A 57,671-nucleotide genomic window follows, 5' to 3' on the forward strand; every position below is an offset into this window, starting at 1 on the left:
GTAGAAACCAATCCTATAGAAAATAACATAGCCGGATTCAATTGTAAATTACCTTTCCAGAGGGTAGTAATATAATTAAAAGCTTTTACTGCGGAAGGAATCGCAATTAATAAGGTAGTAAAAGTAAATACGGAACCTAAAAATGGATTCATTCCGGAAATAAACATATGATGCCCCCATACAATAGTAGATAAAAAAGCTATTGCCAAAATAGATGCAACCATTGCCCTATATCCAAAAATTGGCTTTCTTGCATTTGTAGCAATAATCTCAGAAGTAATTCCTAACGCCGGTAATAATACAATATAAACTTCCGGGTGTCCTAGAAACCAAAATAAATGTTCGAATAATACCGGTGAACCTCCCTGGTTGTGTAAAACTTCTCCCTGAATGTAAATATCACTCAAGTAAAAAGAAGTTCCAAAACTTCTATCCATTATTAATAATAATGCAGCAGATAATAATACTGGGAAGGATACTACACCAATAATCGCCGTAACAAAAAATGCCCAAATAGTTAAAGGCAAACGAGTCATTGACATTCCTTTGGTACGCAAATTAATAACCGTAACTACGTAATTCAAGGAACCTAACAAGGAGGAGGCTATAAAAATAGCCATAGATACCAACCACAAGGTCATCCCTAATCCGGAACCACCAATAGCTTGAGGCAAGGCACTTAACGGCGGATAGATTGTCCATCCTGCAGAAGCAGGCCCTGCTTCAACAAATAATGAGATAACCATGATTACACTACTGGTAAAAAACAACCAATACGATACCATATTTAAAAATCCGGAAGCCATATCCCTTGCACCAATTTGCAAAGGAATTAATAAGTTACTAAAAGTACCACTTAGTCCCGCCGTTAAAACAAAGAACACCATGATAGTACCATGAATGGTTACTAAGGCCAAATAAATACTAGGATCCATTACGCCTTCCGAACCAAATTTACCTAACAAAACCTCAAATATGGTAAATTTATGATCTGGCCATGCTAATTGTAATCGCATCAACAACGACATAGCAATACCTATGATACCCATAATCAAACCAGTAACTAAATATTGCTTAGCGATCATTTTATGATCCTGACTGAAAATGTACTTTGTAATAAATGTTTCTTTGTGGTGATGTGCGTGATCATCGGTATGGTCTTCCGCATGATCAGGTGCATGTGCTATTACTGACATATCGCTAATTTTTTTTACTTTAATATACTACTTTTTCTTTTTCTTTCCTAACAAAATTAATTACTTGCTTGCGCAGATAATTCTTCTTTAAACGTTTTTTGTTGCTTCATCCATTCTTCATACTCTTCTTCAGATTCAACCACTAACTTCATTTGCATATTATAATGAGAAGCACCACAAATTTTATTACATAACAAGTAGTAATCAAATTCATAAGATTCTAAAGGCTCCTCTCCGTTAGCAGTAAGCTCTTTACTTTTTTCTCTTCTAATTTTATTTATAGTAGCAACCTTATCGATCATAAATTCTTTTTCACGCATATCTTCGGTAGTAAGTACGGGTGTATATGAAAACTCTGTAATCATTCCCGGCACCACATTCATTTGAGCTCTAAAAAAGGGCATGTAAGCAGAATGTAATACATCTTGTGAACGCAATTTAAATATCACTTTTCTTCCTACTGGCAGATGTAATTCATTTGATATTACATCATCGTTTCCGTAGCTATCAGATTCGTCTACTCCTAAGGTATTTACCCCCTCGATAAAACGTACGTTTGCTTTTCCTAAAACGTTGTCCGCTCCTGCATAACGGGTTCTCCAATCAAACTGATAAGCGTATAATTCTACTATTAACGGATCGCCTTCCTCTTCGTCAATATTCATAATATCCGTCCAGGTAAATAGACCGTAGATAATTAAACCTGCCAATACGATAACCGGTATAATAGTCCATATAAATTCTAATTTATCATTATCTGCATAAAATAAAGCTCGGTTTGTTTTTTTTCCTCGGTATTTATACGAGAAAAAGTGTAATAAACCTTGAGTGATTATCTGCACAAACATGATTAAAACCATGGATATAAACATCAAATTATCATATTCTGAACCATGTTCTGATGCAGCCTCAGGAAGAAAAAACGAACGATAGTTTATAAAACAAAAAATCATCAGGGCATACAAGAATATGACGAATCCGAACATCATTTTCCCCTGCCTATTATTATCCTCATCATTAGCCACTTCAGAATTGTCCGTATTCTTTACTGAAGACAATTTGAATATTTTAGACATTTGCCAGATGGAAATACCTATTAATGCTATTACTACTATTGTTAAAAATACAGTCATTTTATAAAACTCCTTTTTTTGCCTTTATACTTTTATTAATAATGGAAATGCTTACTTTCTTCTATAAACGGATTTCCTTTTGCTAATAATGGTGCCTTAGTTAACGCTGAAAATACGATAAACAAAAATAATCCTAAGAATAATAATACCGCACTTACCTCAGGTAAACCGATAAACCAGGATTCTCCTACGGTTGCAGGCATCACCATGTTGTATACGTCTATATAATGACCGCAAAGTATCACTACTCCTGCCATTACTACAAACCAATTGATTCTTTTAAAATCACTATTCATCAATAATAGTAATGGAAATAAGAAATTCATAACTAACATACCAAAAAACGGCAGCTTATAATCTTCTATTCGTGTTATATAATAGGTTACTTCTTCAGGAATATTAGAATACCAGATCAGCATAAATTGAGAGAACCATAAATAGGTCCAGAAGATGCTAATACCAAACATAAATTTTGCCAGGTCATGAATATGACTATTATTTACAAAATCTAAATATCCTTTGGACTTCAAGTAAATGGTAATCAATGCTATTACTGTAATTCCGGAAACAAACAGACTGGCAAAAACATACCATCCGAACAAGGTACTAAACCAATGCGGATCAAAACTCATGATCCAATCCCATGACATCATAGATTCTGTATAAATAAAAAATACAAGAAAACCCGCGGCAATCTTAAAACTCTTTTTATACCAGACATTACCAGCACTATCTTCGTCCTGCTTTCTAGAATACTTTACTGCAAAATGACGGTAGATGCACCATCCGGCCAAAAAGATAGCAGCTCTTATTACTAACCCTGTTCCGTTAAGCCAACCTGATTTTCCTTGTATCAATTCATCATGTGCTACTACTTCCGGGTCTGCCCAAACGAATAAGTGGTTTATATGAAAACCGGATAAAGCTAAAATTACAAACATGATAATACCTCCGGGTAATAAATAAGCGGTTATCGCTTCCATAATCCGAAACAATACCGGAGACCAACCTGCCTGAGCGGCAAACTGTATTGCATAAAAGACTAATACTCCTAAGGCAATCATAAAGAAAAAGAAGGCAGCTATATACAAAGAAGCCCAGGGTCTATTCTGCAATTGGTGTAGGATATGTTCGTAATGCTCATCTTCGCCATGTGCATCTTTTTGATTATCATTAGCGGCTTTATGAGTATTTCCTTCAAAGGCACCATTTGGTTTTACATCATCATGCACAACCGCATCTGTTTTTGCATGATTTTCTACCTTACCAAGGGCAACTGGTGCATGATCATCTGCATGTCCGTCATGAGACGCCATAATTTCTTTAACATCCTCAATAGAACTGGGGGCAGCAATAAACCCTGCTATTAAACCAATTGCTCCAACAACTACTAAGATGATGGAAAATAATTTTATTTTACTAGATATCGTATACATAAGATATATATCGTTGAGCTAACTATTATTTAGATGTTGTTTTTGATTCGTTTGCAGCTTCTTCAAGATCGTCTACATTCTTTGAATTAATAGGGGGGCTCATTTTTTTAAGTCCTTCCTGATCTACAGATACTGAATCAATGGTATTCTTTATTTTATCGTCTTCTCTAGGAGTTTTACCTTCTAAATCTGCCTTTAATTTTTCTACATAAGCAACAATTTGCCAACGTTCTTTTTCATTCGTTTGAGAAGCATAAGATCCCATAGAATTGATACCATGATACATCACATGATAAATACTACCTTCGGTAATTGCTCTTCCCTGATCATCATAACTCGGTACACCTAGTATTTTCTCCGTTTCTACCAGGTATCCCTTACCGTTCCCTTTTGCACCATGACAAATAGCACAATAGATATTATACAATTGTCCGCCTTCCGCTAAATTATCTTCGGTATATTTAATAGGGTTTTTAAGACTTGCTTTAGCAGCCTGATACCCTTCTGCTGAGTCCGGATAATCATAAGGTAACCAATCACGAGGTACAGAACCTTCTACCGGTAACTTAGCTTCTTGTTCATTTTCAAAAACCTCATATTCGCCATAAGCCTCATATCCTACCGGACGATACATATTAGGCATATATTGAATATTCCTATCATTACTGTCCTTACAAGAAACTGCAAACACTAGTATTAAGAGAAATGCGATATTATAAGTTATATTCTTCATTATTTTCTAATGCTTATCTTCTTGCTTTGTTACCACTTTGATTTCTACTGCTCCGGTATCACTTAGGAACTCCGTCAACTTATTTACGTCATGATTTGCTGCATCCACTTCCATTAAAAAATGATCATCAGTAGTACGAACATCCGGATTTTCTGCTTTTTTAAACGGCCATAACTTACTTCGCATATAGAATGTAATTACCATTAAGTGCGCCGCAAAAAACACCGTTAATTCAAACATAATTGGTACAAAGGCCGGCATATTTTCTAAAAAACTAAAACTTGGTTTCCCTCCAATGTTTTGAGGCCAATCTTCAATCATAATATAATTCATCATCGTAATAGCCACAGTCAAACCAACACAACCGTATAAGAAAGCGGTAATTGCTAACCGCGTATGTGGTAAGCCCATTGCTTTATCCAAACCATGAACCGGAAATGGAGTAAACACTTCTTCAATATGATAGTGTTCCGCACGAACTTTTTTAACGGCATCCATCAGGATATCGTCGTCTATATATAATGCATGTATCACTGTAGATGCCATACTCTTAATTATTATTTTTTAAATTTTGTGCTTGTCCTGCCCAATCATCTCGTTGTGCCCTTCCCGGAAATGATCCGGTTATTGCGTCTAATAACCTATATTCGGTGGCTGTCATTCGACTTACCTGACCGTAGGTATAAATACCTAACTCGTTTAATTTAACTTCCATTACCGGACCTACTCCATTGATTACTTTTAAATCATCGGCTGTGTGCATCGTAGGATCATACGTACCCACATTCTGTAATAAAGTCTGGACGTTTGCATCCTTTTCTTCTGAACTTAACTCCTGTACAATAGCTTCTGAAGAAACCGTAGCTCTTCCTTTTGGTAATTCGTCTCTATGATCTTTACCGGCTTCTCTCAACTTTTTATATTTTTCTCCGGAAGATTTTAATATGGATTTTACTTCTGCCTGTGCTATCACCGGAAAGGTTCTGGCATATAACAGGAATAAAACAAAGAAGAAGCCGATGGTGCCAATAAAGATACCAATATCTACAAAAGTAGGAGAGAACATTGTCCAAGAAGAAGGTAAGTAATCCCTATGTAGCGAAGTAACAATAATTACAAAACGCTCAAACCACATTCCTATGTTTACCACAATAGAAATTATAAAGGAGAACATAATACTTCTTCTTAATTTTGGGAACCACATAAACTGTGGTGAAAATACGTTACAAGTCATCATTGCCCAATATGCCCACCAGTAAGGTCCTGTAGCCCGGTTAAGGAATGCATACTGTTCGTACTCTACTCCGGAGTACCAGGCAATAAATAATTCGGTTATATAGGCAACTCCAACAATAGAACCCGTAATCATAATTACAATATTCATTAATTCTATATGTTGAATGGTAATATAATTTTCCAGATTTGATACTTTACGCATGATAATTAAAAGCGTGTTTACCATTGCAAATCCCGAAAAAATTGCCCCGGCCACAAAATAAGGCGGAAATATCGTTGTATGCCATCCAGGAATAACTGAAGTCGCAAAATCAAAGGATACAATAGTATGTACGGAAAGTACTAAAGGTGTTGCTAATCCTGCAAGTACCAGAGATACTTCTTCAAAACGTTGCCAATCTTTAGCTCTTCCGCTCCAACCAAAAGAAAGTAAACTGTAAATTTTCTTATTAAATGGTGTTATTGCCCGATCTCGAATCATAGCAAAATCAGGTAACAATCCTGTCCACCAGAAAACCAGGGAAACCGATAAATACGTAGAAATTGCGAATACATCCCAAAGTAACGGAGAATTAAAATTCACCCATAATGAACCAAACTGATTAGGAATTGGTAATACCCAATAAGCTAACCAGGGTCGACCCATGTGGATAATCGGAAATAAACCTGCTTGGATTACTGAGAAAATAGTCATTGCTTCTGCAGAACGGTTAATTGCCATTCTCCACTTTTGACGGAACAATAATAGTACTGCTGAAATTAAAGTACCTGCGTGTCCGATACCTACCCACCATACAAAGTTGGTAATATCCCAGGCCCAACCAACGGTTTTATTAAGTCCCCATACACCAATACCTGTAGCAACAGTGTAGGTTATACAGCCTAATCCCCATAAGAAAGCAATAAGTGCGATAGAAAATACAATCCACCATGATTTATTAGCTTTACCTTCTACCGGGGCAGCCACATCAATCGTAACATCGTGGTAAGTTTTATTCCCGGTAACTAAAGGCTTTCGTATAGGTGCTTCGTAATGAGACATATCCTTTATAATTGATTTTTATTCTTTTATTTATTAAATTAAGCTTTGCTGGTATTTCTAACCTTAGTCTGATAGATTACGTTAGGCTTTGTACCCACATGCTCTAATAAGTGATACATTCGATCATCATTCTTTAAAGCGTATACTTCACTTTCTTTATCATTGATATCTCCAAAAACCATAGCATTAGAAGGACATGCATTAGAACAAGCGGTTTGAAATGCTTCGTCTGCTACCGGTTCTCCTGCCAGCTTCGCATCTAAGATGGTCTTTTGTGTCATTTGAATACATAGCGAACACTTTTCCATGACCCCTCTTGAGCGTACCGTTACATCCGGATTAATAACCATTCGTCCTAAATCATTATTCATATGGAAATCAAACTCATCGTTTTGATTATATAAGAACCAATTAAAACGTCTCACTTTATAAGGACAGTTATTTGCACAATACCTGGTACCTACACATCTATTGTACGTCATGTGATTTTGACCCTGACGACCATGAGCAGAAGCTGCTACCGGACATACAGTTTCACAAGGAGCATGGTTACAATGTTGACACATCACCGGCTGAAATACTACCTGCGGATTATCGTCAGGCACTTCCATTTCGGCAAACTCTGATAACGAACTTCCTAAACCGGACATCTCTTCTTTTTTAGTGTCGTCTAAGTTAAATTCATCTTCAGAAGAGTAGTATCTATCAATACGTAACCAGTGCATATCCCTGGATTTACGCACCTCTTCTTTTCCTACTACCGGTACGTTATTCTCGGCATGACAGGCAATCACACAAGCGCCACAACCTGTACAAGCATTTAAATCTATTGAAAGATTAAAATGATGTCCTACGGAGCGATCAAATTCATCCCATAAATCTACTTCGGGTGAAGTTACTTCAAATTCAATATGATTCTTGCTTACTTCCGGCATTACATTCCAATACGCTTTATCTTTCGTATTGAAAACTTCTAGGGTAGTTTCTTTGACAATGTCACCTCTACCCATCAGGGTATTATGCAATTGTACACAAGCAAATTCATGAGTACCTTCTGCTACAGTTATCTGCGCAGCTTGTACGTCTCTAAAATCTTTATATAAAGGATAGGCATTGACTCCTACCTGCATTACTTCTTTTAATCCTTCTTTTTTACCATAACCTAGTGCTAATCCGGCTGAACCCTTAGCTTGACCCGGTTGAATAATTACCGGTACGGTTACAGAAGTTCCGCTAACGGTTACCGTAGCATAACTTCCATTTAAGGCTCCATTAGCCACATTTTCATTCTCCAGGCCTAGAGTTTCTGCATCTGCAGAAGATAGCGTTAAGTAGTTGTCCCAGGAAGTTCGGGTAATAGGATCCGGCATTTCCTGTAACCAGGGATTATTCGCCTGTTGTCCGTCACCCAAAGATGTTTTGGTATATAAAGTCAACTCTATATTCCCTAATTTTTTAGCACCACCTAATCTTCTTAATGCTCCGTTTACATCCGGATTTCGGTTGACCACCGTAGCAAGAGGTGCTTCTGTATTTGTAGCTTCTTCGCTACTATTATTACTAGTTTCAGCAGGAATAACTTCGGATTGCGGAGTAATTAGTGTTGCAGAAGTATTACTTTTAAAAACACCGTCTTGTAAAGCCTGACTCCAGGAACCTCCTCCTAAAATACTATTCCAGCTATTTTTAATATAATCATTATAACTTATGGATTTATCCGTCCATTTAAGCAAACAATCCTGAAATTGCCTAGTATCAAATAACGGACGAATAGTAGGCTGTACCAAACTATAAGATCCTTTCTTAAACTCTACATCACCCCAAGATTCTAAATAATGAGGAGTGGTTGCTATGTACTGACATAGGGACGATGTTTCATCCTTAAACATACTAAACGCCACAGATAGTCCTACCTTACCCATACCAGTTTTAAATTCTGTAGCATTGGGCAAGGAATATACCGGATTAACGCCAGCAATAAATAAGGCTCCAATAGCTCCGGAGTTCATCTCTTTAACTAATTGCTTCACTCTATTAGCATTTCCCTGTCGAGTGAGCTTAGGCGTATCCTGATTAAAAGCCCGGCTATTAATAGCTTTATTAATTGCTAAAACTAATAACTGCGCATCCGTGTCCTGTAAACCCGTTACTACCAACGCATTTCTGCCGGCTTTTTTAATATATTTAGCAGTATCTACTACTTCTTTATCTAAGTTTCCGTCTAATGCTCCTTTGCTACCCGCCCCGGTAATATAAGTATAAAGCGCCGCTAAAACTTGCTTTTGCTGCGTAGGCGTTGCCTGTATTCTTTTATCCGCATTAGCTCCACTTAAGGTCATATTTGCCTCAAACTGAATATGCTTGGACATTTTACCATTTCTAGGAACCTTTCCTTGAGAATATCCGGACTTATAGCCACCTCCCTGCCAATCTCCGATAAAATCCGCCCCTACACTTACAATAGTTTGTGCTTTGGAAAAATCGTAGTCAGCTAGCCCCCGAACTCCATACATTTGTTCATATGCGTCTATTGCTTCCGTATATGAAACCGCATCATAAATTACATGTTCAACATTCGTATATCGATTGCTAAACTCAGCAACTAATTTGGCTGTAGAAGGACTTGCAAAAGTCGGAGTTAAGAAGACAATTTTCTTACCCCCTAATCCGGTTAATTTTGCACGTATTTCTCTATCAAGAGTATTCCAATCGGTTTCTTTACCTTCTTTTAATGGCGTTCTTAATCGGGTATTATCGTATAATCCAAGTACGGAGGCATGAACTCTTGCATTAGCTTCGCCACTATCCGTAGCACGATCATTACTTTCTATTTTAATAGGCCTGCCTTCTCTGGTTTTAACCAAAACACTGGCAAAATCAAATCCGTCTGCTATAGTGGTTGCGTAATAATTAGCAATACCAGGCACAATCCGCTCCGGTTGCACTACATATGGGATTGATTTGATAACAGGACCTTCACAGGCAGCTAACGAAGCAGCCACTGTACTAAAGCCAACATATTTTAAGAAGTCACGACGGGAAGTACTTGAAGTATCCAGGGTTTCTTTATCTCCCAGAAATTCTGAAGTAGGAATATCCTGTGTAAATTCATTTTGTTGTAGCGTCTCAACAATAGGGCTTTTGTCTTTAAGCTCCTCAACACTTTTCCAGTATTTCTTGTTTGATGACATATATTTAATATTAGCTTCTTTTAATTTATTACGCTATGGTAAGCGTTAATTTTATTTAGTAATGACACTTTCCACATTCCAGCCCGCCCATTTGAGCCGCTGTTAATTGCTCCACGCCATATTTCTTAGAAAGTTCCGCATGAATTTGGTCATAATACCCACTACCTTCAATATTCACGTTAGTTTCCCGGTGACAGTTGATACACCAGCCCATAGTAAGTGGCGCATGTTGATACATAACTTCCATCTCTTCTACCGGGCCATGACACTTTTGACAGGTAATATTTGCTACCGTTACGTGTTGTGAATGGTTGAAATAAGCAAAGTCTGGTAAATTATGAATTCGTACCCATTTTACCGGTTCGGTTTTACCAGTATACGATTGCGTATTTTGATCCCAACCTACGGCTTTGTATAATTTCTTGATTTCCTTATCATAAAAAGCTTTGGAATATTCTTCAGTTGCAGTAGTCTCTGCCACCTCAGCGATAGCCTTATGACAGTTCATACAAACATTTAAAGAAGGAATTCCGGAATGTTTAGAAACCCTTGCAGAAGAATGACAATATTTACATTCGATCTGATTGATACCTGCATGAATTCTGTGAGAGTAGTGAATTGGTTGTACAGGCATGTATCCTTGATCAACCCCAATCTGCATCATTGCTCCGTAAGCAAAATAGGCACTCCCTAGAAGTACTACTATGACGGTAACAAAAACTAAAAACTGATTCTCTATAAAAACTTTCCAAATCGGTTTTCTAACTTCTTTCTGAGGAAGTTCTACTCCATTAGCAACTGCAAAAGATCGTAAGGTTTTATTAACTAAAAATAAAACGCTTACTAACATCAAGAATACTAATGCCAGCGCTGCTAAAATCAAATTATTAGAAACCGAAGAACCTCCTCCTATAGCAGCTCCTCCGTCTCCAGGTCCCGCAGCAGTTTGAGCTTTTTCTGCTTTGGGTACCATAACATAAGCTAAAATGTCATCAATATCCGTATTGGATAATTGAGGAAAAGCATTCATAGCTACTCTATTGTACTCTTCATAGATTGCATTTGCCTGTGCATCTCCCGAAGCAATTAAAGCCGAACTATTTTTAATCCATTTGTATAACCATTCCTTTTCCCTTCTTTCAGTTACTCCGTATAATGCCGGACCTACAGCTCGGTTATATCGTTTATGACATGCCGCACATAAGGATTTAAATAAAGATTCTCCTTTAGCTATATCACCAGCAGATTCACCTTCAACCGCATCTGCTTCTTCAATCTTATCCTTAGCTGCTACATCACTATCATCCGGAGCTTCAATAGCATCAGCTTCTTTAATCTGTTCTTGAGCAAAAACCAGGTTGTTGGAAAGAAATAAAAAGAAGGCTCCTAAAAATAAGAGGCTACAGACTGAATACCGGTGTTTAACCTTTTTCATATAATACTTTGAATTATCGTCTATATTTTGGTATGATTTTTTCTATTTTTTTAGTAAAAAATAAACAGCATTCACACATTTTAATTCGACAGCAAAAGTAGTACATAAAGTCGATTTGAGAAATGTTAGAGAAGTGTTAGATATTAATTTATAATTATTCTAAATAATGATTAAAGTGGTAGATCATTATTTATGTTTTAACTTTGTAAAACTTTATAAAAATACAGGAAAATATGGGGATTCAAAGAATTGTAATTACATTCATATTATGTTTGATAACAGGGTTTAATTATGCTCAAAATGACCAAAAAGAGTCCATTACACAACCCAACATAGTTAGTTTCCAAAAAGAACCGGGAAAAGTGACAATCCATGAAGATGTACGGATTAAAAAGCTATTGTCTATCAAGACGGATATGGATAAGAAAGGTAGTTTAAGTGAAAACTATCGTATACAATTGTATTACGGCAATAATAATGAAGCTCAAAAGGTACTGACAAAGGCTCAGGAAGAATTTCCGCAGTGGGATGCCAGCATTATTTGGGAAACTCCGAACTTTAAGGTATGGCTAGGAAATTATCGCACTAAACTGGAAGTAGATCGTGCTTTAAAAGAAGTGAAAAAGACGTTTAAAACCGCTTTTAGCTTTAAACCCGAATAGCATTTTCGATCTAACTTTAAACCTAAAATATAAAAAAGTTGTGTTTACTAAATAAACACAACTTTTTTTATGAAGTTACTTTTTAAAAAAAGGCTTTTGACTTATAAAGACACTATAACGTTTTTTTAACCGCTACTTCCTGATAACATTCTACAATATCACCTTCTTTAATATCATTGTAGTTTTTAATTTGAAGTCCACAGTCATATCCTTTGGATACTTCTTTAACATCATCTTTAAACCTCTTTAGCGAAGCCAGTTCACCGGTATAAACTACTACCCCATCCCGAATTAAACGTACTCCTGCATTTCTAATAATTTTACCTGTAAGTACCATACAACCTGCAATAGTTCCGATCTTGGAAATTTTAAAGGTTTCCCGAATCTCTGCCGTACCTGTAATTTCTTCTTTCATCACCGGTGATAGCATACCTTCCATGGCATCCTTTAAATCGTTGATCGCATCATAGATAATAGAATAGGTCCTAATATCAATTTCTTCTTTATCAGCAACCATACGGGCATTACCTGCCGGACGTACATTAAATCCAATGATAATTGCGTCTGATGCAGAAGCTAAGAGCACATCACTCTCTGTAATTGCACCTACTGCCTTATGGATAATATTAACATGAATTTCTTCTGTTGATAATTTCTGGAATGAATCTGTTAAAGCTTCTACAGAACCATCCACATCACCTTTTAAAATAATGTTTAGTTCCTTAAAATCTCCCAGGGCAATACGTCTTCCAATTTCGTCAAGCGTGATATGACGTTGCGTTCTAACGGATTGCTCTCGATGTAATTGTGCTCTTTTTGACGCAATATCTTTAGCTTCTCTTTCGTCTTCTAATACGTTAAACTTATCACCTGCTTGCGGCGCACCATCAAGACCTAAAATAGATACTGGTGTGGAAGGACCAGCTTCTTTTACATTCTTACCTCTTTCATCCTGCATGGCTTTTACCTTACCACTATTCTTACCAGCTAATACATAATCTCCGATACGAAGGGTTCCGGTTTGTACTAAAATGGTAGAGACATAACCTCTTCCTTTGTCCAAGAAAGCTTCGATTACTGTTCCGGAAGCAAACCTTTTTGGATTTGCTTTTAATTCTAATATTTCGGCTTCTAATAATACTTTTTCCAGAAGTTCTTTAACTCCCTGACCTGTTTTTGCCGAGATATCGTGAGATTGTATTTTACCTCCCCAATCTTCAACAAGCAAGTTCATGGAAGCTAGCTTTTCTTTGATCTTCTCCGGGTTTGCTTCGGGACGGTCTACCTTATTGATTGCAAACACAATAGGTACTCCGGCAGCTTGTGCGTGACTAATAGCTTCCTTAGTTTGTGGCATGATATCATCATCTGCTGCAATCACAATGATTGCTAAATCCGTTACCTGCGCACCCCTTGCCCGCATTGCAGTAAAGGCTTCGTGACCGGGAGTATCCAGGAATGCTATTTTTTGCCCACCTTCTAACTGAACCCCATAAGCTCCAATATGCTGTGTAATCCCTCCGCTTTCTCCGGCAATTACATTTTCTTTACGTATATAATCCAGTAAGGATGTTTTACCATGATCGACATGACCCATGACCGTTACAATCGGTGCACGATTCACTAAGTCTTCGGGTGCATCAGTTACTTCTTCAATAGCATCTTCAATATCAGCAGTTACAAAGTTTACTTCATAACCGAATTCATCTGCTACAATAGACAAGGTTTCTGCATCCAGTCTTTGGTTCATAGTTACCATAATCCCCAATGACATACATGCTGAAATCACCTGGGTAGTGGGTACACTCATCATAGTTGCCACTTCAGAAACCGTAACGAATTCTGTTACTTGTAATACTTTGTTGTCCTGTTCTTGCTGCGCAACATCATCTTCGACTTTTTGCCTATGTTGATCTCTTTTATCTCTACGGTATTTGGCTGCTTTGGATTTATTGGATTTACCCTGAAGCTTTTCTAAGGTTTCCCTAACTTGTTTTTGTACTTCTGCTTCAGTTGGTTCCTCTTTAGTAACCGCAGGACGACGTCCTTTACCAGCATTTTGACCACCTCTACCGCGATTATTGCCTCCCCGGTTGCCAGCTTGTCCACCGGGACGGCCTCCTGCTGATGTATCTTTACTGATACGGCGTCTTCGCTTTTTAGGATCTCCGGATGAGGCTTTATCGTCTTTCTTTTTAACCGGTTTTTTAAACTGCGTTAAATCAATTTTTTGACCCGTAAAGTTAGGGCCATCCAGTTTTTTATACTTAGTCTCTACCACTTCGGATACTGCTGGTACTTCGGGTTCTGCAGTTTCCTTTTCTGCCTTGGTTTCATTGGATACCGTGGCAGTTTCTTCTTTTTTGGCTTTATTTTGTTCTATATCAATTTGAGCTACCTTAACAATTCCTTTTTTCACAGGACGGTTAGAAACTACTTCGGGTATCGTTTCTTTAGGTTCAGCTACCGGTTCTTCCTTATTTGTTTCAATTTTAGGTTCTTCTGACTTTGCTTCGGCGATCGGTGGGTTTTCTTTTTTCGGAGCATTCAGGTCAATCTTACCTACTTGTTTAGGGCCATTTAATTGTGCTTTAGCTCTCACTACTTCTCTTGCCTCCGCACGCTTACGCCTTTCTTCCTGTTCAGACTCTATCTGAACACGCAAAGCTTCCTTCTCCTTCCTCTTTTCTTCCCCTACTTCTTTGGACGCTACCTTCTTGCTTTTGTCCGTTTGAAATTCATCAAACAAAAGCTGATAGATATCCGTAGAAATCTTTGTGGTAGGACGTGCATCTATCTCGTGACCTTTTGCATTCAAAAAGTCCACCGCCCGATCCAGCGAGATATTGAATTCACGTAATACCTTATTTAATCTCATTGTTTTTGCTTCAGCCATAAATGCCCTTCTTATTTTATGCTCAAATATAATTTAATTGAAGCTATTAATCTTCAAATTCCGATTTTAAAATTTTAACCACTTCATTGATGGTTTCTTCTTCCAGATCAGTACGTTTCACTAAATCGTTAACATCTTGCTCAAGGATACTTTTTGCCGTATCCAGGCCAATTTTTCCAAATTCTTCAATGATCCAGGAATCAATTTCATCAGAGAATTCTGTTAACTCTACATCTTCTTCTGCCCCTTCTCTAAATACATCGATTTCAAATCCGGTTAATTGTCCGGCTAACCGTATGTTATGCCCGCCTCTACCGATAGCTTTGGAAACTTCTTCCGGACGTAGCATCACTTCTGCACGATGATTTTCTTCATCTAATTTTACCGAGGTAACTCTAGCCGGACTTAAAGCCCGGGTAACAAACAATTGCACGTTATTAGTATAATTAATAACATCAATATTTTCGTTACCTAATTCACGAACAATCCCATGAATACGTGATCCTTTCATCCCAACACAAGCTCCTACCGGATCAATCCGGTCATCATAAGAGTCTACGGCTACTTTTGCTTTTTCGCCAGGAATCCGAACTACTTTTTTAACGGTGATTAACCCGTCAAAAACTTCAGGGATTTCAGATTCAAATAATTTTTCTAAGAACAAAGGAGCGGTCCTGGACATAATAATCGCAGGTTTATTTCCTTTTAGTTCTACGGACTCAATAACTCCTCTTACATTTTCACCTTTTCTGAAGAAATCAGAAGGAATCTGTCGGTCTTTTGGTAAAATAATCTCATTCCCTTCATCGTCCAATAAAATAATAGCACGGTGTCGAATATGATGTACTTCTGCTGTATAGATCTCTCCTTCAAGGTCTTTAAACTGCTTATAGATATTTGTATTATCGTGTTCGTGAATCTTAGAAATTAAGTTTTGACGTAATGCTAAAATAGATCTTCTTCCTAATTGTATTAATTTAACTTCTTCAGATACATCTTCACCTACTTCAAAATCCGGCTCAATCCTTCTGGCTGCAGTTAGCGATATTTCCGAATTATCATCTTCTACCTCTCCATCTGCTACAACTACCCGGTTTCTCCAAATCTCCAAATCTCCTTTATCCGGATTGATTATAATATCAAAGTTATCATCACTTCCGAATTTCTTTTTTAAAGCATTTCTAAATACGTCTTCCAAAATGGCCATTAACGTAACCCTATCAATTAGTTTATCATCTTTAAACTCTGAAAATGACTCTATTAATTGGATATTTTCCATATCAATATATTATTAAAATGTTATCATAACTTTAGCTTCTTTAATATCTTCGTAAGCAATTGCTGCTTCTTTTACTACCGTTACCTTTCCTTTACCTACAGGCTTAGGTTCTCTTGTTTTCCAGGTTAATTTTATGTTATCTTCTTCCACTTGTATCAATTCCCCTTCTACTTGATTACCATCTGCCGTTTTTACATTTAACTTCCGACCTACGTTTTTAGGATATTGCCTGGGGTGAACCAAGCCTTCTGATACCCCTGCTGACATTACCTGAAGTGAAAAATCTTCTTCTTCTCTGTCCAGATTATGCTCTATAGCCCTACTGACCATGATACAATCTTCAACAGTAACTCCCTGATCTCCGTCAATTATAATTTCTATGGTATGATCGGGATGTACGGACATTTTTATAAGAAAAAGATCAGACCTGTCTTCTAAAGCTTTGTTTAATAAATCTTCAACTTTGGATTGCAATGGCATACCTAGATAAAAAGAGGGGACTTTTCGTCCCCTCTCCGGTTTTTAATTTTTTCAATGGTGCAAAGATAGGTAATTCTAATTAAGATTCAAAATCGAGGTAGCTTATGTTTTTCAGGTATTTAGCTACTGTTTTTAATTTCAATAGTATTCATGTCTGGTAAGGATTCAAAACTCGCCTGTAGACGGACAGGTCGCTATCGCTTCTAGAAGCAAGAATTAAGACTAGTTACTATAATACTTAAAATCAGTATTATAAAATTATCCTCTGGCTTTAGTTTACAATAGCGTTGGTGTATCAAAATCAACCTAATTATTTTATTTACAGCTATCTATCCTATTCTAAATCCTTTCCAAAGGAAAGGACTTTCAGCTACCTTCCCTTTGGAAAGGGCTGGGGGTAGGATTGATTTATATGAATTAGAATTAACTACGCTAAGCTTAAAATACACGTTTGGATTCGGATTCTTTTTAATTAAAATCAATCTATTTCAATATGACGGAAATAGTTGATACATAATCTTAACTACTACTAATCACCTAATACAGAAGCCCGCTTGTAAAATCCACCTGTTTATTGATATCCTAACACATTTAAAATTCTCAATATATGGCTTACATGTAATCTTGTTAGATTTTTTAATACTTTAGAGGAAATAATTAATAAAAGAATTTTTTATTCACCTATATCCCATCCTTATGAAAAAAATATTAGTTCCAACTGATTTTTCCGAACAGGCGGAAAGTGCTTTAAAGGTTGCTGCACAGCTGGCAAAAAAGTACCAAAGCCAAATTTACCTACTTCATATTATTGAATTACCGGTACATCTGGTTGACTTAATGGCTACTCCTACTCCTAGCGCTCCGGAGGCTATTTATTTTATGAAAGAAACGCATAAGAAATTCGAAGAGTTGTTAGCAAAAGAGTATTTGAATGGTATTGAAGTTCATGAAACCGTAAGTTTTGAAGATATTAGGGAAGGTGTAATGAGTACCTGCACTAAAAACATGATTGATTTTATTGTAATGGGGTCTCATGGATCTTCTGGTTTTGAAGAGTTTTTTATTGGTTCTAATGCTGAAAAGATTGTTCGTTTTGCAAAACAACCCGTTTTAGTAATTAAAGAAGATTGCGATGTTTTTAATATCGGAAGCGTAGTGTATGCTACTAACTTTGAAGTAGAAGAAAAACCTGCTATTGCTGCCATCGCTAACTTTGCCAAGCAAATTGAGGCGCAATTGCATGTGGTATGGATCAATACTGCCAGTTCTTTTAAATCTACTAAGGAAGCAGAAGATGAGATGAAAAACATGTTAAGTGGAATTGATGTTGTACAACCTTCTCTTAGCATTTATAACGATACTAATGTAGAAAAAGGAATTTTAAATTTTGCTGAATCCGTAAACGCAGGTTTAATTGGTATTGGAACCCACGGAAGAAAAGGTCTATCGCACTTTATTAATGGAAGTGTGGGCGAAGATGTGGTAAATCATGCAAAACGACCGGTGTTAACTTATAAGATATAAGGTATACTATTGGTACAATTCCCTTTTGGATTTAATCAAAAAAAGCTGCCCTTTCGGACAGCTTTTTTGATTTCTACGTAATTTTTAGCTAGAATTACTATTTTCTTAAACAAAGAAATGACTATTGTTTTAAAAATTTTAATGTTTGTTTTTCTTTATTTCCATCAATTACCATAAAATAAATTCCGTTAGAAAGCGACTGAATATCAAAAGTAGCACCTGAACCTCGAGCAGCAACTTCAGAAATTACTTTTTTACCAAGGGTGTTGTATATAGTAACTACGGCAGGTTCAGAAAGTCCTTTTAAGGCTATTATATCCTGTGCTGGATTGGGCACTAGAAATAAAGCATTAGATGCATCTACTTCCCCTAAGGATAAGGTATTACTTTTACAATTAAATACGATGGATGTCCAACGCCCTCTGGCAAAAGCGGTTGAGTTACCTTCTGGTATCTTTCCATTTGTATTTGAGTTGAATTCCACCCTCACCTTAGCTCCTTTAGTTATTGAAATATCTTTAAATGTTGCTACGATAGGTCGGTAATCAGTATCTGTTTCCGGATTTTGAAAAGTTCCAACTACTTTATTGTTAATGACTACTCTGTAAGAGCTTTCTCCGTCTAATTCTGCAAGAGTATTTAAAGCAATGTTGTAGACACCAGTTTCCCCTCTAAAGGTTGCCTCTGCCGCAGCAAACTTATCTTTATAGAGTGATGCATTAATAGCTAAGGCTTTGCGTGCTCTATCTTTATAGGCAGGAGAAAAACCAGATACATCAATTGTCGGAAAATCAGTAAGCGCATTTAGGGTGATACTACCACAGTTGGTATCTGTGTCGTCACAATCCGTATTTACTAGAATCTGAGGGCTGGTTGTTCCTTCTTTAGCATAAAAAGAAACATCATTAGAACCGGAATGTTTTACAATCAAAGAAACTCTTTCTCCTTGCGAGATATTAGAAAGTTCCCATTCGTAAGTCTGATCTTTGTTAAAATTACCTGTTATAGAACCTATTTTTACACCTTCAGAAGGTTTATTGTTATTTGACAAATTGGCTTCGGTCCAGGAGTTAGAGGTTCCTTTAAATATATCAATCGTACCTTGTCCCGGATCATTATTGACCGTCAATTGTAATTTAATCGATTCCACTTTTTTAGTAGTGGAAGGAACTACAAATTGTAAGTAAGCGATCCTATTGCCTCGTTCGGTTCGTAATGCATCTGTGTTTACACGAGTATTTCCTTCCAGATAAGCATCTTGAGTAGGGGCACTTGTAAGATTTTTACAATCGGAATCCACATTGGATTCTCCTTTTATCAATGCCACCCAATCACTATTATCAGGAGCTGATAAAGTATTGGTTATTGTCTGAGGAGAGGACAGGTTTCCTCCGGTTCTGGGGTTATACCATTGTACTTTCCAGTTTCCTGACGGAAGCGTAATTTTTGTAGTTCCACCGTTAGGACGATATACTGCATAGATTTTACCTGCCTTAGCAAAAACATAATCATTGTTATCTGTGGTTGCTGCATCTGCACTTAACATATCTACTATATCTTCTTGCAGATAGGTATTGAAAAAAGTTAAGGCATATCCACCTTGTTTGTACTTATCTCCTCTTTTTCGATGGTCATTCCCATTAATATCCCCATCATCATTAGTGTATCCACTATAATATTCGACTCCGGTACCTCCTGCAAGCAAGGTTGCCCAGAGCACTTTATCCCTTATTTGTTTATCAGATACTCGAACTCCTTCTGCAGCACTACCTTGTTCGTCATTTGCAACTACCCATTTTTTACCTTCGCTTCGGGATTTCTGCAACCACCTTCTCACGTCATCATGAACTTTATTTTGATTAGTTTGAATAGAAGCTCCGGTTAATTCCGATTTATTGCCTATTAATGGATTATAACGCTGGTCTTGTTCACCCGGATAGGTATGGATAACCATGTGATGGTTATACGGGTCAATACTTTTAATATACTTGGCCGTTTCTTTGACTACATTATCCTTTAAAGTAGTTTCTTCGGTTAAATTCCAGTTTAACGCTAAATGATGACCGAATCTGGCAATTAATTCCCGATAATATAATTTTCGTTCCCGCCCGAAGTTATTGCCGTCCATAAGGTTGTCATTTTCGGTTTCCATCGTTTTAAAATGAAGAAACATTCCTTTTTTATCTCCATATTCCATAAATTTTTCCCATTGTGCCAGTTTAGAAACATCAAAACGGTCTTTATTTACTTTACTCCATTGTTGTCCCCTGGGAGTATTCCCGTATTCTTTAAGTGAGACTTTTAAGGTATGCGGAAAAACGGCACCTCCATCTCCACTGGTATTCCAGGTTAAAAAAGAAATAGCATTTGCCCCCTGTCCTGCCAGATAATTAATCATACCCAGAATTTCAGTACCCTTTCCATTTCCCCAGGTATAGGCTCCGGCATCATTTGTATTATAATCCCGTTGATGTGGTTGCCAGGTTTTATTTCCAATTTTATTTAAATTATTATTAAAACTGGGAGTGGCATCAAAATCAACATAATTCAGGGTATTTTCGGGAGAGTCCGCTCCGGCTTTTACAAACCATACTCCGTTTGGGTTATCCGGATTAGTTCCAGCATATCTCAAATAATGTTCTCCTACATAAGATAGCATTCCTTTTTCTTTAGCACGAAGATCTCTTCCGGACTTATCAGATTCTGCTATCTGAAAAGACCCGGTTTTACCATCCATAAAACCAGCGGAAGCGCCTCCGGTTTTAATAGCTATATCATCTCCGGTTTTAAAAGAAGCCGTCCATTGCCACCTTCCGGTTTTTCCGGGTGCAAAGTGAACTTTCCAGACTGCACCGGAATCACAACTAGTATCTGCAGGATTTTCACAACCTGCATAATACCCGGGAACGGTATAGGAGCTTGATCCGTTAGTAAAAGTAACGTCCAGGCGATAATTGGTAAATGGGTTCGGATTACTGGATTCTGATGAATTAGGTCCTGTAAATGATAAGGTTATTTTGTGCCATCGTTTTAATTCACCTGATGGATTTTGAGCAAGGAGCATACTGCTCATAGCACATACGGCCAGAAGCGTAAAAATTGATTTCATAAAAATTGAGTTTCAATCCGCTTCTATTTCTTTGTTTTTCAATAGAATCGGACCTGTGTTAATTGTATTTAGTTAATGTGAATATAACGATAACTGATTACAATTCGTATATGTTTTATGCTTAAACTATTAAAAAAATAAGGAATAGACTATCCCTTTATTTCAATTTCTTCCAGATTTTTTCCAATTCGTTCTCAATCAGATGTATTTTATCATGGACTACATCTGTAAATTCAGGAATGCGATGACAAAAAATATAACGTACCCGCCATAATTCTTTTACTTCTGAAATAGTATATGTGGCATCTTCGATATTTTTATGGTCCGCTCTTAAGGTTATTGAATTTTTAGTAACGTACAACCTTCTAAAAATAAGTTTATCATCAACCAAACTAAATACTAAGGTATTATTGTTTAGTTTTTTAATAATATCTAAAGGAACTCTTTCTCCGATGACAATATCCTTAGGGTAAAAACCCGTATCATGATGTGTCATTTCCAAGTTAGAAACGGTATATGCTCTAAATTCCTTTTCTGGGTTAATTGGTAATTGTATTACAGGTAGTTCTTTAATAAAACCTGCATCTTTATAAGAGGTTATGTATTCGCTACTATTTTTTTCCGTAATACAAGGTATTACTGCAAATTGCTCTCTTTTTAATTGCTCGGTATAAGTAGTAAGGTCTCCTTTAAATTGTAATAATTCATTGACTGTTAATTCGTTTTTTAGCAAACTATCTATTTGTATACTAAAATGATTAGCAATTTTAATAATCGTATCTATTTTAGGCTCACTTCTACCCTCTTCATAAGCTCCTAAAGTACCTCTCTTTAAGTCAAATAACTCTGCGAATGCTTGTTGACTTAACTTTTTGACACTCCGTATCTTTTTAATATTTCTTCCAAAATATGACATAATTTGCTAATTAAATTTGCAATTTTAAAATTTAAATGTATATTTGTCTAACAATAATAGCTAATTCTTATTAACTATACTAATATAAACAGGAAATATGGTATTTATATTTTGCACAAATAGAAATACTAAAAAATTTAGCAATTATTAATTACTAACATTAAACAACTTTTTATTATGCTTTTTACACTTTTACATTTTACCGATCATGCAGTTTGTACATTAGAGTTTATATGTAGGATATAAACCATATTAGTATATTACTTACTTTTTACAACGGCATTTATAACTAAACTTACTTTAATAACCATTCAAAAAAATAATTATATGCAGGATCATTTCCAGTTGGTAAAGGACTATTTATTACAACTTCATTGTACTATCCATCATGAGAACAAGAAAGATGGTATTATTATGCTGAGTAAGGAAAATGAAGGAATTAAGAATTTAATCCTAGGTATTGCTTCTCCCATCTTGATTATAGAACAGTTTATTTTTAATATTAAAAATAAAAATGAACTGGTGTACCGTAGCCTGCTTCAAAAGAACAGGGATATTGTACATGGAGCTTTTGTTCTGGATCATACGGGTGAAAAAGTAATTTTCAGAGATACTTTACAACTGGAAAACCTGGACCTAAATGAATTAGAAGGAACTTTAAATTCACTTGGTTTATTGCTAAGTGAATATTCCGAACAGATTATTAATTTTTCAAAATATTAAACTATGAATTTTTTCAAACGATTATTTAAAATAGGAGAAGCAGAAGCCAATTCGGCTATTGATAAGATGGAAGACCCTATTAAAATGACAGAACAAGGTATCCGGGATATGAAAACGGATTTAACTAAAAGCACAGAAGCCCTGGCTCAGGTAAAAGCCTTGGCCATACGCTCCAAAAATACTACCGAAGAATTTGTAACCAAGGCTGAAGATTATGAACAAAAAGCGATGTTGATCCTTAAAAAAGCGCAAAATGGTACTATGGAATCTATCGAAGCGGATCGATTAGCAAAAGAAGCGTTGATTAAAAAAGAAGAAGCCGTACAACAAGCTAACCGTGGTAAAGAGGAGACGGATAAATTTGATAAGTCCGTTTCTCAATTAGAAAAAAATATTCAGGAAATTAAACAGAATATCAGCAGATGGGAAAATGAGTTAAAAACGCTGAAAGCTCGCGTTAAGGTATCTGCTGCAACTAAAAATGTAAATAAGCAAATGGCTGCTATTGACGGTTCAAGTACGGTTTCTATGCTAGAGCGCATGAAGGATAAAGTCAGCCAGGATGAAGCTGTAGCGGAAGCGTATGGAGATATTGCAAATGCATCAAAGTCCATTGATGACGAATTAGATAAAGCAGCTAATGTTACGGAATCTAACGCAGAAGATGACCTGGCGCAATTAAAGAAAAAGCTGGGGATAGAGAAATCCTAATTAAAATTACCGTCAAAACAAGTAACATTTTTAACTGAAACACTACTAATTGTAGTAATTGTTAAGATAACGATTAATAGCGTTTCTTGTATCACCTTATTATATGATAAGATTGTATATAACTCTATATTTATTATTAGGCTTTGCAACCTTAAGAAGTTTGCTAACTCCTAGAAAGTAGATTGTCCAACCTTTAATTGAACCATTGAATGAAAGAATTATTTGACATAGCCATATCCATCGTGAATCTCCCGTTAACCGTCCTTTTAGGAGCACTCGTACTTTACTGGATTTTAACAACGCTTACTGGTTTGGATCTTGATTTTTTTGATGGAGATATTGATATGGATGTCGATACAGATGTGGATTTTGATGCACGAGCAAATCTGGATGTTCAGGATATTTCTAATACAGAAGTTAAAAAAGAAGAGGTCCTTCGGAGACGGGGTAAGTTAAACTTTTTTCAGGTTTTTTTACTGTACTTTAACTTTGTAGGACTGCCATTTATGTTTACGTTCACTTTTTTTGTACTGTTCTGGTGGGCGCTGACCATGGCAGGAACCTCTATTACCCATAGCTATGCTAATGATTTTGGATTTCTGTTTTTCTTCGGTAGTATACTTCCGGCCTTATTAATTACTAAAATAGTAACGAAACCTTTTAAACGATTCTTTACAAATTTCAATAATAAAGGAGAGGTTGCCCTTGAATTTTTAGGTCGAGAAGGTGTACTGCAAAGTGCTATTTCAGGAGATCGCCTGACTACTTTAGAAATAAAAATTCAATCAGATCCGATTAAAGTAATGGTACAATCTAAAAATGGCCTGCCTATTTCAGCCAATACTCCGGTAACCATCGTCAATCAAGTAAAAAACAAACAAATTTATATTATTCAACCTTTAAATCACTAGACACTTATGAGCAATTTAGCAAGTTTAGCCATTATTGTGGTGGCCGGCATTGTACTCCTTATCGTACTCTATTTTATAATTATTGCCATCTTTTACAAGAAGATCCCGCAAGGAGAAGCCCTGGTTCGTACCGGTTTTGGGGGGACGGCTGTTGCCTTTGATAAAGGATTATACGTAATTCCTGTTTTACATAAAGTAGAAATCATGGATATTGCCATCAAAAAGATTGAAATCGAACGTTCCGGACTGAACGGTTTGATATGTAAAGATAACATCCGGGCAGATATTAAAGTTGCGTTTTTCGTAAAGGTGAATAAATCCGTAGAAGATATTATTAACGTTGCTCAAACCATTGGATGTAATAGAGCTTCGGAAATTGAAACTTTACGAAGTCTTTTTGATGCTAAATTTTCAGAAGCTCTAAAAACGGTAGGTAAAAAGTTTGAATTTGTAGAGTTGTACGAAGCCCGACGGGAATTTAGGGATGAAATTATTAATATTATCGGTACCGATCTTAACGGATATATCCTTGATGACTGCGCTATTGACGATCTAGAGCAGACTTCGCTGGATATTATGAAACCAGATAATATTCTGGATGCTGAGGGTATTAAGAAAATTACTGAATTGACTGCTGCGCAAAATATTAAATCCAACCTAATTAAACGGGATGAGGAAAAGATTATCCGTAAACAAGATGTAGAAGCTAGAGAAGCCATTTTGGAACTGGACAAGCAGTTGGCTGAAAAAGAAGAACAGCAACGAAGAGAAATCTCTAATATAAAAGCCAGGGAAGAAGCTGAAATATTAAAGGTAAGTGAAGAAGAGCGCCTGAAGGCAGAAACAGCACGAATTATTACCGAAGAAAAAGTAAAAGTTGCCGAAGAAAATATGGAACGCCAAATTATCGTGGCAGCTAAAAATAAGCAACGAACGGATGCTGTAGAAACCGAACGGGTAGAAAAAGACCGATTACTGGAAGCTACGGAAAGAGAGCGTATTGTTACTTTAGCTCAGATTGAAAAAGAAAAGGTAGTTGAAGTAGAAAAGAAAAATATTCAGGATGTGATCAGGGACCGGGTGATGCTGGAAAAAGGAGTGGTTGAAGAACAGGAGAATATGAAAGATATTGAAGCCTTTAAAACCGCAGACCGGGATAAGCAAGTAAAAATTACCGTGGCTGAAGCTGAGGCACAGGAAAGCTTAATCAAAACTATTAAAGCAGCGGAAGCACAAAAAGAAGCGGCAAAACAGAAAGCAGAAGAAATCAATATTGAAGCTCAGGCTCAAAAAGAAGCAAGTCAAAAAGAAGCCGAAGCCCGTAAAACTTTAGCAGAAGCTACGGCTAAAGAAGAAGCAACTATCGGAATGTCCGAAGCACAGGTGATGCATGCTAAGGCAGATGCCAACGAAAGACAAGGACTAGTAGAGGCTAATATTATTGAAAAGAAAGCAAAAGCAGAAGCAGCCGGCATTCTAGCCAAAGCTGAAGCTATTAAAGAAGAAGGTTTAGCCGAAGCTGAAGTTATTAAGGAAAAAGCTATTGCTGATGCCGCAGGTATTGAAGAAAAGGCGAATGCTATGAAAAAACTAGATGGCGTAGGAAAAGAACATGAAGAATTTAAACTACGACTAGACAAAGAATTACAGGTAGATCTTGCAGAAATCAATATCCAAAAAGAAATTGCAGATGCACAATCTTTAGTTATTGCAGAAGCTTTAAAAGCAGCCAATATTGATATCGTAGGTGGGGAAACTATGTTCTTTGACCAGATTGTCGGTCAGGTAACTAAAGCCAAAGGTTTTGACCGATTGGTAAAACATAGCGATAATATACAGGATGTTAAAGATGCCATTTTAGGCAGTGATGATGTAAAAGGTAACTTACTGGAAAAAGTAAAAGAATTTGCAACTAAATACGGAATTTCTTCTGAAGACATTAAAAATCTAACTATTGCTAATTTATTGATGGATTTAAAGAAAAAATCTAATAGTCAGGAAGAAACAGATCTTTTTAGTAACCTGCTTAATCTAGCTAAAGGGTTGGGATTATCTGATCGGAAATTGTAATGCCCCCTAGCCCCCAAAGGGGGGAATGACTCAGGTTGAGGAAATTTCGACAAGCTCAATTTGTCAAAATTTCGACAAGCTCAATCTGTCAAGACTTCGACAAGTTCAATCTTGTCAATTGAATCAACTTTTAGACAATCTTTAAAACAATTTGAATTATGGGAGCAACAGCAATGATTTCTAGTATTAAGTCTAATGACCGAAGAGGAAAAAGAGCCACTTTCGGTTATTTAAACAGCCATCCAAGAGTTTCTAAAAACAGGCTTCACATTGAACCTGTGCCAGAAAGCGTTTTAAAAGATATCCGCCAGAAGTTAAAAGTGCAACGCATAAAAGAACGAAGGCTACAAATTATCTTCTTTATGATTGCTTTGGCTATTATCTTATCCTTAGGGTATCAAATGTCATTTATGAACGGAGCGGATGTGAATCATTTTTTTAGTTTGTTTAAGCGAGGGTGATTTTGAATTATTACTTAGCTATGAATCGCTAAGCGGGAACTTTACCTCCCCTGATTTATCGTTGATAAATCTGTCCCCTTCTCCAGGAGGTGGGGAACTTTTAAGGTAATCATCGGATTTTAATAATATTAAGCAATGAAGAAAAAACAAATTCATAATAGGAAGGTACTTGAGCCATACCGTAAAAAGCTTCGGAATCATGGAACTTCTGCCGAGGCTTTCTTATGGAAGTTTTTACAGAGAAGTCAATTAGAAGGCAGGAAATTCAGACGCCAACATAGTATTGGAAATTACATTGTAGATTTCTACTGTCCGAAAGAAAAATTAATTATAGAATTAGACGGTGAATATCACAACCGTCCGGATGTACAAATAAAAGATCAAATTAGAACCGACTATTTGGAAGGTTTAGGGTTTACCGTTATTCGTTTTGAAAATAAAATAGTATTTGATCATCTCCCTTCAGTACTGAAGGGTATTAAAGATCATTTTAAATAGTACTACTTAATAGAGCGCCTTTTACGAAGTAAAACAGCCCGTAAGCTCTCCTCTTCGTAGAGGAGGAGAATGAATTCGCTTTTAGCGAAGAAGGAGGTGGTGGGGAGCCGCACCACCCTGAATTTATCTTTGATAAATTCTTCCCTCCTCCCGGAGGAGGGAACTCAATAAGAACTTTAATTAGTGTTTTTAGAAGAAAACTATGGAAGAAACAAACAATATAGCACAGAATCAATTGGACGGTGGGACGTATGAAATCATCCAAAATCGCTTGCAAAAACAAAAAAATGAACTTCAAAACCGTCTTTTACAACTAAATGATGCGCGTAAAGAAGTTTTTGGTAGTGTAGAAACCAAGTTGATTGCTAATAATCGGATCAATACCGAGAATAATTGTATTGCCAGGGATATAGTGACTATTGGAGACTATTGTTTGTTCGGATATAATGTACACTTCGGGTTGCGAACGGATATTCAACTTGAGGATGTTTTTAGTATCTACAGGTATGAAGATGATCATTTTTCTGCTTTATCCTTAGACCTACTACAAAATACCGTTTTTATAGACGATTTTACCAACCTTTATAAATATTACCGGAATACCATATTTTCTAAATTTGCAGTTATTGGAAATTACCTCTATATGGTATTTCAACTAAGTGAAAGTGTTTCTGATATTAAAACCTTCAAGTGGTTGATCAATGAGAATAGCTTGTTCTATGTTGATAATCGAAGTGATCACGAATTTAAATTTCCAAAACAATATGAATTTACCTGGACAGAGGTAACCCGGGATATGCACCGTTATGGCACGCATCCTCATATTTCTATTGTAGACAAAGTATTTGTTGAAACCGTAGGTGGTGATTTGACTATAAAAATAGAAGATAATACGGAGGATGGTAAAGGAATTCTAAACGAACCCGTAGCTCAGGCGGACCAAACCCTGGATGATGGACAATATCGTTTTGCTGATTTAGGAAATTTAATTGCTTTAGAAATCAAACCTTTTCAGGAAACACCACGTTATTTTGTATACAATCATAAAATACAAGAGGTAAAGCGAATCGACACTATTAAAGATGCTTGTCTTCTACTTCCTGATGAACAAGGAATTATTTATCCTAATGGGTATTACCTGCAATCCGGGGCTTTTAAGTTTTTTAATAACGAAATTAATAATGTTACTTTTCAAGAGAAGATAAGTTCGCCTAATGGCGAAGATTTTCTTTATGTGTTCTACGAAAGTAAAAAAGGTTTGTATGTGTTAATGTCTTACAACATCATAGAGCAGGAAGTTAAAACACCCATTATATGTAATGGTTTTACCATTTTAGAACAAGGTGAGCTTTGTTACTTTAAAACCGAAGACGAGCAAACCAAGCATCATGTTATCCAGATTTGGCAAACCCCTTTTTTAAAAGGAACGCTTATGCCTTCAGAACATGCGGATACGCTACTATATAAAATCGGTAACAAGGATATTGTCAAAGCTATTGCAGAATGTAATGCTTTGATTACATTATTAAATAAAGAAGATAACTACGAAGGCTTATATGATGATGTTGCCAAATACTCTACTAATATTACCGATAGCTATTATTGGATTCAAGAAGAAGAAACATTTCGGCTGGATGTTCCTTTAGAAGAAATTAATCACGCGGCTAATGCTGCTATCGACGAATTTGAAAAAGTAGTTCAACTCCGTAAAACTGCGGTAAATGTTACCCAGGAGACTCAAGACAAAGCCAAAGCTGTATTTATTAAGATAAAGAGTAGTACTTTCCGGTCTGTTGAAGAATTTGTAGAGGTATTATCGCAACTACGAACATTAAGGGGTGAAATTATTAGTCTCCATAATATCCGATACGTAGACAAAACCTTCCTTGAAGAACTTGAAGATCAAATTGCTACGCAAACCGAAAAGATTTCGCAACGTTGTGTTCAATTTTTACTAAATGACCAAGCCTTAGCACCCTATCAGCTACGAATTGAAGAAAAAAAAGGAGAACTTGCAAAAATTAAAAAAGTAATCAAAGCTAAAAGCTTAGAAAAAGAAGTAAATCAAATTGCTACTGACCTTGAACTACTGATTGATATTGTTTCTAATTTGGAAATTGAGGACACCTCTCATTCTACTCAGATTATTGATACCATTTCATTACTGTTTGCTACTATTAACCAATTAAAAGCCGGAATTAAAAATAAAATACGTGCTTTGGGCAGCAAAGAAGCAACCGCAGAATTTGCAGCACAAATCAAGTTGGTAGACCAAAGTATCATTAATTACCTTGACATTGCCAATACTCCCGAAAAAACAGATGAATTACTTAATAAAGTCTCAGTTCAACTAGAAGACCTGGAAGGTCGGTTTACCGATTTTGAAGAATTTATCACCAAGATTATTGAAAAAAGGGAAGAGGTTTATAATGCTTTTGAAACCCGTAAAAATAGCTTAATTGAAGCCAGAAACAAAAAAGCTACTTCTCTAGAAAGCGCAGCCACCCGGATATTAAAAGGAGTTAGTAAAAAAGCGTTATCTTTTGATTCGGTTGTAGCAATAAACGGATATTTTGCTTCGGATTTAATGATCAGCAAACTGCGGGATATGGTTGATCAATTGCAAAAATTGGATGACGCCGGAAAAGCCGAAGGAATAGAAACTGCTATTAAAGTTGCTAAAGAAGATGCTATACGTAAGCTGAAAGACAAGCAAGACCTTTATGAAGATGGTGAAAATGTTATTAAGTTAGGAAAACATAAATTTGGTGTAAATCGCCAACCTCTTGACTTAACCATTGTTTACAAAGAGGAAGTACTACAATATCATCTTACTGGAACGGACTTTTATCAAAAAGTAAAAAATGAAATACTATTACAATCAAAAAAATATTGGGATCAAGAACTAATCTCAGAAAATCCGAAAGTATACCGTTCGGCATATTTAGCTTATAAAATATTTACAGAAAATAATAAAAATGAACTTCTATCCTTAGATGAGGATCAACTTCTGGAAGTTGTAAGGTCCTCAAGTAGTAAAAGTTATTCTGAAGGATATGTAAAAGGGGTTCATGATGTGGATGCGGTAAAAATCCTAACTGTTTTAATACGTAAACATCATGATTTAGGGTTGCTTCGCTATACACCTCATACCAGAGCATTCGCACAATACTTTTGGCACAACCTGCCATCAGAAAAACACACTTATTGGAACCACAGGTTAAAAGCTGCAGGAGAAGTATTAGCCGTTTTTCCAGAAAGTAAAGAATATCAGCAAACCCTTTACCGTCTGGAAGATGAAATTGGTAGTGTATTTTCTAAAGATTTAATCGAAATTAATGGCTCTTTTGAGAAAAATAATGGAAGAATAGCCATGTATCTTTTTGAAGAGCTACAAAGCAACGATACGTTTTGTATCAGTGAAACAGCTCATGGATTGTACGAAAACTTTATTTCGGAATTAAAAAGAAAAAATGTATTTAACAATTTTCAGAAAAACATTTCAAAAGATCTGAACAGTCCGCAAAATAGTAATGATCAAATTAATATCATGGTGCAATGGGTGGATTCCTATTTACAACAGGAACATCCGGAAAAGACACACTATACGCATGAAGTAATTTGCATTTTACTATATAAAGACGAAGCAGCTTCTGAAGTAATTCATGTGACCCCTTATGATACTATTCTATCATTAAAGGGCAGTCATCCAACTATTATTGAAGAAAATTATCTTTTTGATTATCATGAGTTCATTGAGAAATTATCTGAATTTACCACTACTGAAGTTTCTGCTTTTGAAGCCTTTAGAAAAGCTAAACATGTAGTTACCGAAAAACTTAAGGAAGAACTTAAACTACAAGAGTTTAAACCCCGGGTATTATCTTCTTTTGTTCGTAATAAATTAATTAATGAAGTGTATCTACCCTTGTTCGGAGATAATTTATCCAAACAGTTGGGAAGCATTGGAGATAGTAAACGAACGGATCGTATGGGGATGTTACTTTTAATTTCGCCGCCGGGATACGGTAAGACTACGCTTATGGAATATATGGCTAACCGGTTAGGATTGGTTTTTATGAAAATTAACGGCCCTTCCATCGGTCATGAAGTTACCTCTGTAGATCCGGCATCGGCAACAAATGCGGCCGCCAGGGAAGAATTGAAAAAATTAAACCTGGCTTTAGAAATGGGTACTAATGTGATGTTGTACCTGGATGATATCCAACATTGCAATCCTGAATTTTTACAAAAATTTATTTCTCTTGCCGACGGAACACGAAGAATGGAAGGGGTTTATCGTGGGAAATCCAAAACCTACGATTTACGAAGTAAGCGATTTTGTGTAGTCATGGCAGGTAATCCGTATACGGAAAGCGGAGAAAAATTTCAGATTCCGGATATGCTGGCTAACCGGGCCGATATCTACAACCTGGGAGACATTATTGGAGATACTGCCGAATTATTTAGGTTAAGTTTAATTGAAAACTCGCTTACCTCAAATCCTATTTTACATCAATTAAGTAGTACCTATTTTGAAGATATCTATCAATTTATAAAGATGATAGAAACCGGAACGCAGGAAGGACTGGAATTAAAAGGTAATTATTCTAAACAAGAAATACAGGATTATTTATCTGTTTTAAAGAAGGTAATCATAGTAAGAGATCTTGTAGCTATAGTCAACGAAAATTATATTCAATCCGCAGCAACCGAGGATGCTTATCGTACCGAACCTCCATTTAAGTTACAAGGTTCTTATAGAGATATGAATAAACTGGTCGCTAAGATTGTTCCCATTATGAACGAAAAAGAGTTACAGGTACAGCTACTTTCTCATTATGAAAACGAATCGCAAACCCTAACCCGCACCGCCGAAGCCAATCTTTTAAAATATAAAGAATTAGCTCAAATTATTACGGAGCAAGAAAAAGAACGCTGGAATTTGATAAAAGAAACCTTTCTAAAAAATAACAAATTGAAAGATTACGGAAGAAATAATGAAATAGCACAGGTATTAGAACAGCTAGTGCAGTTTAATAGTCATTTATCAGGCATTCAACAAGTTTTAAAAGGCAATTCTAAAAACTAGGCTTTCACATTAAAAAGGTTCTAATTTTAAGCATTTATTCCACTTTTATTACTTGAATATGAAATGAGCTAATGAAATTTTGTTTATATGTACATTGCCTTGGATTATTTCTCTAGTTTTAGCATTAAATCAATTATTATTTTAGATTATCATGTTTAAAATTATTTCCTTTTCTTTTTTAGTAGTAATTCCCGCTATTATTTTTGCTCAAAACTCCTCATCGCTAGTTAAAAGAGATACAACTGAATCAGAATCTACAGATAAAACTCGCTGGCAAATGTTAGGTTATGATGGAAAAGCAGCAGTAGGAAGTGTCCTTAATGCTTTTTCGCAACCCGTGCGATGGCAGGGGAAAGATTGGTTAACCTTTGGTGGGGTTGCTGCAGGAACTGCTATTTTATATGCTTTTGACGATAATACACAACGTTTTTTTAACGATCAGGAAGATGATATTCCACAGGTAGTTAAAGAATTTGGGTTTAGGATTGGAAAACCACTAATTAACTACGGACTAACTACCGGAATATATGTTACCGGGCTTATTACTAAGAATGAAAAAATTAGAAGAACCGGAGTGTTACTGATCGCTTCTGCTACCGCCGGAGGATTGATTCAATCTGTGGTTAAAACCGTAGCTGGAAGAGCCCGTCCGGGAACAGGTTTGGGTAAAGATCAATTTAGGTTTTATGATGAACGAGCCGGGTTTCATTCTCTTCCTTCCGGACATACGGTTCTGGCTGTTACTACCGCACATGCATTAGCAAAACAATTTAAAAACCCATTTACTAAAACCGGAATTTATTTAATTGGAGCCATTTCTCCCATTTCCCGAATATGGTCAGGAGCGCATTGGGTTACAGATGTTTTCCTAGGTGCTGCTATGAGTGTTGCTATTGTAGAAGGAGTAGATCATTATCTGAATCGAAAAGAATTTTACAGCAACTACAAGAAAACGGCGGCTATTCGCTGGAACTTATCTGTGGGTGCAGGAAGTCTTGGTTTGAGAGGTACTTTTTAAAGTAGGTATAAGATAGGGTACTAAAAATCGAATTAACTACTCAGCCTAAGTATATTTTTATTTTATTGTTGGCGGTAATCTAAAAAACATTATGAATATAAAAATTTAGGATAAGACTTTAATATTCACTACTTTTGCGAAATGAAAGCGACAGCATTAGGTCATATAATAACTGACTATGTTAATAGTAAAGGGGTAACTGTATCACCAAAAAAATTGCAGAAACTTGTTTATTATGTAGAAGCTTGGCATTTAGTTCATTTCGATTCCGAATTAATTGACGAGAATTTTGAAGCTTGGGTTCACGGACCTGTTGTGCCTGAATTATATCAAGATTTAAAACAGTTTGGATATAATGATATCCAAATCATCAATGACGAACTTGACTCTTCTGAAGAAAGAATTAAAAAAGTCGCTAAAGAAAATGATTTGACCGAAAATCAAATTCAACTTATCTATTCTGTTTTAAACAAATATGGAACTTTAAGCTCATTTGAACTTGAAATGTTAACTCATAGTGAGCAACCTTGGATTGAAGCAAGGAAAGATTTTCCACCTCATGAAAGATGCACTAATGTTATTCCTAAAAATAGAATGAAAGAATTCTATTCTGCTCAATTAGCAGCCTAAATGGCAAAAAAGAGTAATAAAAAAGGATTTGAAATTCCAGACCCTAAAAATCAACTCGAAAGTGCAATAAATTCATTGTCCAAATATAAAGTTGGAGAGCAAGGTATATCTTTTCATTCTGTCAAAAATTTAAAGCCAATTTTTGCATTTGACTATTTATCCCTTAATGAGACAAAGTTATGCTTTAATGTTAAAACTAATGACCGAGATGATTTATTGGGTTTTTTAGAGGGTTTGAAAAAAGTTTCCAGTTTTACTTACGAAAAAATGCGTTTAACAAAAGCGTTGAGATTTCACTCGATAGATTTGTTAGATAAAAAAGTTAACTTAAATCCTTCTGATTTTCTCAGAGTTCTCGCACCAAGCTATCGTGGAATGACAGAAGACGAGCTTCCTACTCTTTACCAATTTGATTTACAATATAAAATTGAAGCGCGTGCTGTCGGATTTTTGTATAAAGGAGTTTTCTATATAGTTTGGTACGACCGAAATCATGTAATCTACCCGAAAAAATAAAGCCTACTTGCCAACAATGTATACAACTCTGCGAGAAGGATAGATAACATTTGTATTTATTTACTAGCCACAGAACTTTCTTTATCCACTTTCAATTTTACATTTTCAACTACATACGTACCCATGTTTTTACCTTGAAGTAAACCCAAATCAATTGCAGAACGGTAATGAATTCCCCCATACAAACGACTTACTGCAGCTTCTTCGGCAGCTTGATAAAAAGAAGAAAAAGATCTGACCGGTAATCCGTAGGCAACTTCTGTAGTGTCATCAAAGGAAAAGTTATCACCGAAAATATCGGTAAGTACAGTTGCAGCAGCTCCGGAAACTACTGAGTGTCCGCTTGTATACTCCGGAAACGGTGGAGTTTGCAAAATCGGTTCCCAATCCTGATCTATGTATTGATTGATTAAAGTTTCAGGTCGGATTAAGTTACTACGGTATTTTTCATCCCAGCAACTAATAAATGCATCTGCAATGGCTACAGAAGTACGCGTGTAGGCATATATGGTTTTTATAAAATCCGTATTAGTCTTTTGACATGCTATTTTGCAAATCCCAATCCAATGGGCACCAGGTGTAATTTTTTTAGTTGCAAACATCAAATGACCTTTATGGGTGGATACATAAGGATTACAATCCCAGAATTGAGCAATTTTTAGTTTTTCTGAGGACTCGCCTTCTTCCCTGATTTGTTTTCCTACTTTATAAGTTTCAACTACTTCTTTATAAAACGAAGTTTCTTTTTCTAGTGAAAATTTAGGAAAAGGATTGGGTTTAAATTGTGACGGATCTTTTAATACCATCGGCCTAATTTTTGCCCAGTGTGGTTCGATACCGCTCATATAATCCGGTGGAGTTGGTTGCCAGCGAGAAGGATCATCCGTATTTACAGAGAACTTCGGCATAGTTCGGGTTTGTGCGTAATTATCGGCTTTATACCAATCTTTGATATGGTTTGCTACCTTCTCTCCATATTCTTTTGAAACTTCAAAAGAATTTTTATTTACGGTATGCCAATTCTTGTATAAACTATCTTGATACTGCTGTATTCGATCTTCAGAAAATAATAAAGATTTTCCTACTTCCAAATAAGCAATTAAAGCTGCTACTTCCAGATGTACTATAGACGTATCTGCTTTTTGTACAGGTTGTAGATCCTTCACTTGAGAAGCCAAGGTTTTGTAATTCTTGCTTGATTGTTGTATTACCTCATACGCTGCTATATTCGCATAATTGTAGATACGACTAGCGACCGGTGGCGAAAATATATCATGAACCATTACCTCTGTAATTTTATCAACAGCTTCATGATAATTTGCAGAAGTTACTTCAATTTTACTACTTTGATTTTGACATGAAAAGAAAGCTAACATGTATATGATGATAAACAAAGTATATACGATTTTTTGTAAACTAGATAGTAAGTTATTCGTAGAAAAGAAACTACAATATTTCAAATTCATGTTTTATTAGGTTTCTTAAAGGGTAATAGTATAAAGAACTTTTTTACAAAATTAAAACTATTTATATGAATTACAAGCATTTAAACCATATTGCATATATCCAAAAAATTCCGCTTCAATTAAGAAACGGAATTTATTAGTAATTTATATTTAGTTGTATTTTTAATCTTGAGCCACTACTGCTTTACCATTTACTCTTGCATTTAAACTCCAATTGTAATCAGTATACCCTTTATTAGATTGCTTTGCAATTTTTACATTCGCATATTTATTAATAAAATCAACCACGTCTCCCCCGTTTACTTTAAAATCTTTTTTAAACCAGGTGAAGATTTTAGAAACTTTTACTTGATTTTTTGTAATAATATTACGGGTAGGATCATTGATAAATTGACGGGTTTGTGTATCCAAAGCTTCATCTACATTTGATGCGGTATATGCACGATTCCAAACTACGGGACAACTATAAGAAGCACAGTTAATTGCAAAATGAATTCTCGGATCACCAAATTTTCTTAAAATTTCATGTTCTAACTGACCCAAACTATACCATTCGCCACTGATCTTAAAAAATTCTTTTTCCCAGGGATCTTTAATATCTTTTATACTTTTTACCGGATAGCTATCTATAATTAATTTAATTGTATAGGCGTTATATGCATTTATCCAGTAAGCCAACTTTTCTTCTCTAGACCAACTTTCTTGAGGAGGATTGGCTGAAAGCTGAGCAAAATACCTATATAGAAGGGAACTATCCTGCATAAAACCTTCGTAATCTACCTGACCATCATCAGAAACATTTAATAATAGTGCTTGATCCCATAGATTGTGATCAAATGAAGAAGTTTGCGCTTGAGAAATAAATACCGTAAAGGTAAAAATTACGGTATAAAGGAATTTAGGGGTATTCATAATTAGTTTTTTTAAGGTTTGTATTCCTAATATTTTGATCACACTTTTAAGTGATGATGAAAACATTGATGTAATAGTCCTAACAAAATCTTAAAACTTACAGAATGTATGGTTGAACCCTCCTAGATTAAAGAATTATTGAATTTAATTCATTGATAACTAATTAATTAAAAAATATAAAATAATTAATTATTTAATTGCCAATTGTAGTCTTTATAAGAAATTTTGGCATTTGGTCGAATAGTAGTCGTTGCATATTGATTTAAAAAATCAATCAAACTTCCCTCTGTTTTAAAATCTTTTGAAAACCAATTGAATATTTTAGATATTTCTACTCTGTCTTCATTAATAGAATTATAGGTTGTGTTGTTTATAAATTGCTTTGTTAATACATCTAATTGCTTTTGTACATTATCTGTTGTAAAAGCTTTATTGGACAAAGCAGGGCAGGAAACAGAAGCACAGTTTATCCCGAAATGTATTCGGGGATCTCCTAACTTTCTCAAAACTTTATGTTCAACATCATTTAGATTGTAGCGTTCCTCGCCTAATTGAAAGAAACGTTGTCCCCAGGGATCTTTTATATCTTTAATACTGGTGATCGGATAGTTATCTAAAATCAGTTTAATCGTAAACGCATTATAAGCATTCATCCAAAAGGCTAGCTTACTATTTTTAGTATCCTCTTCACTGGGAACCTTATTGGACAGCATTTTTAAATAAGTATCTAGCTTTTGTTGATCTTGTTGAAAACCCTTGTAGTTTACTTTTCCCTGGTCTGTCACATGTTTTGAAAGTAATTCATTCCATAATGCGTGTTGACTTGCTATTTTTGTCTGGTTGGATTTATCTTTATCAACTGACCTTGCAACAGCTACTTTTTCTTTTTTGGGTATTGTTTCTTCCGGAAAGTTGTCAGGTGCTTTTTCTTCAATAGGAATAGGAGGCCTGTTGACTTTTTGATTATTCTTACTTTCCGTATCTAGATTTCTTTTTTTAACAGCATCGGTAACCGCACTGTCTTCGGGTATGGTTTTATTAGCTTCTGTTTTTTTTGAAATGGTACTATCGGAAACTTTTTTTTCGTTGGAACCTTTATTCTTTTCTTGACCAAAAGAAGTATTTGAACTACAAGACAGTAAAAAGAATATAGTAGTTAAATAAATAAAACCTGTTTTCATAACTATACTTTGCGCAAATTTACAAGATGAGTTACAAAACTTAAGCCAAACTAGTATAAAACTTGTGATAATTTCACTTCGCTATATATTTTAAATAATAACGGTACAGTGCTTCCGGACTGGCTCCTAATGTTTTTTTTAAATGAATTAGAAAAAAGTGATATTGTAACGTCCAGATTCCATGTTCCCTATATTTTCGTGCTGAAGTTTTAATAATTTTAGGAATTACACAAAAAGCGTCTTCTTTATAAAGCCTGGAAATAAATTCATTATCTTCATAAATTTTATAGGCTTCATCAAAACCTCTGACATCTTCAAAAAGAGATTTTGTTATAAAAAGACTCTGATCACCGCCTCTACAATATTTACTGTCAAATCTGGTAAACCAAGCTATAAATTGCAACCACCAGTGGGTATCGTCAAACTGCATACGGAAACAACCGGCATTGACACCTTTTTTTATCTCTGCTAATATATATTGGTCAAAGTATTTAGGTGGATAACTATCAGAATGTAAAAAATATAAAATTTCACCTTCTGCAATCGAAGCTCCGTGATTCTGTTGAATAGCCCTTCCTTTTTCGGACTGAGAAATTTTTATTTTACGACAACAACATCCTGAATGTTTTTTGCTTTGTATGTAATTTGATATGGCATATACCGTACCATCAGAACTTTTTCCGTCAACAATTAAAATTTCGGTAATTAAGGCATCACTACTATGAGAAAATAAATGATCCAGAAAAACCCCTATGGTTTTTGATTCGTTATAAACCGGAACAATAATACTTATCATATTCTTTTTATCGCATTAACATCTATTAATGCTTACCCCTTTAATCAATTACAACTTTAAAATTACCTACATCCTATATGGTCTATAACGATAACATACAATCAGAGTTACCAGACAATGTAGCAACTTTCTTTTTAAAGCAAATTTAACTATTAAAAAAGACTATTTAACAAAATATGAAGATATTCCCGGGAGATTTGGAAAAATAAGTAGTAAAGGCTCAGGGCAAGCTTCTCGCCCAAACATTTCCATTTCAAAACAAAAAAAGGAAAAAACTTTACGATTGTTCCTCTATTAACGTTGGTCTACTAGGGCTCCCTTTGGTAGAAGGCTCAGGGCAAGCTTCTCGCCCAAACATTTCCATTTCAAAACAAAAAAAGGAAAAAACTTTACGATTGTTCCTCTATTAACGTTGGTCTACTAGGGCTCCCTTTGGTAGAAGGCTCAGGGCAAGCTTCTCGCCCGAACATTTCCATTTCAAAAACAAAAAAGGAACAAACTTTACGATTGTTCCTCTATTAACGTTGGTCTACTAGGGCTCCCTTCGGTAGAAGGCTCAGGGCAAGCTTCTCGCCCAAACATTTTCATTTCAAAAACAAAAAAGGAACAAACTTTACGATTGTTCCTCTATTAACGTTGGTCTACTAGGGCTCCCTTTGGTAGAAGGCTCAGGGCAAGCTTCTCGCCCAAACATTTCCATTTCAAAAACAAAAAAGGAACAAACTTTACGATTGTTCCTCTATTAACGTTGGTCTACTAGGGCTCCCTTCGAATAGAAGGCTCAGGGCAAGCTTCTCGCCCAAACATTTCCATTTCAAAAACAAAAAAGGAACAAACTTTACGATTGTTCCTCTATTAACGTTGGTCTACTAGGGCTCGAACCTAGACTCTTCTGGACCAAAACCAGACGTGTTGCCAGTTACACCATAGACCATTAACCTAATGCGGGTGCAAATTTAAAACATTCTTTTAGGTATCCCAACTAAATTAAATATTTTTTCAAAAAAATTAGTTATAAAAGCAACAATTAAAATAACTACCCGTCTTATGAATATTAAGGATAAGGCGAATAAAGAATTGACAAAAGGTATTTTATTATTAAATTCGCCACACTGTATTTAAGAACAAAATTTATGGGCACATTTGATTTTAGCAAATGGAATAAAATTTTAGGCTGGGTAACTTTTTTAATAGCGATAACCGTATATGCTTTAACGGTTGAACCTACCGCCAGTTTCTGGGATGCAGGAGAATATATCGCTACCTCTTCAAAATTACAGGTAGGGCATCCCCCGGGAGCCCCCCTCTTTCAAATGATCGGGGCTTTTGCCTCTATTTTTGCCAGCGACCCAACTTCAGTAGCTTTAGCAGTTAATATGACCTCTGCATTTGCTAGTGCTTTTGCCATTTTATTTATGTTTTGGTCCATAACCTTATTGTTACGAAAAATTATCCGTATTGAAGAAGAATTTACTACTGGTAAGGGAATTGCCGTATTAGGAAGTGCTTTTGTAGGCTCTTTGGCTTTCGCTTTTACCGATAGTTTTTGGTTTAATGCCGTAGAAGCCGAGGTTTATGCCATGGCCACCTGTGTATTGTCCATTATGTTTTACCTGGGGCTATTATGGGATCGAGATATGCATAAACCCAGGGGAGACCGCTGGCTAATTCTAATTGCATTTGTTGCCGGACTGTCTTTTGGGATACATTTTATGGGATTGCTTTCTATTCCCGCCATTGGACTTCTGTATTACTTTAAGAATTACAAAGTAACCATAAAGAGTTTTATCGTTGCGAATATTACGGTAATTGCCATTCTACTTTTTATATTTAAACTGCTCTTACCTTCTACCCTTAAATTATTTGGTGGGCTGGAAGTATTTTTTGTAAATAGTCTAAGTATGCCCTTTAATTCCGGAACCATATTTACCGCTTTAATTATTGCTGTTGCCTTTTATTATGCGTTACGTTCCAGCCGAAATAAAGGCTATCGTGCCCTTTATACCGGGCTGCTTTGTACCGTTTTTATCCTAATAGGTTTTTCCAGTTGGATTATGTTACCGATCCGTGCCAATGCCGGTACGGTTATTAATGAAAATAACCCAAATAACGCCCGGGAACTATTAGCGTATTACAATATGGAGCAATACCCGGAAACCCACTTGTTCTACGGCCCCCAATTTACAGAGATTTATTCCGGACTGGATGAAGATGATCCCTATGAGGATGATAAACCAAAATATGAGAAAAATACAAAAACAGGTAAGTACGAAATTGTAAACGACTGGAAAAACGCTAAGCAAAATATTGACGATAACCACAAATCCATCCTACCCCGAATGTGGAGTACGGAGCATATTGCCAATTATATGGATTTTACCGGTCCGATTAAGTTTACTATCAAACCGGAATACCAGGATCAAGAAGAATTATTACAAGCCGTTTCACAATTCCGTAGAAAATACGCTACGGGGCAATTGGACAACGATGATTATAACAAATTTTTACGCTCGTTTGGTAAATACCTTGACGTAGAAAAACCTTCATTAGGTGCTAATATAGCTTACTTATTAGAGTACCAGATGGGATATATGTACTGGCGTTATTTTATGTGGAATTTTGCCGGACGACAAGATGATAATCAGGGGAGGTATACGGATTTACAAGGTAACTGGCTAAGTGGTATTAAATGGATTGATGAATTACACTTAGGTTCGCAGGATAACCTACCTACGGATGCTACTAAAAATAAGGCAAGAAATACCTATTATTTTCTTCCGCTTATCCTAGGATTGATCGGTTTGGCTTTCCATTCTCAAAAAGATTTAAAAAGCTTTTGGGTTTTATTAATATTTTTTCTTTTTACCGGCCTGGCTTTGAAAATTTATTTAAACGAACGCCCATTTGAACCCAGGGAACGGGACTACGCTCTGGTGGGTTCTTTTTACGTATTTTCTATCTGGATTGGATTTGGGGTGTATGCTTTATTTGATATGCTGAAGGAATACCTAAAACCTAAAATCCTGGCACCTATTGTAACCGCAGTATGCTTCTTAGCAGTTCCGGTGTTATTAGCTTCAGAAAATTGGGATGATCATGACCGTTCTAACCGGTATACGGCGCAATCTATGGCAAAAATGTACCTGCAATCCTGCCAGGAAGATGCTATTTTATTTACTATCGGGGATAATGATACCTTTGCCCTGTGGTATGCGCAAGAAATTGAAGAGTACCGTACGGATGTACGAACTGTAAACACCAGTTTGTTTGCTACCGACTGGTATATCGATCAAATGAAACGAGCAGCCTATGAAGGAAAACCCATTCCTTCACAACTCACCCATGAATTTTACCGTTTTGGAAGTAATGATGTGGTCTATCATAAACCAATCACGAAAGATACTATGTTGATCCAAAACTGGATGAAGTGGATACAATCTGATGACCCCAGGACTAAAGGAGATCTGCAAAATGGTAAAAAAGTAAACACTTTTCCAACCAAGCATGTTCGCATTCCGGTAGATAAAGAAACGGTTCTTAAAAATGGAATTGTAAAACCTGAAGATGCGGATTTAATTGTGCCTTATGTAGATATTTATATTAAAAACGATATCCTGTTAAAGAACCGCTTGTTGATGCTGGATATTATTGCTAATAATAACTGGGAGCGACCAATTTATTTTACCGGAGGTAGTTTTGGGGATGATGACTATTTATGGATGAAGGATTATTTACAACTTGACGGGGTAACCTATAAATTAGTACCTATCAGAACGCCGGTTGATAAAAGAAACCCTTATGAAATGGGACGAATTGATACCGACCTTATGTATGATAACGTCATGAGTTGGAACTGGGGAAATAGTGAAAATCCAGATATCTATCATGACCCTGAAACCCGAAAAAATGCAATTACCTATCGAAGTAACCTGGCTAGATTAGTCGAGGCTTTGCTAGCTAAAGGAGATAAGAAAAAAGCTAAAGAAGTATTGGACCTGGGTATGGAAAAAATGCCAATTGAGTATTATGAATATTATACTTTACTGGAACCCTATGTAACCGGATATTATCAAGTAGGAGAAAAAGAAAAAGCCAGGGATTTGTGGAATAAAATTGCTAAAAAATACCAGGAACAACTTACTTATTTCGGCAACCTTGACCTAGAGAAACAATATGAATTTGCCAGTGATATTGTAAGCAATGTAGAAAGGTACCGTAGTGTAGTCGACTTGTTAGTCATGAATAGGGATCAGGAACTTGTTAAAGAAAAAGCAGGGGAATTTAACGAATATCTAAACATGTTTACCAGACTCTATTCTGATGATGAGAAATACGATAATAAAGCAGTTCCAGCAACTCCGGAAAGCTTACAGAGAGAGTTAAAGGATAGTCAGCCCATATTAGATACTTTAGAAAAATAAGTATTTGTATTGGTTATACAACTTTTGTTACATTTTGAGAAAAAAGCGTCAATCCGCGTGGACCAGAAGGGCAGGTTCGAATGTTATTTATAATGAAATGAAGAATAATAGCCTTCCTTGAACTTAATTTAGGATATCGAGTGCTTAGATTCAACTCAGGATGAAATAGCTTTTGACTAAAATCCTTATCATCCGGAGCCAGGTCAAAAGACTTGGTTGTTCTGTTGAAATGGTTGAAGCAAACTTCTTCCTTTAGTCGAAGTACTCGATTGACACATTTTATAAGATTAATTATTCCAAATGCACCACGGGTAGAAGTAGTAAAGAACCTAAACAAATTCTTTAATCAGATTAATAAGCGTATTGGCATTCTGTTCACCGCTTTGCCTCCAGGTCATTTCCCCGTCTTTATAGATGATTAATGTAGGCAATCCTTTAATTCGTAAAGCAGTTGCCAGTTCTTCATTTTTATCTACGTCAATCTTAATAACCTTGCATTTATCGCCCATGGCAGCAGCCACATCTTTTAGGACAGCATGCATGGCTACGGAGGGTTCACTCCATTCCGTATAAAAAGAAAGTAAAACCGGGATTTGTAAATCTATTAATTCCCCAAATTTTGACATATAATTGTGTTTTAGTTAGTACTTAAACTAAGTGTTTTATATAAATGGGTTCACTTAGCAATGGATAAATATACTATTAATTACAAAAGTTAAGATGAAACCTCCCTTTTTAGCTCGATAATCGTAATCTCAGGCCAGATACCTACCCGCCCCGGAAAAGCATGAAATCCAAACCCCCGATTAACATTTAGAAATTTATTAACCTCTCTATAAATGCCTGCCCACTGTTTGTATACATATTGCACCGGACTCCATTTAATGACTCCGGGAATCTCAATACCAAACTGGAATCCATGCGTATGTCCGCTTAAGGTTAAATGATAATGTTGCGGATGGTTTTTTACCTCATACTCCCAATGCGAGGGATCATGACTTAGTAAAATCTTAAAATCTTCTTTGTTCACCCCTTGAGAGGCTACGCCTAAATCACCTGCTTTTTTAAAATTATGCCCCCAGTTTTCCACACCAATAATCGCCAGGCGTTCTCCATCTTTTTCAATAAATCGATTTTGATTTAATAAAAGGTCAAAATCGATTTTTTTATGAATATCCTTTATGGCCTGAAAGTTTGCATCTTTTGCAGCCTGCGTATCCCAAGTAACGTATTCTCCGTAATCATGATTTCCCAACACTGAAAATTTACCAAAAGTTGGGGTTTTAATACGTTTAAACGTATCAATCCAATCATCCATTTCAGAGGCTACGGTATTTACAATATCTCCGGTAAACAATATTAAATCTGTTTGTTGTTTGTTGATCAGATCAATGGCATATTCAATCTTTGCGGATTCGTCAAAACTTCCGGAATGAATATCAGATATTTGGGTCAGTCGAAAACCATCAAAGGCTTTGGGTAAATCTTTAAAATACAGCGTATGGGTAATGGTTTTAAAATTATACTTCCCCCTTACAATGCCATGAATCAGCCCGACGAATGGTACTGCGGCAATCCCCAAGGCTAATTGACTGATAAATTTTCTACGGTCCGGAATCATTTTTTCCGGAGTTGATCCGTCCGTAAAGGTGTTGCTTAAATAGGTATATCCGGCAATAGATAAACGTATAATATCCTCGCCAAACATAAAAAGCACTAAAATTAGTTTAGGAACCAGGGTAACAAATATTAAACCGCTTGCTCTTAGCGTATATTTGGTAGGGCCTACGCTACGGTCATAATTAGCAAATATGTAAATAGAATATCCTATAATACTAACAGATACCAACACATAAAGCACCTGAATCCAGGTTTGTTTTGTTATTGTTCGAATGGCCTGAAATGCATAAATATCGACAATAGCTACAATAACAATAAGAATAATCCAGCGCATACATAAAATTTAGCAACAAAACTATTCTACCCTCATTTAAAAGTAATTAGTTTTTTGTTAAAATTAAAAACCGAACCTTGTAATTTAGCTCTACCTGACTTTCATAGGTCTATAAATTTATACTTTTAAATATGGGTTATTTATTTTATGGATACGTTTTTTATTCGTAAATTTGTCAAATCATTTGAAGACTAGTAGTAATCAGATATTGATTTTAAAGATATATAAAGTAATTGATAACATAGTTATCAATTTTATTTTGGGGCGAAATGCCGTCATTCTGACGGCATTTCTTTGTTTATAAACCTTCCAAAAAAGCTATGCTGATCTTACCTTAAAATATCCCTTCCACTCGGTACAAGTTGGTTTTACTATACCTGTTTTTAATAATCACTAAATTACCTGCTAAATTTCTAGTTAACAAAATTTACCAATACTCGATTAAAAAAGCTAAAAGTATAGCAAGCATAGTATAGATGGTTGTGAATAAAATAGTTGAGTCAATTTTTGATACACCAACGCTATTATAAACTAAAGCCGTAGACAATTTTATAATACTGATTTTCAATACTATAATGATTAGTCTTGATTCTTGTTTCTAGAAGCGATAGCGACCTGCCCGTCTGCAGGCGGGTCTTGAATCTTTACCGGATACTAATTATTCTTTACTGAACACTAATCATAAGAATTATTAATTTTCAATTCTATTTTACTGTATTCTCACTGATCTTATTTTTATCTTGCATTCCTTATAATCTATTTTCTTATGTCACAAAAACGCTTGTTTTTACTGGATGCCTATGCATTGATTTTTAGAGGTTATTACGCGTTAATTAAAAACCCCAGGATCAATTCCAAAGGCTTAGATACTTCTGCTATAATGGGGTTTGTAAATTCGATGTTTGACGTGATAAAACGAGAAAAGCCGGATCATCTGGCAGTTGCTTTTGATAAAGAAGGCAGCTCGGCAAGAGTAGAAATGTTTGCGGACTACAAAGCGAATCGTGATGAAACCCCGGAAGCCATCCGTATTGCCATCCCAACCATTCATAAAATCTTGGAAGCCATGCATATCCCTATTATTGAAGAGGCAGGCGTAGAAGCAGATGACTTAATAGGTACGATTGCTAAACAAGCTGAAAAAGAAGGGTTCCAGGTATTTATGGTTACTCCCGATAAAGATTACGCACAACTAGTTTCTGAAAATATCTTTATGTATAAACCTGCCCGGATGGGAAATGGCATTGAAATCTGGGGAATCCCAGAAGTGCAAAAAAGGTTTGAAGTAGAACGCCCTGAGCAGGTTATTGATTACCTCGGAATGATGGGGGATTCGGTTGATAATATTCCCGGATTACCGGGTATCGGTGATAAAACGGCTAAGAAGTTTATAGCTGCTTACGGTTCTATAGAAGGCTTGTTTGAAAACATCGATCAGTTAAAAGGGAAGATGAGAGAAAAAGTAGCCGCCAATCAGGAGTTAGGATTGCTTTCTAAGAAGTTGGCTACCATTATGATCGACTGTGATGTTACTTTTAATGCTAAAAACTACGAACTTTCCAAACCGGATTTCGAACAAGTACAGGTGTTATTTGAAGAATTGGAATTCCGCCGCTTGCGGGATCAGTTTTTAAAATTATTTTCAGATGAGGATACTTCGGTGACACAGGTCACTTCTACCTCTACCGCAAAGCAACAGGCGACTACCGCAGGGGCTGGTCAGTTCTCTTTATTTGATACGAATGTGGCAAACGGAGAAGCACCATCCTTTAACAGTCGAAAAACTATTGAAAATACACCTCACTTTTATCAGAACATAAGTCAGGGACTGGGATTAGAATTATTTTTAAGTAAGCTTTCTAAACAAAAACAAGTATGTTTTGATACGGAAACTACAGGACTGGACGCTCTAACCGCAGAATTAGTTGGAATTGCCTTCTCTTGGGAAGCTCATAAAGGCTACTACTTACCTTTTCCTTCAGAAAAAGAAGAAGTACAGCAACTGATTGAAAAACTACGTCCGTTTTTTGAAGATGAAGCCAATACTAAAATTGGTCAAAACTTAAAGTACGATATTAAAGTCCTGGAGAAATATGATGTAGAGGTAAAAGGAACACTCTTCGATACCATGTTGGCACATTATCTGATCAATCCGGATATGCGTCATAATATGGATGTTTTATCCGAAACCTATCTGGACTACACTCCCGTCTCAATTACTGAACTTATTGGAAAAAAAGGAAAGAACCAAAAATCCTTTAGAGAAGTTCCCGTTGAACAACAAACAGAATATGCCGTAGAAGATGCGGATATTACTTTTCAATTAGCCAGCTATTTTACCCCCGAATTAAATGAAGCCAATACGTTAAGCCTTTTTAATGACATTGAAATTCCGTTATTAAGAGTCCTGGCTGCTATGGAATCTGAAGGGATTAATCTCGATGAAGGCTTTTTAAATAGCTTGTCTACGGATCTGGATACGGATATTAAAAAATTAGAAACTTCTATCTATGAAACAGCAGGAGAAGAATTTAATATCGGCTCCCCTAAACAATTAGGAACTGTTCTTTTTGACAAATTAAAACTGGTTGACAAACCAAAGAAAACAAAAACCGGCCAATATTCAACCGCAGAAGATGTACTTTCTTATCTAGCTAAAGACCATACAATCATTCAGGATATTTTGGATTACCGCGGATTATCCAAATTAAAAAGCACCTATGTAGATGCCTTACCTAACCAGGTAAATAAAAAAACCGGCAGGGTGCATACGGATTATATGCAAACGGTTGCTGCCACCGGGCGATTAAGCTCTAACAATCCTAACTTACAAAATATTCCGATCCGAACTGAAAGGGGTCGGCAAGTTCGTAAAGCTTTTATTCCGCGAGATGAAAATTATATCTTACTTGCTGCAGATTATTCTCAAATAGAACTTCGGATTATTGCGGCTTTAAGTCAGGAAGAAACCATGATGCAGGCCTTTACTAACAACGAAGACATTCATGCTTCCACGGCTTCCCGGGTATTTAACGTTCCACTAGAAGAAGTCACCCGCGAACAACGAAGCAATGCAAAAACGGTAAATTTTGGTATCATCTATGGGGTTTCCGCTTTTGGGTTAAGCAATCAGACCAATCTATCCCGAGCGGAGTCTAAAGAATTGATTGACACATATTATAAAACTTATCCCAAACTACGCCAATATATGAGCGGACAGGTAGATTTTGCCAGGGAACATGGATATGTACAAACGGTTCTGGGCAGAAGACGATATTTAAAAGATATTACCTCAGCAAACAATGTTGTCAGGGGAGCCGCCGAACGGAATGCTGTAAATGCCCCGATTCAAGGAAGTGCTGCCGATATTATTAAAATTGCCATGATTTCTATTTACAACAAATTAAAAGAAGGTAATTACAAGACAAAAATGCTATTACAAGTGCATGATGAATTGGTTTTTGACGTCCATAAAGATGAACTACAAGAGGTATCTAAGATGATCCAATACGAAATGGAAAACGCTTACAAATTAGAAGTACCTCTTGATGTTGAACTAGGAACCGGGCAAAATTGGCTGGAGGCGCATTAAATTACCGATATTCTGGGTTTTCAAATGACCAATGGGTACCGGCATCCCAGGCCTCACGTGAATTCCCATAGTTGGAATAGCCTCCAATATTCTTTAAGGCTAAAGCCAGGTGTAATAAATTATAGGTCATAAAGGTGGTATTTCTATTGGTGAAATCAGAAGTAAAACCTACCGGAGGATTGATTTCTTTATCCTTCCATTCCGTATCCCCGTAGCTAGGCCCCGGCCCTACTTCACCAATCCAACCGCAATCTGCTTGTGGCGGAATGGAATATCCGACATGCTGTAAGGCATAGAGTATTCCCATTGCGCAATGTTTTACTCCATCTTCATTTCCGGTAACCATACATCCTCCTACTTTTCCGTAGAAAATATATTGCCCTTTATCGTTTGTCTTACTGCTCATCGCATACAAACGTTCAATTAATTTTTGAGCTTCAGAGGATTTTTCTCCTAACCAGATCGGCGTACCTATAATGAGAATATCCGCTTTATTAATTTTCTGAAATAGTTCCGGCCAATTGTCTTCTGTAAATCCATGCTCAGTCATGTCCGGGTACACCCCGGGAGGTATCTGATGGTCAATAAAACGAATGGCTTCAAAGTTTACTTTTTCTTTTTCTAAGATTTGTTGTGAAACCCTCATGAGTCGCTCCGTATGACTTTTATTAGGAGATTTTTTAAGGGTACAGTTTATATATACTACGTTAAGGTTACTAAAATCAGGCTTACTCATGGATTACTTTTAAATATTTCCTTAAAAGTAACCTAATTGAAATACGATGTTTGTTAGGTAGCTAACAGTTGAGAGAAAAGATTTTATGGATTGGTTGATAATAGTTATCTTTTCATTTAAGCTTTCTTTATAATAACTTCACAATATTATTACTTATATATCATAAGCTTTTAAAACCTTATCAAAATTTTGAGATTTAATAAAACTTTGTTTCTTTTTATTTACCTGAATAATACTTAAAAAACCTAAATTGACTAGAATTCTAAGGTCAGATCTGGCAGTAAAATTAGAAATATTAAATCGAGATTCAATCTCTTTAACACTCAAAATTCTATCTGAATCATCATTTACAATTTTTAAAATTTGAGCCATTCTATCATTTACATTAGGGATTTTCATAAACTTAGCCGCCTGAAAAACTTCTTTTTGTTTTTGATTTATATATTTTTTCAATGCTTCGTAAGCCTTCTGCATGGTTTTTATATGATATGTTATAAAGTACCCTAAATCATTTCTATCAAATTCTGTATATAAATATGCTTTCTCATATTGAACTTTAGTATCTTTTATTATTTTTGATATAGATAAATATTCAGTTAACCAGTATCCATTCCTTAACATGTACCAGTAGAATAAAGCCCTGGCCGTTCTTCCGTTTCCATCAGTAAAAGGATGAATATAGCCCATCATAAAATGAATTATACAACCCTTTATTATTGGATGCACGAAATTCTTAGGAGAACTATTGAAAAAATTACATAAGTCATTTATTAAATTTTCTAATTCACCCTTGGCAGGAGGAGTATGAACTATTTCTCCATTAATATTATTTATAACATGAACATCATTACTACTTCTAAATTTCCCAACATCTTGCTGATTATCCAAAGTTTTATATGATATCAATTGATGAATATATAAAATTTTTTCTGGGGTGATTTCTTCATTTTTATTTTGAACAATATGTTTCATTGTTATGAAATTATTCATAATCATTTGTTCTGATTTATTTTTAGGTTTTTTCCTATCCTGAATCATTTCCCTTGCCTTTTTTCTTGTAGTCACAGCTCCTTCCATTTGACTACTTGAAATAGCTTCTTCCATGATTGAATTAATTACATATTTTGTTTTGTCAGTTTCAGCAATTCCAATATTACTACTTAAGGTTCCGCCGATGTGTAAGTCAAACTGATGCAAAGCTTGTTGCATATAATCAGTTATAAAATAGGTGAAGTCATGGTTTCCAAAAGAAATTGATTTGGAATATAATAAGCGATGAAATTTAATTGTAAACCATAATTCTTCTTGATTATAATCCTTTGAAATAAATTTATATTTTAACTTATCCCAATAAAGATAGGAATCTAGTATTTCTTTTAAAATTCCCTTTTGCTGTAGCTTCGTTATAAGTGTAAAATAATTGTTTTTATATTGCTCATTAAACTTTGGTGGGAATTCGATCATGATGATAATTTCTACGAAATTAAATAAAATAGCGAGATTATCTATAAATCTCGCTATTTTTACTTTAAAGTAATATATTTGATGACCAAGTTAAAACTTACACATTTATCATTTATCTCCTCGAAGTCAAATCCCTATAAAAATCATAATAATTTAAAAACGTTGGTATCACCGGGCCATTAAATTGATTCGCTCCGTTAAACAGGATGCAAATAGCAATATTATTTTCAGGATCTACCATTAATTGTCCTTTGTACTGATTGACGTTGCCCCCGTGATATACAATTTTACGTCCGTGGTAATCCAGTATCCGCCAACCTTTAGCATAATAAGATTTAGTAACCCCTTCCCAAAGATTTACGTAAGAACTGTTCCCTTTAGTCTCCACTTCAGGAGTAAAAATAACGTTCAAACTTTCCTTTGAAATAATATCCGGTCGATAGCCTAGTAGTGCTTTTAAATACTCTCCCATATCTGTAATAGAAGCATTAATTCCTCCAGCAGCTACCACATTATAATAATTAGGATGAATAGTAGTTAAGGTATATTTATTAGTATATCGATTCAACTTATGTGGTAAGGCTACGTTCGGATTTGCAATAATACTTTCATAAGAGGCTGATGCAGTTTTCATTCCCAGAGGATCAAAAAGACGCTTTTGTAACAATTGCCTAAACGTAATCTCCGTTTTGGCTTCCATAACCTTTTCCATTATAGAAAATACTGCATTTTGATAGGCATAGGTAGTACCTTCTTCGGCTACTGTATTTGCATACCTAAATCCGGCAATAATATTATCTAAAGCTAAGCCTTTATGAATCAGTTTTGTATTGGTATATTTATAAAGCCCGGAAGAATGGCTAAGTAAATGCGTAGCTGTAAGCCGATTTGCCTGCTCCATATTTTTTAAAGTAAAAGAAGGAACCAACTCCCTAATATTTTGATCCCAGGTAAGCAAGCCATTATCTACCAAATTTCCGGCAAGTACTGCCGTAACCCCTTTGGATAAACTGGCAATCCGAAAAACCGTATGTACATCTACGGAATCCGTACTTTTTAATTTCTTTACCCCAAAACCTTTTTTATAAATTACCGTCGAATCTTTAACAATAACCACCGCAGCTCCGGGACATTCTGATATATTAAAACTAGTGGTAAAAAATTTATCGTAATGATCTACAAAAAGCTGTAAAGAATCTACTTTCGGCTTTTGAATGCTATCCGAGATTCCTATTTGTATAGTATTTTCTTTAGGTTCTACCGTAGAACAAGAAGCAATCATTCCGGTTAAAAAAAGCAGGTGACATATCCATTTCATAAAAGCAATCATTTTTGTAAAAATAGAAGTTATAAAACAAAACGATATGTTGCTTTGATCAAAAATGTATTTTCCGGTTGTTGATTAAAAATTTGATTGTCGATATTGTCAAATAATCGATTATCTGCATCTCCATCCCCATTAATTCCCTGTGACCAAACTAAAAATATCTCGGATCCGGGAATATATTCCCACCTAAGTACCAGATTGGAACGAAACTGCACAAAAGCAAAATCCGGGTTGTCAAAAGTATAATCGGGTGTCATCCTTTGATTGGGATTTTCAGTAACTTGATATTCGTCATCAACTAGTTGTATTTGATTGGTATTATACAACTGTACCCGATCGGATAACTCCTTAGCCACCGGATTATCTACATAATTAAAATCCGTATACTTTCCGTTAGAAACAAAAGGTTGCCCGTAATACTGAATGGATAAATTAGGATTGATACTGTAGTTTAAGCGAATACTGGTACTTAAGGTTTTTTGTAAAATGTTACCGGTTATGTATCTCTTGCTTTCGCCAAAATCAACATCCGTCACATATTGCGTTTTATTCGGGCTTATATTATAACTGGTATCTACAGAAAAATTAAACGCGTTAAAGGGTTGATACCCAAAATTAAATACAAATCTTTTAAAAGAAAAACTATTATCTACCGCAGCAGCATACACATGTCCCATGGTAAATTGGAACTTCTTTTGCGGGTTTGAGTTAAAAAATAAAAAGCCAATATTTTCATCTGAAAAACGGAACCTGGGTCCGCCCCTCAGAAAAAACGGATTAAAAATTCGGGGTTTATGAACTACCCCGGCGAACAATTGCCAGTTATTTTTAAAATTAATTTCTGTTTCTAACTGATATTGTATTCGATTGTAATTTCCTTCAAAATCAAAAGCCGTAAATTGTTCAAAACCTATGGCCATTTGCCGGTAGAACTTCTTTGGTTTTAAAAATAAATAATTCACTTCGGCAAACTGTTTAAACTCGTCTGCCCTTCTTAGAAAGCCTACGTCGTTTAGTTCCAATTCGGGAGAACGCCAATCAATACCTCCTTCATATCGCCAATTACCTCCACCGGATTTACCACTTCTTAGTTTCCCCCCGGTACCGGTCAAACTGGTACGGGTAGAATCTAATTGAACATGACTTGCATCAATCCTTCCAAAATTATGAGTCAGGGATTCTTGCGTATCAAAAATCGCTTCCGGTGAACCGATGACATGACTGGAAACAAAATTGCCTTCTATAAAATAATTACGGTCTTTCCAGGTATGCCGGATATCTAGACCTCCGGTATACGCTGCTTTTCTTAAAAAATTAAGGTTATTTTCACGAAGGCCGATTAGTTCCCGGGTTTCATCCGTATTCTCATCAGTAAAATCGATATTATTAATATCACTTAGGTTGCGATTGGTTGCTGTAAAAATACCGCCAATAAAAGAATTACGTTTATTAAAGTCTTTTTGTACCCGGGTTACGATGTAATTAGTGAGTGGTTCGACAATAGCTTCTCGTTGATTTCCATCTTCATCTTCTATTTGTGCAATTTCCTGTGCTGTCACACTCTCTAAAAAACCAATAGACCATCCGTTCTTTGTTTTCCCACTAAATTTAGCTGCCCCTAAAATGGTGGTGTTTAAAGGAACCTGAGAAAACTCACTGGTAACAATACCATCTCCAAAAGAGCCCTGCGGGTTTCGACCGATTCTCCGGGAATAGAACACATTATCTTCACGGTCTGCAAATTGATAATCAAAAATGTTCTTGTTTTCCACAAAAAAGGGACGTTGTTCTTCAAAAAATATTTGAAACCCATCCAAAGCAATCGCGGCCGGGTCTGCTTCTACCTGTCCAAAATCCGGGTTTACGGTAAGGTCCAGCGTAAGATCGTTGGTAATTCCGATTTTAGCATCCAGGCCACCGTTCAACTTAAAATCATCTCCATCCCTAAACGGATTTCCGGGTTCTTCCGGGTAGGTATCATATTGTACTACGGAGAATGGCTGAATTTCTAATTGTTTCTGCGGTTTGATATCAATCAATCCGTGCAGTTCCCCAAATTCACTAACAAAACCTGCAGCTTCCAGCGGAATACGTTGCCAGACCGAACGCTCATCTTCTCGAAATAACAAACGGGTTACCTGCAATCCCCAAATCTGCTCTTTACTTTTCCCAAATTTTAATTGGCTTAACGGAATTTTAGCTTCAGCAGTCCAGCCATTAGCACCAATTTTAGAAGCGGCATACCAGATGGGGTTCCAACTTTCATCCCAGTTATCTCCATTTTGACTTACAAATTCATCTCCCTTAACTCCTGCTGCTGTAATAGTAAAGGAAAAAGCAGTTCTTTTATCATGATAGCTATCAAAAATAATGCTAATTCGGTCTCCTGCAAATCCGTCGCGCCGGGACAATCGTTTTTCAATTTTTTCCGGAGACGTATCAAAACATTCAAAAGCTACGTATAAATAAGTCTGATCGTACAGAATTTTGAATCTTGATTGTTGACTTGGGGGCGTACCTTCATCAGGGTTACGTTCTATAAATTTTTCTGACCAGGGCACTAAATTCCAGCTATTTTCGTCGATAATCCCATTTATTTTCAGCGTACTGTTTGTTGTAACAGGTTGCGTGGTATAAATCTTTTTTGGAACAGTTACACTTTTATTTTGGCCATATACCAATAAAGACATCGATAATAAAACTATCAGAAAAGGCAACTTCATAAGATATTTACGTTCAAAATTTAAGCTATGCACTAAAGAAAATATAGTGAACATAACTACTACGATTTCCTAAAAAATGACGATACAGGTTAGCAGGCATGATACCTGACAAGATGTTGTATTGGATTTGTATGAATTAGATTCAAAGTAAAGAGGAATGCGGTAAGTACCCTATGCAATTAGTAAAAAATTAACAACGAAATTCGTTACTGAATAATCCTGCGTTTGTTATTTGCTATCTAAATATATAATTGTACATTTGCACCCCTATTTTGTATAGGAAAGGAATGTTTAATTTGCTTGTATAGAACAAGCTGTAAAAAAAAATTTGTGTGGACACATTAAGTTACAAAACAGTATCTGCAAATAAAAAGACCGTTTCAAAAGAATGGGTACATGTAGATGCTGAAGGACAGACTTTAGGACGCCTCTCCTCTGTAGTAGCGAGAATACTGCGAGGAAAGCACAAGCCTAACTTTACCCCACACGTTGATTGCGGTGATAATGTAGTAATTACAAACGCTGAAAAAATCAATTTAACAGGAAAAAAGTGGACGGATAAATCGTATATCCGGCACACTGGTTATCCTGGTGGGCAAAGAAGTCTTACAGCTCAGGAATTATTTGATAAAAATCCGGAGCGACTCATTGAAAAATCGGTTAAGGGGATGCTACCTAAAAACAAATTAGGTGCTGCTTTATTCCGTAATTTAAAGGTATATGCCGGGACTGAGCATTCTCATGGAGCCCAGCAGCCTAAAACTATTAACTTAAACGAATTTAAGTAATGGAAACAATTCATAAAATTGGCCGAAGAAAAACCGCGGTTGCCAGAGTGTATATGAAAGAAGGTTCTGGTAAAGTAACCATTAACAAGAAAGATCTTGCGGACTACTTTCCTACTGCTACCTTACAGTATAAGGTAAACCAACCTTTAACCCTAACTGAAAATACAGATAAGTACGACTTATCCGTAAATGTATACGGGGGTGGGATTACCGGTCAGGCAGAAGCGATCCGATTGGCTATCTCAAGAGCTATCTGTGAAGTAGATGTTGAGAACCGTAGCATTTTAAAACCGGAAGGTTTATTAACCAGAGACCCGAGAATGGTAGAGCGTAAAAAATTCGGACAGAAAAAAGCGCGTAAGAAATTCCAGTTCTCTAAACGTTAAAAACGAAAATTTATTCGTTACCGCTTTTACTTACTATTATTAGAAGTAGAAGCAATTAAAAACTATAATTAATTAGTTTTTGTTGTTACTTGGATAATGCTCGTTGTTTCTAAGCTAAATAAAAAGTACAGAACAATGATATCCTGAAACAAGTTCGGGACAAGGGTTAGTTTAGCATCTAAATGGATAAGGCCGTACTAAATAAAGTAGCCACTTATACATTGCTATTGCAACAGAACGTAAACTATTACAAAAATGGCAAATAACATTGAAGTAAAAGAATTACTTGATGCAGGGGTACATTTCGGACACCTGACAAGAAGATGGGACCCAAATATGGCTCCTTATATTTATATGGAACGTAATGGTATCCATATTATTAATTTATATAAAACTGCAGCAAAAATTGATGAGGCCAGTCAGGCACTTCATAAAATTGCAGCTTCCGGAAGAAAAATCCTTTTTGTAGCTACTAAAAAGCAAGCAAAAGAAATCGTTGCTGAAAAAGCAGCAAAAGCAAACCAACCTTATATTACCGAAAGATGGCCGGGCGGAATGCTTACTAACTTTGTAACGATCAGAAAAGCTGTTAAAAAAATGGCTTCTATAGACCGGATGAAAAAAGATGGTACTTTTAACACCCTTTCTAAAAAAGAACGTTTACAAGTAGATCGTTTAAGAGCTAAATTAGAAAAGAACTTAGGTTCTATATCTGATATGACCCGACTACCGGGAGCTTTATTCATCGTAGATATTACCAGAGAACATATTGCCGTAAAAGAAGCACAGAAATTAAACATTCCTATCTTTGCTATGGTGGATACTAACTCTGATCCCCGACAGGTGGATTATGTAATCCCTTCTAACGATGATGCTTCAAAGTCTATTGATAAAGTAATGACTTTTGTAAGTGATGCGATTATCGAAGGTTTAACGGAAAGAAAAGCAACTAAAGACGCTCCTAAAGAAAGTCAAAGTGCTGCAGCAGCAAAACCTAAAGCCGAAGAAAAGCCAAAAGCTGAAGAAA

Annotated in this window: 40 protein-coding genes and 1 tRNA gene (2 of these 41 running past the window's edge); 17 read left to right on the top strand and 24 right to left on the bottom strand. The window is 35.9% G+C overall.

Annotated elements, in window-relative coordinates; genetic code table 11:
* The 8 genes in view from NBT05_RS01790 to NBT05_RS01825 are tightly spaced (at most 56 nt apart) and all read right to left on the bottom strand, a layout consistent with a single transcriptional unit that may run on beyond the window.
* Positions 1–1,196: the 5' portion of a cytochrome c oxidase subunit I gene (locus NBT05_RS01790; RefSeq protein WP_265771710.1), read on the bottom strand. Its footprint begins 631 nt before the window's first position; only the first 1,196 of its 1,827 coding nucleotides appear in the window; it begins with the start codon at positions 1,194–1,196; its stop codon lies off the left edge, out of view.
* 56 nt (positions 1,197–1,252) lie between these two features.
* Positions 1,253–2,329, bottom strand: coding sequence for a cytochrome c oxidase subunit II (locus tag NBT05_RS01795; RefSeq protein WP_265771711.1), 1,077 nt, complete (start codon positions 2,327–2,329; stop codon positions 1,253–1,255).
* Between the two features lie 35 nt (positions 2,330–2,364).
* Complete coding sequence (locus NBT05_RS01800; protein WP_265771712.1) at positions 2,365–3,765, bottom strand: quinol:cytochrome C oxidoreductase; 1,401 nt, start codon at positions 3,763–3,765, stop codon at positions 2,365–2,367.
* Positions 3,766–3,790: 25 nt separating this feature from the next.
* Complete coding sequence (locus NBT05_RS01805; RefSeq protein ID WP_265771713.1) at positions 3,791–4,498, bottom strand: c-type cytochrome; 708 nt, start codon at positions 4,496–4,498, stop codon at positions 3,791–3,793.
* 6 nt (positions 4,499–4,504) lie between these two features.
* Entirely contained in the window at positions 4,505–5,044 is a 540-nt protein-coding gene (locus tag NBT05_RS01810; RefSeq protein ID WP_265771714.1) for a DUF3341 domain-containing protein, read from the bottom strand.
* A 4-nt stretch (positions 5,045–5,048) separates the two neighbouring features.
* Positions 5,049–6,776, bottom strand: coding sequence for an NrfD/PsrC family molybdoenzyme membrane anchor subunit (gene nrfD, locus NBT05_RS01815; protein ID WP_265771715.1), 1,728 nt, complete (start codon positions 6,774–6,776; stop codon positions 5,049–5,051).
* Positions 6,777–6,814: 38 nt separating this feature from the next.
* Positions 6,815–9,967: a TAT-variant-translocated molybdopterin oxidoreductase gene (locus tag NBT05_RS01820; protein WP_265771716.1), complete on the bottom strand. Its 3,153-nt coding sequence runs from the start codon at positions 9,965–9,967 to the stop codon at positions 6,815–6,817.
* A gap of 55 nt (positions 9,968–10,022) precedes the next feature.
* Complete coding sequence (locus tag NBT05_RS01825; protein WP_265771717.1) at positions 10,023–11,402, bottom strand: c-type cytochrome; 1,380 nt, start codon at positions 11,400–11,402, stop codon at positions 10,023–10,025.
* A gap of 233 nt (positions 11,403–11,635) precedes the next feature.
* On the opposite strand from NBT05_RS01825, the gene NBT05_RS01830 reads away from it, so the two are divergent.
* Positions 11,636–12,064, top strand: coding sequence for an SPOR domain-containing protein (locus NBT05_RS01830; protein ID WP_265771718.1), 429 nt, complete (start codon positions 11,636–11,638; stop codon positions 12,062–12,064).
* A gap of 112 nt (positions 12,065–12,176) precedes the next feature.
* Here NBT05_RS01830 and infB read toward each other — a convergent pair whose 3' ends face one another.
* From infB to rimP, 3 genes are read right to left on the bottom strand one after another with little or no spacing between them, the layout of a single operon-like run.
* A complete protein-coding gene (infB, locus tag NBT05_RS01835) occupies positions 12,177–14,960 on the bottom strand; it encodes a translation initiation factor IF-2 (RefSeq protein WP_265771719.1) in 2,784 nt (927 codons plus the stop codon).
* A 46-nt stretch (positions 14,961–15,006) separates the two neighbouring features.
* A complete protein-coding gene (gene nusA / locus NBT05_RS01840; protein WP_265771721.1) occupies positions 15,007–16,239 on the bottom strand; it encodes a transcription termination factor NusA in 1,233 nt (410 codons plus the stop codon).
* Positions 16,240–16,251: 12 nt separating this feature from the next.
* Entirely contained in the window at positions 16,252–16,719 is a 468-nt protein-coding gene (gene rimP, locus NBT05_RS01845; protein ID WP_265771722.1) for a ribosome assembly cofactor RimP, read from the bottom strand.
* A 696-nt stretch (positions 16,720–17,415) separates the two neighbouring features.
* Between rimP and NBT05_RS01850 the strand changes: the two genes are divergently transcribed.
* Entirely contained in the window at positions 17,416–18,243 is an 828-nt protein-coding gene (locus tag NBT05_RS01850; protein WP_265771723.1) for a universal stress protein, read from the top strand.
* A 121-nt stretch (positions 18,244–18,364) separates the two neighbouring features.
* Here the strand turns inward: NBT05_RS01850 and NBT05_RS01855 are convergent, their stop codons facing one another.
* Together NBT05_RS01855 and NBT05_RS01860 are read right to left on the bottom strand one after the other, a co-directional pair.
* Positions 18,365–21,352 (bottom strand): DUF5060 domain-containing protein, encoded by a 2,988-nt coding sequence (locus NBT05_RS01855; protein ID WP_265771724.1) that lies wholly within the window; start codon positions 21,350–21,352, stop codon positions 18,365–18,367.
* Between the two features lie 157 nt (positions 21,353–21,509).
* Positions 21,510–22,268 carry a helix-turn-helix domain-containing protein gene (locus NBT05_RS01860; protein WP_265771725.1) on the bottom strand — a complete coding sequence of 253 codons (759 nt, stop codon included), beginning with the start codon at positions 22,266–22,268 and terminating at the stop codon, positions 21,510–21,512.
* A 327-nt stretch (positions 22,269–22,595) separates the two neighbouring features.
* Between NBT05_RS01860 and NBT05_RS01865 the strand changes: the two genes are divergently transcribed.
* From NBT05_RS01865 to NBT05_RS01910, 10 genes are all read left to right on the top strand, one after another.
* On the top strand, positions 22,596–22,991 hold the full coding sequence (locus NBT05_RS01865) for a CesT family type III secretion system chaperone (RefSeq protein ID WP_265771726.1): 396 nt from the start codon (positions 22,596–22,598) through the stop codon (positions 22,989–22,991).
* Positions 22,992–22,994: 3 nt separating this feature from the next.
* Entirely contained in the window at positions 22,995–23,702 is a 708-nt protein-coding gene (locus tag NBT05_RS01870) for a PspA/IM30 family protein (RefSeq protein ID WP_265771727.1), read from the top strand.
* A gap of 209 nt (positions 23,703–23,911) precedes the next feature.
* Positions 23,912–24,613, top strand: coding sequence for a hypothetical protein (locus tag NBT05_RS01875; RefSeq protein ID WP_265771728.1), 702 nt, complete (start codon positions 23,912–23,914; stop codon positions 24,611–24,613).
* 6 nt (positions 24,614–24,619) lie between these two features.
* Entirely contained in the window at positions 24,620–26,683 is a 2,064-nt protein-coding gene (locus NBT05_RS01880) for a flotillin family protein (RefSeq protein WP_265771729.1), read from the top strand.
* 158 nt (positions 26,684–26,841) lie between these two features.
* Positions 26,842–27,144 carry a hypothetical protein gene (locus NBT05_RS01885; RefSeq protein WP_265771730.1) on the top strand — a complete coding sequence of 101 codons (303 nt, stop codon included), beginning with the start codon at positions 26,842–26,844 and terminating at the stop codon, positions 27,142–27,144.
* Between the two features lie 135 nt (positions 27,145–27,279).
* A complete protein-coding gene (locus NBT05_RS01890) occupies positions 27,280–27,642 on the top strand; it encodes an endonuclease domain-containing protein (protein WP_265771731.1) in 363 nt (120 codons plus the stop codon).
* A 202-nt stretch (positions 27,643–27,844) separates the two neighbouring features.
* On the top strand, positions 27,845–32,734 hold the full coding sequence (locus NBT05_RS01895) for a DNA repair ATPase (RefSeq protein ID WP_265771732.1): 4,890 nt from the start codon (positions 27,845–27,847) through the stop codon (positions 32,732–32,734).
* A 151-nt stretch (positions 32,735–32,885) separates the two neighbouring features.
* Positions 32,886–33,752, top strand: a complete 867-nt coding sequence (locus NBT05_RS01900) for a phosphatase PAP2 family protein (RefSeq protein ID WP_265771733.1) — start codon at positions 32,886–32,888, stop codon at positions 33,750–33,752.
* A 141-nt stretch (positions 33,753–33,893) separates the two neighbouring features.
* Positions 33,894–34,382: a Panacea domain-containing protein gene (locus NBT05_RS01905; protein ID WP_265771734.1), complete on the top strand. Its 489-nt coding sequence runs from the start codon at positions 33,894–33,896 to the stop codon at positions 34,380–34,382.
* Complete coding sequence (locus NBT05_RS01910) at positions 34,383–34,898, top strand: hypothetical protein (RefSeq protein WP_265771735.1); 516 nt, start codon at positions 34,383–34,385, stop codon at positions 34,896–34,898.
* A gap of 56 nt (positions 34,899–34,954) precedes the next feature.
* Here NBT05_RS01910 and NBT05_RS01915 read toward each other — a convergent pair whose 3' ends face one another.
* The 5 genes from NBT05_RS01915 to NBT05_RS01935 form a co-directional block, all read right to left on the bottom strand.
* Positions 34,955–36,364: a vanadium-dependent haloperoxidase gene (locus NBT05_RS01915; RefSeq protein ID WP_416346181.1), complete on the bottom strand. Its 1,410-nt coding sequence runs from the start codon at positions 36,362–36,364 to the stop codon at positions 34,955–34,957.
* 162 nt (positions 36,365–36,526) lie between these two features.
* On the bottom strand, positions 36,527–37,276 hold the full coding sequence (locus NBT05_RS01920; protein ID WP_265771736.1) for a DUF547 domain-containing protein: 750 nt from the start codon (positions 37,274–37,276) through the stop codon (positions 36,527–36,529).
* 185 nt (positions 37,277–37,461) lie between these two features.
* The gene (locus NBT05_RS01925; protein ID WP_265771737.1) at positions 37,462–38,457 is read right to left on the bottom strand and encodes a DUF547 domain-containing protein; all 996 of its coding nucleotides are present in this window, start codon (positions 38,455–38,457) and stop codon (positions 37,462–37,464) included.
* Positions 38,458–38,530: 73 nt separating this feature from the next.
* A complete protein-coding gene (locus NBT05_RS01930) occupies positions 38,531–39,253 on the bottom strand; it encodes a TIGR04283 family arsenosugar biosynthesis glycosyltransferase (protein ID WP_265771738.1) in 723 nt (240 codons plus the stop codon).
* 861 nt (positions 39,254–40,114) lie between these two features.
* A tRNA-Gln gene (locus tag NBT05_RS01935) sits at positions 40,115–40,187 on the bottom strand.
* Positions 40,188–40,386: 199 nt separating this feature from the next.
* Between NBT05_RS01935 and NBT05_RS01940 the strand changes: the two genes are divergently transcribed.
* Complete coding sequence (locus NBT05_RS01940; RefSeq protein ID WP_265771739.1) at positions 40,387–43,674, top strand: DUF2723 domain-containing protein; 3,288 nt, start codon at positions 40,387–40,389, stop codon at positions 43,672–43,674.
* Positions 43,675–44,003: 329 nt separating this feature from the next.
* Here the strand turns inward: NBT05_RS01940 and NBT05_RS01945 are convergent, their stop codons facing one another.
* Both NBT05_RS01945 and NBT05_RS01950 read right to left on the bottom strand, forming a co-directional pair.
* Complete coding sequence (locus tag NBT05_RS01945; RefSeq protein WP_265771740.1) at positions 44,004–44,300, bottom strand: thioredoxin family protein; 297 nt, start codon at positions 44,298–44,300, stop codon at positions 44,004–44,006.
* A gap of 89 nt (positions 44,301–44,389) precedes the next feature.
* On the bottom strand, positions 44,390–45,628 hold the full coding sequence (locus tag NBT05_RS01950) for a metallophosphoesterase (protein WP_265771741.1): 1,239 nt from the start codon (positions 45,626–45,628) through the stop codon (positions 44,390–44,392).
* A 766-nt stretch (positions 45,629–46,394) separates the two neighbouring features.
* On the opposite strand from NBT05_RS01950, the gene polA reads away from it, so the two are divergent.
* A complete protein-coding gene (polA, locus tag NBT05_RS01955) occupies positions 46,395–49,220 on the top strand; it encodes a DNA polymerase I (RefSeq protein WP_265771742.1) in 2,826 nt (941 codons plus the stop codon).
* Position 49,221: 1 nt separating this feature from the next.
* On the opposite strand, the gene NBT05_RS01960 is transcribed toward polA, so the two are convergent.
* The 4 genes from NBT05_RS01960 to NBT05_RS01975 all read right to left on the bottom strand — a co-directional run bounded on the left by NBT05_RS01960 (position 49,222) and on the right by NBT05_RS01975 (position 55,470).
* Positions 49,222–49,956: a flavodoxin family protein gene (locus NBT05_RS01960; protein WP_265771743.1), complete on the bottom strand. Its 735-nt coding sequence runs from the start codon at positions 49,954–49,956 to the stop codon at positions 49,222–49,224.
* 153 nt (positions 49,957–50,109) lie between these two features.
* Positions 50,110–51,420, bottom strand: coding sequence for a Fic family protein (locus NBT05_RS01965; protein WP_265771744.1), 1,311 nt, complete (start codon positions 51,418–51,420; stop codon positions 50,110–50,112).
* Positions 51,421–51,532: 112 nt separating this feature from the next.
* Positions 51,533–52,738: a serine hydrolase domain-containing protein gene (locus NBT05_RS01970; RefSeq protein WP_265771745.1), complete on the bottom strand. Its 1,206-nt coding sequence runs from the start codon at positions 52,736–52,738 to the stop codon at positions 51,533–51,535.
* A gap of 29 nt (positions 52,739–52,767) precedes the next feature.
* The gene (locus NBT05_RS01975; protein WP_265771746.1) at positions 52,768–55,470 is read right to left on the bottom strand and encodes a DUF5916 domain-containing protein; all 2,703 of its coding nucleotides are present in this window, start codon (positions 55,468–55,470) and stop codon (positions 52,768–52,770) included.
* A 332-nt stretch (positions 55,471–55,802) separates the two neighbouring features.
* On the opposite strand from NBT05_RS01975, the gene rplM reads away from it, so the two are divergent.
* The 3 genes from rplM to rpsB form a co-directional block, all read left to right on the top strand.
* Entirely contained in the window at positions 55,803–56,258 is a 456-nt protein-coding gene (rplM, locus tag NBT05_RS01980) for a 50S ribosomal protein L13 (RefSeq protein WP_265771747.1), read from the top strand.
* Positions 56,258–56,644 (top strand): 30S ribosomal protein S9, encoded by a 387-nt coding sequence (gene rpsI, locus NBT05_RS01985; RefSeq protein ID WP_265771748.1) that lies wholly within the window; start codon positions 56,258–56,260, stop codon positions 56,642–56,644. The genes rplM and rpsI overlap by 1 nt, the downstream gene beginning before the upstream one ends.
* Before the next feature lie 255 nt (positions 56,645–56,899).
* A protein-coding gene (rpsB, locus tag NBT05_RS01990; protein ID WP_265771749.1) for a 30S ribosomal protein S2 crosses the window boundary here: on the top strand, positions 56,900–57,671 show its 5' portion. 86 nt of this gene lie beyond the right edge of the window; the window shows 772 of its 858 coding nt (coding positions 1–772); its start codon is at positions 56,900–56,902; the stop codon falls past the right edge of the window.

The sequence above is a fragment of the Aquimarina sp. ERC-38 genome (genome assembly GCF_026222555.1).
Taxonomy (GTDB): domain Bacteria; phylum Bacteroidota; class Bacteroidia; order Flavobacteriales; family Flavobacteriaceae; genus Aquimarina.

Excerpts from the sequence above, each read along its gene's own strand:
- NBT05_RS01940 (WP_265771739.1), top strand. The coding sequence starts at position 40,387 with ATGGGCACATTTGATTTTAGCAAATGGAATAAAATTTTAGGCTGGGTA.
- NBT05_RS01970 (WP_265771745.1), bottom strand. The coding sequence starts at position 52,738 with ATGAAATGGATATGTCACCTGCTTTTTTTAACCGGAATGATTGCTTCT.
- NBT05_RS01890 (WP_265771731.1), top strand. The coding sequence starts at position 27,280 with ATGAAGAAAAAACAAATTCATAATAGGAAGGTACTTGAGCCATACCGT.
- infB (WP_265771719.1), bottom strand. The coding sequence starts at position 14,960 with ATGGCTGAAGCAAAAACAATGAGATTAAATAAGGTATTACGTGAATTC.
- NBT05_RS01820 (WP_265771716.1), bottom strand. The coding sequence starts at position 9,967 with ATGTCATCAAACAAGAAATACTGGAAAAGTGTTGAGGAGCTTAAAGAC.
- NBT05_RS01895 (WP_265771732.1), top strand. The coding sequence starts at position 27,845 with ATGGAAGAAACAAACAATATAGCACAGAATCAATTGGACGGTGGGACG.
- NBT05_RS01850 (WP_265771723.1), top strand. The coding sequence starts at position 17,416 with ATGAAAAAAATATTAGTTCCAACTGATTTTTCCGAACAGGCGGAAAGT.
- NBT05_RS01875 (WP_265771728.1), top strand. The coding sequence starts at position 23,912 with ATGAAAGAATTATTTGACATAGCCATATCCATCGTGAATCTCCCGTTA.
- NBT05_RS01910 (WP_265771735.1), top strand. The coding sequence starts at position 34,383 with ATGGCAAAAAAGAGTAATAAAAAAGGATTTGAAATTCCAGACCCTAAA.
- nusA (WP_265771721.1), bottom strand. The coding sequence starts at position 16,239 with ATGGAAAATATCCAATTAATAGAGTCATTTTCAGAGTTTAAAGATGAT.
- NBT05_RS01855 (WP_265771724.1), bottom strand. The coding sequence starts at position 21,352 with ATGAAATCAATTTTTACGCTTCTGGCCGTATGTGCTATGAGCAGTATG.
- NBT05_RS01915 (WP_416346181.1), bottom strand. The coding sequence starts at position 36,364 with ATGAATTTGAAATATTGTAGTTTCTTTTCTACGAATAACTTACTATCT.
- NBT05_RS01880 (WP_265771729.1), top strand. The coding sequence starts at position 24,620 with ATGAGCAATTTAGCAAGTTTAGCCATTATTGTGGTGGCCGGCATTGTA.
- NBT05_RS01885 (WP_265771730.1), top strand. The coding sequence starts at position 26,842 with ATGGGAGCAACAGCAATGATTTCTAGTATTAAGTCTAATGACCGAAGA.
- rimP (WP_265771722.1), bottom strand. The coding sequence starts at position 16,719 with ATGCCATTGCAATCCAAAGTTGAAGATTTATTAAACAAAGCTTTAGAA.
- NBT05_RS01965 (WP_265771744.1), bottom strand. The coding sequence starts at position 51,420 with ATGATCGAATTCCCACCAAAGTTTAATGAGCAATATAAAAACAATTAT.
- NBT05_RS01975 (WP_265771746.1), bottom strand. The coding sequence starts at position 55,470 with ATGAAGTTGCCTTTTCTGATAGTTTTATTATCGATGTCTTTATTGGTA.
- NBT05_RS01800 (WP_265771712.1), bottom strand. The coding sequence starts at position 3,765 with ATGTATACGATATCTAGTAAAATAAAATTATTTTCCATCATCTTAGTA.
- NBT05_RS01870 (WP_265771727.1), top strand. The coding sequence starts at position 22,995 with ATGAATTTTTTCAAACGATTATTTAAAATAGGAGAAGCAGAAGCCAAT.
- NBT05_RS01960 (WP_265771743.1), bottom strand. The coding sequence starts at position 49,956 with ATGAGTAAGCCTGATTTTAGTAACCTTAACGTAGTATATATAAACTGT.
- NBT05_RS01805 (WP_265771713.1), bottom strand. The coding sequence starts at position 4,498 with ATGAAGAATATAACTTATAATATCGCATTTCTCTTAATACTAGTGTTT.
- NBT05_RS01810 (WP_265771714.1), bottom strand. The coding sequence starts at position 5,044 with ATGGCATCTACAGTGATACATGCATTATATATAGACGACGATATCCTG.
- NBT05_RS01920 (WP_265771736.1), bottom strand. The coding sequence starts at position 37,276 with ATGAATACCCCTAAATTCCTTTATACCGTAATTTTTACCTTTACGGTA.
- NBT05_RS01825 (WP_265771717.1), bottom strand. The coding sequence starts at position 11,402 with ATGAAAAAGGTTAAACACCGGTATTCAGTCTGTAGCCTCTTATTTTTA.
- NBT05_RS01830 (WP_265771718.1), top strand. The coding sequence starts at position 11,636 with ATGGGGATTCAAAGAATTGTAATTACATTCATATTATGTTTGATAACA.
- polA (WP_265771742.1), top strand. The coding sequence starts at position 46,395 with ATGTCACAAAAACGCTTGTTTTTACTGGATGCCTATGCATTGATTTTT.
- NBT05_RS01945 (WP_265771740.1), bottom strand. The coding sequence starts at position 44,300 with ATGTCAAAATTTGGGGAATTAATAGATTTACAAATCCCGGTTTTACTT.
- NBT05_RS01865 (WP_265771726.1), top strand. The coding sequence starts at position 22,596 with ATGCAGGATCATTTCCAGTTGGTAAAGGACTATTTATTACAACTTCAT.
- NBT05_RS01950 (WP_265771741.1), bottom strand. The coding sequence starts at position 45,628 with ATGCGCTGGATTATTCTTATTGTTATTGTAGCTATTGTCGATATTTAT.
- nrfD (WP_265771715.1), bottom strand. The coding sequence starts at position 6,776 with ATGTCTCATTACGAAGCACCTATACGAAAGCCTTTAGTTACCGGGAAT.
- NBT05_RS01930 (WP_265771738.1), bottom strand. The coding sequence starts at position 39,253 with ATGATAAGTATTATTGTTCCGGTTTATAACGAATCAAAAACCATAGGG.
- NBT05_RS01905 (WP_265771734.1), top strand. The coding sequence starts at position 33,894 with ATGAAAGCGACAGCATTAGGTCATATAATAACTGACTATGTTAATAGT.
- NBT05_RS01860 (WP_265771725.1), bottom strand. The coding sequence starts at position 22,268 with ATGTCATATTTTGGAAGAAATATTAAAAAGATACGGAGTGTCAAAAAG.
- NBT05_RS01795 (WP_265771711.1), bottom strand. The coding sequence starts at position 2,329 with ATGACTGTATTTTTAACAATAGTAGTAATAGCATTAATAGGTATTTCC.
- rpsI (WP_265771748.1), top strand. The coding sequence starts at position 56,258 with ATGGAAACAATTCATAAAATTGGCCGAAGAAAAACCGCGGTTGCCAGA.
- NBT05_RS01925 (WP_265771737.1), bottom strand. The coding sequence starts at position 38,457 with ATGAAAACAGGTTTTATTTATTTAACTACTATATTCTTTTTACTGTCT.
- NBT05_RS01900 (WP_265771733.1), top strand. The coding sequence starts at position 32,886 with ATGTTTAAAATTATTTCCTTTTCTTTTTTAGTAGTAATTCCCGCTATT.